Here is a 54990-nt window from a genome sequence, read left to right as displayed (position 1 = left end):
AACACCTCCGGCAGTCTGGCGCTGCCCGACACCGGCGACCTCGCCGCCGATCTGCGCGCCGTCCTGCGGCCGACGGCCGACCAGCTGGCCGACCCGGGCTTCGACAACACCGGACGCGGCCTGGTCTCCGAGCACCAGCGCGACCCGGCCCTGCTGCGGGAGTACCGCGAGCGCCTGCTGGACCCTCTGCTGGAGGTCACCCGGGAGCGCCTGCGCACCGCCCGCGAGGCCGGGCAGATCGCCGCCGACGCCGACCTCGACCTCGCCGTCGAACTGCTCTACGGCCCGATGTACTACCGCTGGCTGCACGGCCTCGGCCCGCTCGACCACGCCTACGCGGACCGTCTGGTGGCGGGCGTCCTGCGCGCCCTGCGGCCGTGACCGGTCCGGCGGCCGGCCCGTGGACCCGCCGGGTCCACGGGCCCGCGCGGTCTACTGCCGGTTGCGGCGGCGGAGCATCACGACCACCGCGATGATCACGGCGATCACGATCAGCACCACCACGATGCCGATCACCACACCGATGATCTTGCCGAAGAAGCCCTTCTTCTTCTTCTTCGACTTCGACTTGGACTTGTCCTTGGACCCGGCCAGCCGGGTGCCGTCCTGCTGCCCGGCCACGGCCGGGGCCGCCTGGGCCGCCTGGACGGCGCTCCCCGCGGCGGAAGAACCGGCGGCGGAACCGGCGGCGGTGCCGACCGCGGCGGCGCGCGGCGCGGCCTCGGCCGCCGGGGCGGCTGCCAGCGTGGCACCGCCCAGCGCCAGCACCGCGGAGAGGACAAGGCTCGTCAGACGAGCGCGCATGGGTTTCGACCCCCGTTCCGGCCCGGCCCCCGTGGCCCGCCGACGGCGGATACCATCCCACGTCCGGGGCGCGCCGCCCAGCCCCGCGGCAGCCTCCGCACCGGACCGCGACCGGCTCGGAACAGGCCGGTCACCGAACCGGCACAAGCCTGTCGCCCGGTCCGTCCACGAACCGGGCCCGCCTCAGCCCGGCGGCGGGGAGGCCGGGCCGGAGAGCGCCACGGCGACCAGGGCCCGCATCGCGCTGGCGACCTGTCCGAGCGGCAGCGTCGCGTCGTCGGCGAACAGTTCCACCAGCCAGCCGCCGGCCGGGTTCTGGCCGCCCGCCGCGACCATCCCCCGGTAGCCGCTGACCACCAGCATGGCCTCCTCGGACGGGTCGTTCCCGGCCGCGCCCGCGCGCAGCGCGAAGGACCCGCCGCGCACCGCCTGCCGGGTCATCGGGTAGTGCCGCAGGTCGAAGACGGCGTCCGGGGCCTCGATCTGGGCCCGCTGGGTCTCCGCCCGCGAGCTGCTCGGTCCGCTGGTCATCCGGTACACGGCGTGCTGGGCGGTGCGCATCAGGTGCGAGCCGGGCGGCACGTAGGAGACCCACCAGCCGACCGCGTCGAGCAGCCGGGAGGCCGTCTCCGCGACCACCGCCAGCTTGCCGATGGTGTCGGCGGGGTGGACCGAGCGGGTGACCCCGCGCTGGTCCAGGGCGGCGAGCACGGCGGTGAGCAGCTGTCCCGGGTCGGCGCTGTGCGCGGCGCCGCGGAACCGCCGCCGGTCGCCGGCGCCCGGCCGGCCGGGGACGCGCCCCCGGCCGTCGGCCCGGTGGTGCGGATCGGCGGCGTCGGCCAGCAGCACCGTCGGGTCCGGCGACAGGCCGGGGCCGTGGCTGCGGCCGGCCACCACCGGGTGTGCGGCGCGGGCGGCCTTGGCCCGGTACTGCGCGGCGTCGGCGAGCCGGAACAGCCGGTCGGGCGTGGTGACCGGGCCGATCGAGTCCCCGGTGGAGGCGACCCCGCAGGCGACGCCCTCGCCCTCGGCCAGCGCCAGGGCCCGCGCGCACAGCTCCTCGGCGACGGCGACCACCTCGTCCGCCTTCTGGCCCTCCACCAGCAGGCAGAACTCGTCGCCGCCGAGACGGGCGGCGAGGCTGCCGGGCAGCCTGGCGGCGGCCAGCGACAGCTGGTGGGCGAAGCGCTCCAGCAGCCGGTCGCCCATCTCGTGTCCGAGCTGGTCGTTGACCCGCTTCAGGCCGTTGACGTCGCAGACCACCAGCGAGACCACCGTGCCGTCGCGGTTGTGCGCCTCCAGCGCGCTCTCCAGCCGGGCGTCCACCGCCCGCCGGTTGGCCAGCCCGGTCAGCGGGTCGGAGAAGGCGAGCTTGCGCAGGTCGGCGAGGCGTTCGGTCTGCGCGAGCCCGGCCGAGATCTGGGCGGCGAGCAGAGTGGCGTACTCGGCGTCGCCCTCGGTGAACTCCGCCGCCCCGGTGGACCTGGCCAGGTAGAGCTCCCCCCAGGCCTGTCCGTGCAGCACGATCGGGGCGACCACGCAGCAGCCACGGCCGCGCCGGCGCAGCGCGGCGGCCCGCTCCTGGCAGTAGGCCCCGGCGGTGGGGTGGGCGTGCCCGGCGTGGAGTTCGGTGTTCTCGGCGCTCTGCAGCCAGGCGCGGGGCAGCCGGCCGGTGGTCCAGCGCTCCTCCAGGTAGGTGACGATCTCGGGGAAGTCCGCCACCGGGTAGGACTCGTCCTCCGGCAGCTCCTCCTCGCCCGGCGCCAGCTCCCCGTAGTTGACCAGGACCCGCAGCCGGCCGGACTCCCGGTCCCAGACCGAGACGGCCGCCATGGTGGCGCCGAGGGCCTCGGTGGCGCGGACGGCGGCCGCGCGGACCGCCTCCAGCGGGGTGAGCGCCCCCGCCATGTCCTGGGCGAGCTCCACCACGGACGTCAGCCGCGGGTCGGGGGCGGCCGGCAGCTCCGGGCGGTCGCACACGCAACCGCGGTCCGTCGTGATCGCCTCACTGCCCACCGGCTCGCCCCGTTCCCTGTGCTCGGTCCCGTCCGGCGCGGTGGCTCACCCACCGCGAACCGGACCCGTCCGCCTGCACCAAGACTAGGGCGGTTTCGCTCGGTTATGCCCCGTTTGCCCGCACGGATCCGCCCGGCCGGACCGGTTTCAGCCGTACGGCTTTCGGACGACGGCCACCGGCCCCGCCGGGTGACCGTGCCGCCGGCCCGGACTCCGCCGCGCCCTGCCCGGACGTCGGCCTACCCCGTGGGCGGCCGGGTACTCCCCGCGGCCTCCGGGAGCCCGGCGGTACGGGGCGGCGCCCGCTACTCGCCGCGCGGCCGCCGCGACAGCAGCCACGGCTCGACCAGCCCCAGCCCGCGCACCGGCCGGCGCCACATCGGCTGGAGGCTGAACCGGCGCCCCGCGTCCGGCGCCGGCACCGGGAGCCCGGAGGCGGGCAGTCCGGAGGCGGCCGACAGCGCCTCGGCCAGCCCCGGCCCGTCCGCGTCGGCCGGGGCGACACTGCCGTTCTGCTCCAGCGCGGCCGCGAACTCGCCGTCGATCAGCACCGCGTCCTTCGGGGCGATCGAGGTGAGCCGGCTGGCCAGGTTGACCGTGGTGCCGAAGACGTCGCCCATCCGCGAGGTGACGGTGCCGAAGGCCATGCCGACCCGCAGCGCGGGGATGGTGTCGTCCTCGGCCAGCGCCTCGATCAGGCTGAACGCGATCTCGGCGGCCGTCCCCGGGTCCTCGGAGACGTACAGGATCTCGTCGCCGAGGGTCTTGATCACCCGGCCGCCCTGGCCGGCGATCAGGTCGGAGCAGGTGTTCTCGAAGGTCTCGACCAGCTCGCCGAGCTCCTCCTCCTCCAGCCGGCGCGAGAGCCGGGTGAAGCCGACCAGGTCGGCGAAGCCGACGGCCAGCCGGCCGCTGGTGATCTCGGTGTCCTCGGCGGCCTGCACCACCCGGCCGGTGACGGCGGCCAGCTGGCGGCGCCAGACGTACACCAGGAACTGCTCCAGCTCCGGCAGCAGCAGCTCGACCAGCGGGTAGGCCACGTCGGCGCGGGTCAGCCCGGGCTCGACGGACTGGGTGAGGTTCTCCAGGAAGGTGTCCATCTGCCAGCCGGCCAGCCGGGCGGTGGTCTGCCCGGTCGAGCGGGCGACCTGGATCGCCATCGGCTCGCTGAGCAGGCCCGACTCCACCAGACCGGCGAGCCGGCGCAGCGCGATCACGTCGCCGTCGGTGAGCGCCCGGGACTGCCCGATGTCCGGGAAGCCCATGGCCCGCCAGAAGCGGGTGGCCAGCTCCATCGGGACGTCGGCGGCCCGCGCGGCCTGGTACGGGGTGTAGCGGCGTGGCGCGTCCAGGATCAGGCGTTCCAGGTCGAGCGCGACCGTCTGGTCGTCGGAGCCCGCCGTACCGCCGTTGCCGCCGTCCTCTGCCACCGGTCCGTCCCCGTGCGGTCGCCGCACTTGCCTCGTGTCCTGCCTGTCCGAACGCGCCCGCCACCCGCCGGGCAGTGGCGCGCCTCACACTGCTGCCAGGTGGAATGTTCGCACGGAATCCCGCGATCCGGAGCATCCGCCCGGGTCAAGGAGAGGTGAAGAGTGCCGCTCAGCGCGGCTCGGGGCGCACGTGGACGACGTCTCCCGCGCCCACCGGACGCCGTGCACCGTCGGGGGTGCGGACCACCAACCGGCCGTCGCCGTCGATCGCCACCGCCTCGCCGACGAGTTCGCGGTCGCCCGGCAGGTGGACCTTGACGGGACGGCCGAGCGTGGTGCACCGGTCCGCGTAGGCGGCCAGCAGACCGCTGGCGTGCGGGTCGCCGGCCGCGGCCGTCCACTCGGTGTAGAGGACGGCGAACTCGCGCAGCAGCGCGCGGAGCAGGGTGGACCGGTCGGTCACCGCGGCACCGGCCAGCAGCAGCGAGGCGGCGGTCGGGACGGGCAGCTCGCCCTCGCGCAGCGACACGTTGAGGCCGAGGCCGGCCACCACCGCCCCGCCGCTGAGCTCGGTGAGGATGCCGCCGAGCTTGCGCTCCGCGCCGTCGACGGTGACCTGGAGGTCGTTGGGCCACTTCAGGCCGACCTCGACCTCGGCGACCCGGCTCAGCGTGGCGGCCGCGGCGACCCCGACCAGGATCGGCAACCAGCCGTACCGCTCGACGGGTACCTCGTCCGGGCGAAGCAGGACCGAGAGGAAGAGCCCCGACCGGGGCGGCGCCGTCCACTGCCGCTCCAGCCGCCCGCGCCCGGCGCTCTGCGCCTCGGCGACCAGCACGGCGCCCTGCGGCGCGCCGGCCCCGGCCCGGGCGGCGAGGTCGCTGTTGGTGGAACCGGTCTCGGTGACGACGTCCAGCGCGGTCCAGAACCCGCCCGGCCGGACGAGGTCGCGGCGCAGCGCCTCGGCGTCCAGCGGCGGCCGGTCCAGATCGGTCCAGGGCGACGGCCCGGCGTGGCCGAAGCCGCGCAGTCCACTGCGGCGGGGGGTGTCGGAGTCGGTCATGACCACGAGACTAGGGGTTCCGCCCCGCCCGCCGCGCGGTGGCCGTAGGCCGCCATATCGTCCCGCAGAACGGGCGTTGACACACTGTGTCGCTGGCCATAACCGGAAAGCCCCGGCGCTGGCTACGCTACTCGACGGTAGTTCGTTGCGCCGCCCTGCCCTCATGCGCGTGTCCCCGCCCAGACGCGCGTACCACCGAACAGGCCGCGGCCCATGGATCAGGGAGAGCCCACCCGATGACCGAGGCCCCGTACGACCCCCACACCACCGCCGGCAAGCTCGCCGACCTGCGGCGCAGGATCGACGAGGCGGTGCACTCCGGCTCCGCCAAGGCCGTGGAGAAGCAGCACGCCAAGGGGAAGCTGACCGCGCGTGAGCGCGTCGTCGAGCTGATGGACGAGGGCTCCTTCGTGGAGTTCGACGAGTTCGCCCGGCACCGCTCGACCAACTTCGGCCAGGAGAAGAACCGCCCGTACGGCGACGGCGTGGTGACCGGCTACGGCACCGTCGACGGCCGTCAGGTCGCCGTCTTCGCGCAGGACTTCACCGTCTTCGGCGGCTCGCTCGGCGAGGTGTTCGGCGAGAAGATCGTCAAGGTGATGGACTTCGCGCTGAAGACCGGCTGCCCGGTCATCGGCATCAACGACTCCGGCGGCGCCCGGATCCAGGAGGGCGTGGTCTCGCTCGGCCTGTACGGCGAGATCTTCCGCCGCAACGTGCACGCCTCCGGGGTCGTCCCGCAGATCTCGCTGATCATGGGCCCCTGCGCGGGCGGCGCGGTGTACTCGCCCGCGATCACCGACTTCGTGGTGATGGCCGATCAGACCTCGCACATGTTCATCACCGGCCCGGACGTGATCAAGACCGTCACCGGTGAGGACGTCGGCATGGAGGAGCTGGGCGGCGCGCGCACCCACAACACCAAGTCCGGCAACGCGCACTACCTGGCCGCGGACGAGAAGGAGGCGATCGAGTACGTCAAGAGCCTGCTCTCGTACCTGCCCTCCAACAACCTCTCCGACCCGCCGGCCTTCCCCGAGGAGGCGGACCTCTCCGTCACCGACGAGGACCTCGAACTCGACACCCTCGTGCCGGACTCGGCGAACCAGCCGTACGACATGCACACGGTGATCGAGCACGTCCTGGACGACGGCGAGTTCCTGGAGACCCAGGCGCTGTACGCGGGCAACATCATCACCGGCTTCGGCCGGGTCGAGGGCCACCCGGTCGGCATCGTCGGCAACCAGCCGATGGACCTGGCCGGCTGCCTGGACATCAACGCCAGCGAGAAGGCCGCCCGGTTCATCCGGACCTGCGACAGCTTCAACATCCCGGTGATCACCTTCGTGGACGTGCCCGGCTTCCTGCCCGGCACCGAGCAGGAGTGGGACGGCATCATCCGCCGCGGCGCCAAGCTGATCTACGCCTACGCCGAGGCCACCGTGCCGATGATCACCGTGATCACCCGCAAGGCCTTCGGCGGCGCGTACGACGTCATGGGCTCCAAGCACCTGGGCGCCGACCTCAACCTGGCCTGGCCGACCGCGCAGATCGCGGTGATGGGCGCGCAGGGCGCGGCCAACATCGTCTACCGGCGCGAGCTGGCCGAGGCCGCCGCCGCGGGCGCCGACGTCGACGCCCGCCGGGCCGAGCTGGTCTCCGCGTACGAGGACACCCTGCTCAACCCGTACCTGGCCGCCGAGCGCGGCTACGTGGACGCCGTCATCGCGCCGAGCGACACCCGCCGGCACATCGTCCGCGGGCTGCGCGCGCTGCGCGGCAAGCGTGAGGTGCTGCCGCCGAAGAAGCACGGAAACATCCCCCTGTAAGCGCTGCCGCGAGAGGATTGAGCCATGGCCCCGATCCACGTGCTACACGGGCAGCCGACCCCCGAGGAGCTGGCCACCGTCCTGGCGGTGGTCCAGTCCCGGGCCGCCGCCGCGCAGGCGGCCGCCGAGGCGGCCCGCCGGGCCGGCGCCGGCCCGGACTCCGCCTGGAACGACCGCGCCCGCCGGCTGCGCGCCACCCCCCGCCCGGGCGTCAACGCCTGGCGCACCTCGGGCTGGGCCGGCTAGCACCGCCGGGAGGGGGTGGGAGGCCGGCCCGTCCGGCGTCCCACCCCCTTCGCGCGCCCGGATTGCCCCGAAAGCTGAGTACGCGTACTCAGGCGTCACCGCGGCGGCGCGACGCACCCTGGACAGGTGCTCTGGTCCGACCCCCGCGACGAGCCCTCCCCGGAGGCCCGCCGACTGCAGGAGAGGCTCCGCCGCGCCGGCCATGTGCTCGCGGCCTGCCTCCTGCTGATCGCCGTCCTGCTGATGGTCTGACCGGTGATGGTCTGACCGGCGCCCGAACCGGCCCCCGGCCTCCGGCGGGCGGGCGGAGCGACGGCGGCCACCCCCTACCCTGGTGGGCATGACCGACCGCCGCGCCCTCGTCCTCGCCTCCGCCTCCCCCGCCCGCCTCGGGCTGCTGCGCCAGGCGGGCCTCGACCCGCGCGTGGTGGTCAGCGGCGTCGACGAGGACGCGATCACCGCCGCGAGCCCCGCCGAGCTCGCCCTCGTCCTCGCCGAGGCCAAGGCCAAGGCGGTCGCCGCCGAGCTGACCGGCGGCGAGCTGGTGATCGGCTGCGACTCGGTGCTGGAGCTGGACGGGCAGGCGCTCGGCAAGCCCGCCGACGCCGCCGAGGCCCTCGTCCGCTGGCAGGCGATGCGCGGCCGGTCCGGGGTGCTGCGCACCGGGCACTGCGTGATCGACACCGCCACCGGCGAGCAGTCCTCGGCCACCGCCTCCACCACCGTCCGCTTCGGCACCCCGGACGACGACGAGGTCGCCGCCTACATCGCCTCCGGCGAGCCGCTGCACGTGGCCGGCGCGTTCACCCTGGACGGCCGCTCGGCGCCGTTCGTCGAGGGCATCGACGGCGACCCGGGCAACGTCATCGGCCTCTCCCTGCCGCTGCTCCGCCGGCTGCTCGCCGACCTCGGCGTCCGGATCACCGACCTCTGGGCCTGATCCGCCGCCGGCACCCGCCACGAGGACCGACCGGTCCCCTCACCGGCCGTCCCCGTGGCCCTCGCGGGAGCCCGCTAGGCTGACCGCCGCCGTTCGAACGGGGAGGGGACAGGCCGATGACCGACAGTCTGCTCAACGTGCTGCTGGGGCTGGTGGCGAGCGCGATCAGTGCCGCGCTCGCCTGGCTCGCGCAGAACCTGCGCCGCCGCCGGCGGCTGGAGCGGGTCCGCGCCTTCTTCGGCCTGCCGGCCGGCAGCGAGTGCCTGATCGTGGTGAACCGCAGCGTCGGGGTCGGGGCGCACGCCCGGACGGTCACCCGGCGCGACGCCTACGCGCTGATGGAGCTGGCCGCCCTGGTGAAGGAGTGCGACGCGCGGACCGACCTGGTCGCGCACGACGCCGTCCACCGCGGCCTGGGCACCAAGACCGAGTTCTGCTTCGGCGGCCCCAGCAGCAACGAGCGGATGGCCGCCCACCTGGCCTGGGGGCTGCCCGGAGTGACGGTCACCAACGGCTCGGAGGGCCCGAACAACGTCATCGTGGTGGGCGACCGGACCTTCACCGTCGACTGGGACACCGAGGTCTACGCCCTGCTGGCGCGCCTCGCCACCCCCGAGGGCGGACGCCCGGTCTTCCTGATATCCGGCCAGACCGGCATCGCCAACCACGCCGGCGTCCGCTACCTCGTCGCCAACCACCGCCGGCTCGCCCGCCGGTACGGTGAGGACGGTTCGTTCGCCCTGGTCCTGAAGGTCGTCAACCCGAAGGCCTACGGCCCCGATGTGGTGGAACTGGCCGCCGACATCACCGCGCCGGCCCGCGAGCGGGCCGCCTCCGCGGCCCCCGCGGGGTGAGTGTGGCCAAGGCCACCGCGTCGCCGCGCCGCCCCGTCACCGTCCGCACGGGACGGCTCCCGGCGACGGCACCGGCACCCACCTGGGAAGACCCCGACCGGGTCACGGATCGGGTCCCCGAACGCATCACCCTCCGTGTGGGATAGTTCACAACCTGGGGCTACTCGCCGGTACCACCCAGAAATCCATAAACTCGACCAGGTTCAAGAAGGGAGCCACAGTGCGCAAGGTGCTCATCGCCAACCGCGGAGAAATCGCCGTCCGCGTCGCCCGGGCCTGCTCGGACGCCGGTATCGCCAGCGTCGCCGTCTACGCCGAGCCGGACCGGGATGCGCTGCACGTCCGCGCGGCCGACGAGGCTTACGCGCTGGGCGGCGACACCCCCGGTACCAGCTACCTCGACATCGCGAAGGTCCTGAAGGCCGCCGCCGACTCGGGGGCGGACGCCGTCCACCCCGGCTACGGCTTCCTGTCGGAGAACGCCGAGTTCGCCCAGGCCGTCCTCGACGCGGGCCTGACCTGGATCGGCCCGCCCCCGCAGGCCATCCGCGACCTCGGTGACAAGGTCACCGCCCGGCACGTGGCGCAGCGCGCCGGTGCCCCACTGGTCGCCGGCACGCCGGACCCGGTCTCGGGCGCCGACGAGGTCGTCGTCTTCGCCCAGGAGCACGGCCTCCCGGTCGCCATCAAGGCGGCGTTCGGCGGTGGCGGCCGCGGCCTCAAGGTCGCCCGCACGCTGGAGGAGATCCCGGAGCTCTACGAGTCCGCGGTTCGCGAGGCGGTCGCCGCCTTCGGTCGCGGCGAGTGTTTCGTCGAGCGGTACCTGGACAACCCCCGGCACGTCGAGACCCAGTGCCTGGCCGACCAGCACGGCAACGTGGTGGTCGTCTCCACCCGTGACTGCTCGCTGCAGCGCCGGCACCAGAAGCTCGTCGAGGAGGCGCCCGCGCCGTTCCTCACCCCCGAGCAGAACGCCGAGCTGTACCGGGCCTCCAAGGCCATCCTCAAGGAGGCCGGCTACGTCGGCGCCGGGACCTGCGAGTTCCTGGTCTCCCAGGACGGGCTGATCTCCTTCCTGGAGGTCAACACCCGCCTCCAGGTCGAGCACCCGGTCTCCGAGGAGGTCACCGGGATCGACCTGGTCCGCGAGATGTTCCGGATCGCCGACGGCGAGGAGCTCGGGTACGACGACCCGGAGGTGCGGGGTCACTCGATCGAGTTCCGCATCAACGGCGAGGACCCGGGCCGCGGCTTCCTGCCCGCGCCCGGCACGGTGACGCTGTTCGCGCCGCCGTCCGGCCCCGGCGTCCGGCTGGACGCGGGCGTCGAGACCGGCTCGGTCATCGGCCCCGCCTGGGACTCGCTGCTCGCCAAGCTGATCGTCACCGGCACCACCCGCAAGCAGGCGCTGCAGCGCGCCGCCCGGGCGCTGGCCGAGTTCAAGGTCGAGGGCATGGCCACGGCCATCCCGTTCCACCGCGCGGTCGTGACGGACCCGGCGTTCGCGCCCGAGGTGCACGGCGGCGACGGACCGTTCACGGTCTTCACCCGGTGGATCGAGACCGAGTTCCAGAACACCATCCCCGCGTTCGCCGGTGCGCCCGGCGAGGGCGAGGAGGCCGAGGGCCGCGAGACCGTGGTGGTCGAGGTGGGCGGCAAGCGGATCGAGGTCTCGCTGCCGTCCTCGCTGGGCGTCGCGTCCCCGGCGGCCGCCACCGGCGGTGCGGCCAAGGCCAAGCGCCGGGTCGGTGCCAAGAAGGCCGGCTCGGCGGTCAGCGGTGACACCCTGGCCTCGCCGATGCAGGGCACCATCGTCAAGGTCGCCGTCGAGGAGGGCCAGGTCGTCGCCGAGGGCGAGCTGATCGTCGTCCTGGAGGCGATGAAGATGGAGCAGCCGCTGAACGCCCACAAGGCGGGCACCGTGGTCGGCCTCAAGGCCGAGGTCGGCGGCAGCGTCAGCAGCGGCGCCGCGCTCTGCGAGATCAAGGACTGACGGCTCAGGCCGCCGGACCGGTCCGTACGCCCCTCGGGGTGTGCGGACCGGTTCCGTTTCCGGCCCCGCGACGGCGGTACCGGTCGGCGCCGCCACCGGCACGGCGCCCGCCCGGTGGCGGCGTCAGCGCCCGCGCGGGACGGCCCCCAGCTCGGCGAGCCGGGCCGGCATGGGGCCGCCCGGCCCACCGGGGCCGCCGTGCGCGCCGGGGCGACGCTGACCGGGCAGCGGGGCACCGCCGGGCGGCGGGGCCGCGCGCCGGGCCAGCGGGCCGGGCTGGGTCTGGTGGACGGGCCCGCTGCCGGTGCCGTGCACGGGGGCGTCCCCGGTCGGCGCCGCGCTGAGCGGCGCCAGGTCGATCTGCACCCCGCAGTCGGCGAGCGCGTCCAGCTCGCGGGCGGTGGTGTCGTCGGCGGCGGCGTGCTCGTCGGTGACCAGCCGGGTGATGGTCTCGGTCGGGACGGTCTGGAACATGGTGTCCGCGCCGAGCTTGGTGTGGTCGGCGAGGACGATGACCTCGGCAGCCGACTGCACCAGAGCCCGGTCCACGCTCGCGGAGAGCATGTTCGTGGTCGACAGTCCGCGCTCGGCGGTCAGTCCACTGCCGGAGATGAACGCCTTGGAGACCCGCAGCCCGTGCAGCGACTGCTCGGCGCCACTGCCCACCAGGGCGTAGTTGGAACCCCGCAGGGTGCCGCCGGTCATCACCACCTCCACCCGGTTGGCGTGCGCCAGCGCCTGCGCGACCAGCAGGGAGTTGGTGACCACCGTCAGCCCGGGCACCCGGGCCAGTCGGCGGGCCAGCTCCTGCGTGGTGGTACCGGCGCCGACCACCACCGCGTCACCCTCCTCCACCAGGCCCGCGGCGAGATCGGCGATGGCGCTCTTCTCGGCCGCGGAGAGGTGGGTCTTCTGCGGATAGCCGGGTTCGCGGCTGAAGCCGCCGGGGAGCACCGCGCCGCCGTGCCGGCGGTCGAGGAGCCCTTCTGCCTCGAGTGCCCGTACGTCACGACGTACGGTCACTTCGGAGGTCTGGACGACGCGGGCCAGTTCGCGGAGCGACACAGCTCCGTTGGCGCGCACCATTTCGAGGATCAACTGGCGACGTTCTGCTGCAAACACAGAACCGACGGTAACCTGCGTGACCGTCTGCTTTCAGGCGTTTGCAGCTAGTAGCGGGAATTGCTCACGCACGAGCGGCGCGTGACCGTACAATACGCGCCGTCAGCAACCCGGGACTGCGCCCGCCGTCCGGGTGACGGACCCGCCCGCGCGAAGGGCGGCCGCCGACCGGCAGCCGCCCCCAACTGCGCGTCCGGTGCTCAGGATTCGCCGTCGGCCCGCTTGCGGATGTGCAGCTGCCGGGCGGCCTCGGCGGTCGAGCCGGAGACGGACGGGTAGACGGTGAAGGCGCTGGCCACCTGTTCGACCGTCAGATTGGCGTCCACCGCGAGCGCGATCGGGTGGATCAGCTCGCTGGCGCGCGGGGCGACCACCACGCCGCCGACCACGATGCCGGTGCCCGGGCGGCAGAACAGCTTCACGAAGCCGTCCCGGATGCCCTGCATCTTGGCCCGCGGGTTGCCCCGCAGCGGCAGCTTGACCTCGACCGCGTCCATCTTGCCGCAACTCACGTCGGCGGCGGTGTAGCCGACGGTGGCGATCTCCGGGTCGGTGAAGACGTTGGAGGCCACGGTCTTCAGGTTCAGCGGCTGCACCGCGTCGCCGAGCGCGTGGTACATCGCGATCCGGCCCTGCATGGCCGCCACCGAGGCGAGCATGAAGACGCCGGTGCAGTCACCGGCCGCGTACACGCCGGGGGCACTGGTGCGGGAGACCCGGTCGACCTTGATCTGACCCCAGTCGTTGAGCTTCACCCCCGCCTCCTCCAGGCCCATCTCGGCGGTGTTGGGGATCGAGCCGACCGCCATCAGGCAGTGCGTGCCCCTGATCACCTTGCCGTCGGAGAGCGTCACCTCGACGTGGTCGCCGACCCGCTTGACCGTCTCGGCCCGGCTGCGGCCCATCACGTTCATGCCGCGGCGGCGGAAGACCTCCTCCAGCACCTCGGCGGCGTCCGGGTCCTCGCCCGGCAGCACCCGGTCGCGGCTCGACACCAGGGTGACCTTGGAACCGAGCGCCTGGTAGGCGCCGGCGAACTCGGCACCGGTCACGCCGGAGCCGACCACGATCAGCTCGGCCGGCAGCTCCTCCAGGTCGTACACCTGGGTCCAGGTCAGGATCCGCTCGCCGTCCGGCTGGGCGTCCGGCAGCTCGCGCGGGTGCGCGCCGGTGGCGATCAGCACCGCGTCGGCGTGCAGCGACTGGACGCTGCCGTCGGGCGCGTCCACCAGCACCTCGCGGGAGCCGTCCGCGGCCTGCCCGCCGCCGCCGAGCCGGCCCCGGCCGCGCAGCACGGTGACCCCGGCCCGGGTCACCGACTGGGTGATGTCATGGGACTGCGCGATGGCGAGGCGCTTGACGCGTCGGTTGACCTTGCCGAGGTCCACGCCGACCACCCGGGCCTGCCGCTCCAGCGGTGGGGTGTCGTCGGCGACGATGATGCCCAGCTCTTCGTACGAGCTGTCGAAGGTCGTCATCACCTCCGCGGTCGCGATCAGGGTCTTCGACGGCACGCAGTCCGTGAGCACCGCCGATCCGCCCAGACCGTCGCGGTCGACGACGGTCACCTCCGCGCCGAGCTGGGAGGCGACGAGCGCCGCCTCGTAGCCGCCGGGTCCGCCACCGATGATCACGATCCGAGTCACGTCCACCATTGTCCCGTATGCCGAGCGCGCTGCCACGCCGGGGTCGGGGCTTCTGTCCGATCGCCCAGTCGCCGTAGGCTGCACCCCATGCCCCTCTACGCCGCGTATGCCACCAACCTCGATGCTCGGCAGATGACCCGCCGCGCTCCGCACTCCCCGCTGCGCGGTACCGGGTGGCTGGACGGCTGGCGGCTCACCTTCGGCGGCGAGCAGCTCGGCTGGGAGGGCTCGCTGGCCACCGTGGTCGAGGACGAGAAGGAGCAGGTCTTCGTCTCGCTCTACGACGTCGCGCCGATGGACGAGGAGGGCCTGGACCGCTGGGAGGGCGTCCAGCTCGGCATCTACCGCAAGATCAAGCTGCGCGCGCACACCCTGGACGGCGACATCCCGGTCTGGACGTACGTGCTCAACGACTACGAGGGCGGCCTGCCCGCCGCCCGCTACCTGGGCCTGGTCGCCGACGCGGCGGAGAGCGCCGGGGCGCCGCACGACTACGTCCTGGACCTGCGCCGCCGCCCCTGCTGACCTCCGGGCCCGCGCGGCACCGCCGCACCCCCGACTCCCCCCGGCCCGCGCCGCCGCCCCGGGCCGGCGCGCGGCTCGGCGCCCGCCCGGCCCGGCGGCGGCCGCGCGGCGCCGGACGGCTGTAGCTTGCTCCCACCCGGGCCGCCGTAAGCAGGCCTGCGAGCTGTACTTTCACGCCACCCGGGTAACGATCCGGCACGTCGTACCGGGATCTTCTACGCGCGTAGCCGATTCCCGTCTATCCTCGGACCTGTGAACGCATCTCCTCAGTCGGTCGTCTCCGCCGACCCCTACGCCGCCGCCCAGGCCGCCGCCGAGCGCCTGCGCGAGCTGACCGGCGCCGAGCGCCACGACGTCGCCCTGGTGATGGGCTCCGGCTGGGTGCCGGCCGCCGACGCCCTCGGTGAGACCGTGGCGGAGTTCCCGGTCACCGACCTCCCGGGCTTCCCCGCCCCCGCCGTGGCCGGCCACGCCGGCACGATCCGCTCGGTGAAGATCGGCGACAAGCGCGCCCTGATCTTCCTGGGCCGCAACCACTACTACGAGGGCCACGGCGTGGCCACGGTGGTCCACGGCGTGCGCACCGCCGCCGCCGCCGGCTGCGGCATCATCGTGCTGACCAACGGCTGCGGCGGTCTGCGCGACGGCTGGGTCCCCGGCCAGCCGGTCCTGATCAGCGACCACATCAACCTGACCGCGGACTCCCCGATCGTCGGCGCCAACTTCGTCGACCTGACGGACCTCTACTCCAAGCGGCTGCGCGAGCTCTGCCGCGAGGTGGACTCCACCCTCGACGAGGCCGTCTACGTGCAGTTCCGCGGCCCGCACTACGAGACCCCGGCCGAGGTCCACATGGCCCGGGTGATCGGTGGCGAGCTGGTCGGCATGTCCACCACGCTGGAGGCCATCGCCGCCCGCGAGGCCGGCGCCGAGGTGCTCGGCATCTCGCTGGTCACCAACCTGGCGGCCGGCATCACCGGTGAGCCGCTCAACCACGCCGAGGTGCTGGAGGCCGGCAAGGCCTCCGCCGAGCGCATGGGCGCGCTGCTCGCGAAGGTCCTTGAGCGGATCTGATCCGGCTCTGACGCACAATCGTGAGCGACGGGGTTCGCGGGCGGCTGTGATCCGCTGATCACACCCGCCCGCGGGCCCCGTCCGCATGCGCGCCCCACTCTCGCGGAACCCTCCGGCCGACCGAACCGACGCACTTCCCCATGGAGTCGCAGCCATGACGCAGGCACCCACCACCGATCTCCTCGCCCGGGCCCGGACCTGGCTGGCCGAGGACCCCGACCCGCAGACCCGCGAGGAGCTGGCCGCGCTGCTGGCCGCGGCCGAGGGCCCGGACGCCGAGTCGGACAGCAAGCTCGCCTGGTCGCGACTGGCCGAGCGGTTCTCCGACCGCCTCCAGTTCGGCACCGCCGGCCTGCGCGGCGAGCTGGGCGCGGGCCCGATGCGGATGAACCGCGCCGTGGTGATCCGGGCCGCCGCCGGCCTGGTGGCGTACGTGAAGAAGGAGAACCTGGGCGACCTCGTCGTCATCGGCTACGACGCCCGGCACAAGTCCTTCGACTTCGCCCGGGACACCGCCGCCGTGGTGGTCGGCGCCGGCCTGCGGGCCGCCCTGCTGCCGCGCGCGCTGCCCACCCCGGTGCTCGCCTTCGCGGTCCGCCACCTCGGCGCGGCCGCCGGCGTCACCGTGACCGCCAGCCACAACCCGCCGCAGGACAACGGCTACAAGGTCTACCTGGGCGACGGCTCGCAGATCGTCCCGCCGGCCGACGCCGGGATCGCCGCCGAGATCGACGCGATCGGCTCGCTCGCCGAGGTCCCGCTCGCCGAGGACGGCTGGGACGTCGTCGGCGAGGACGTCGTGGACGCCTACCTGGCCCGCGCCGTGTCCATCGTGGACCCGCACAGCCCGCGCGACCTGGCCGTCGTCTACACCCCGATGCACGGCGTCGGCCGGGACACCCTGGTCGCCGCCTTCGACCGGGCCGGCTTCCCCGCGCCCACCGTGGTCGCCGAACAGGCCGAGCCCGACCCGGACTTCCCGACCGTGGCCTTCCCCAACCCGGAGGAGCCGGGGGCGATGGACCTCGCCTTCCGCACCGCCGCCGCGGTCGGCCCGGACATCGTCATCGCCAACGACCCGGACGCCGACCGCTGCGCGGTGGCCGTCCCGGCCAACGGCACCGCCGACGGCGACGGCACCGGCTGGCGCATGCTGCGCGGCGACGACGTGGGCGCGCTGCTGGGCGCCGCGCTGGTCGCCAAGCGGGCCACCGGCACCTTCGCCACCACCATCGTCTCCTCCACCCTGCTCGGCCGGATCGCCGAGGCGGCCGGGCTGGGCTACGCCGAGACGCTGACCGGCTTCAAGTGGATCGCCCGCGCCGACGGCCTGCGCTACGGCTTCGAGGAGGCGCTGGGCTACTGCGTCGACCCGCAGGGCGTGCGCGACAAGGACGGCATCACCGCCGCCCTGCTGGTCGCCGAGCTGGCCGCGACCCTCAAGCGGTCCGGCCGCACCCTGGCCGACCTGCTGGACGACCTGGCGCTGGAGCACGGCCTGCACGCCACCGACCAGCTCTCCGTCCGGGTGGAGGACCTCGCGCTGATCGCGGAGGCGATGCAGCGCCTGCGCGAGCGGCCGCCGACCGTGCTGGCCGGCCTGACGGTCACCCGGGCCGACGACCTGACCGCCGGCTCCGCCGACCTGCCGCCCACCGACGGCCTGCGCTACTACCTGGCCGGCGAGGGCGTCCGCTCGGCCCGGATCGTGGTCCGGCCGTCCGGCACCGAGCCCAAGCTGAAGTGCTACCTGGAGGTCGTCCTCCCGGTCGGTTCGGCCGCCGACCTGGCCCCCGCCCGGGAGCGCGCCGCCGAGCTGCTGGGCGCGATCAAGCGCGACCTGGCCGCGGCCGCCGGCATCGACGCCTGATCCACCCGCGCATGCCGAAGGGGCCCGCCGTTCCCGGCGGGCCCCTTCGGCGTGCTCCTCGGCGTGCTCAGGCGACGATCGCGGCGATCAGCGCGACCAGACCGAGCAGGGTCGGCGCGATGATCCACCAGCACCACCGCACGACCAGCGGGCCTGCCGCGTCGGGGCGGCCCGCGTTCCGCTCGGCGGTCTCCTGGAGGATCGCGACCACCTGGTCGGACCAGGCCCGGTTCGGGTCCGGCGCGCCCTCGACCACCGACGGCGCCGGCCGCCCGAAGGCCGTGCCCAGCCGGGAGGCGTGCTGCTGCCCGCCGCCGCGCTGCTGGATCCGGTTGGCCCGCTTGCGCTGGCGCAGCGACACCGGCACGGCCCACACCTGGTACTTGTGGCCCCCGGCCAGCAGCTCCACCGAGTACCCCGCGCGCAGGGCGTCCACGGCCGCCCACGGCGCGGTGATCGTCCGCAGCGGGTTGCGCACGACCAGCCGGCGGTCGTTCACCCGCACGGCCGGCCGCAGCGTGTAGGCGATCACCGGGAAGGCGAACACCGGTACCGCGGCCAGCGCGACGTACGGGGTCCTGCCCGTCCCGTTCAGCACCGCGTCCCCGATCAGCCACCCGGCCACGGCCAGCAGGAGCACACCGGAGATCACACCGGGAATGGAGCGGTACACGCGGTCGGCGTACACGGGCTCCCCGTCGGAGCCGGCCGAGCCCTGGTGGGGCTTGCCGTCGGATTCGGTCATGGCGACGATTCTGCCCCATGCACCCCGTGATCTACAGGGGTGGCGATCACCGTGGTGGCCCCGGCCGTCGCCCCCGGCCCGGCGGCGGGCCCCGCCGCTTCCCGTCGTTCCCCCGCCGTTTCTCCCGCCACTCCCCGGCCACTCCCCCGCCGCGAGCCGCTCCCGGGCCGGGCCCACCGGGCCGAGATCTCGGTCCGGCATCGAAAAGCGGGCCCCCTAGCGGTTGGCTACGCGCGTAGATATGCTGGTGTGGTGACTATGTCCACTCTTGCAGCCAATGCCCCCGGCGCTGCGGGCAGCGGTCTTGAGGACGTTGCGGCGTCCGAGGCCTCGCTCCGCCGCTTCCTGCACGGCCTGCCCGGCGTCGACCAGGTCGGCCTGGAGGCGCGCGCCGCCACTCTCGGTACCCGCTCGATCAAGACCTCGGCGAAGGCGTACGCCATCGACCTGGCCATCTCGATGATCGACCTGACCACCCTCGAAGGCGCGGACACCGCCGGCAAGGTGCGCGCGCTGTGCGCCAAGGGCCGGACCCCGGATCCGTCCGACCCGGCCACCCCGCGCGTCGCCGCCATCTGTGTCTATCCGGACATGGTCGCCACCGCGAAGGACGCCCTGCGCGGCACCGACATCCAGGTCGCCTCCGTCGCCACCGCCTTCCCCGCCGGGCGCGCCGCGCTCCCGGTCAAGCTCGCCGACACCGCCGACGCGGTCGCGGCCGGCGCCGACGAGATCGACATGGTGATCGACCGGGGTGCCTTCCTCTCCGGCCGCTACCTGGACGTCTTCAACGAGATCGTCGCCGTCAAGGAGGCGTGCAAGCGCCCCGACGGCACCGCCGCCCACCTCAAGGTGATCTTCGAGACCGGCGAGCTGCAGACGTACGACAACGTGCGCCGCGTCTCCTGGCTGGCGATGCTGGCCGGCGCCGACTTCATCAAGACCTCCACCGGCAAGGTCGCCGTCAACGCGACCCCGCCGGTCACCCTGCTGATGCTGGAGGCCGTCCGCGACTTCAAGGCGCAGACCGGCGTCCAGGTCGGCGTGAAGCCCGCCGGTGGCATCAAGACCACCAAGGACGCCATGAAGTACCTGGTGATGGTCAACGAGACCCTCGGCGACGACTGGCTGACCCCGCACTGGTTCCGCTTCGGCGCCTCCAGCCTGCTCAACGATCTGCTGATGCAGCGTCAGAAGCTGACCACCGGACGGTACTCCGGCCCCGACTACGTGACGGTGGACTGATCACCATGGCCAAGAAGAAGAACATCGAGGAGCCCGCGGCCCAGCCGACCGGCGGCCTCTTCAGCTACGCCCCGGCGCCCGAGTCCCCCGCCGCCGCGGGTGACATCGCCACCTCGTACGGCCACTTCATCGGCGGCGAGTTCGTCGACTCCTCCGGCAGCGAGGCCCTGAAGACGGTCAACCCGGCCACCGAGCAGGTGCTCGCCGAGTTCGCCCAGGGCACCGAGGAGGACGTCGACCGCGCGGTCGCCGCCGCCCGCAGGGCCTTCACCGACTGGTCGGCGCTGCCCGGCAGCGAGCGCGCCAAGTACCTGTTCCGGATCGCCCGGATCATCCAGGAGCGCAGCCGCGAGCTGGCCGTGCTGGAGTCGATCGACAACGGCAAGCCGATCCGCGAGACCCGCGACGTCGACCTGCCGCTGGTCGCCGCGCACTTCTTCTACTACGCGGGCTGGGCCGACAAGCTCGACTTCGCCGGCTACGGCGCGAACCCGCGCCCGCTGGGCGTGGCCGGCCAGGTCATCCCCTGGAACTTCCCGCTGCTGATGCTGGCGTGGAAGATCGCCCCGGCGCTGGCCACCGGCAACACCGTGGTGCTGAAGCCGGCCGAGACCACCCCGCTGACCGCGCTGCGCTTCGCCGAGATCTGCCGCCAGGCGGGCCTGCCGAAGGGTGTCGTCAACATCGTCACCGGTGACGGCCGCACCGGCGCCGCGCTCACCTCGCACCCGGACGTCAACAAGGTCGCCTTCACCGGCTCCACCCCGGTCGGCCGGGCGATCGCCAAGCAGATCGCGGGCACCCGCAAGAAGCTCTCGCTGGAGCTCGGCGGCAAGGCCGCGAACATCGTCTTCGACGACGCGCCGATCGACCAGGCGGTCGAGGGCATCGTCAACGGCATCTTCTTCAACCAGGGCCACGTCTGCTGCGCGGGTTCGCGCCTGCTGGTCCAGGAGTCGATCCACGACGAGCTGCTGGACGCCCTGAAGCGCCGGATGGGCACCCTGCGGGTCGGCGACCCGCTGGACAAGAACACCGACATCGGCGCCATCAACTCGGCCGCCCAGCTGGCCCGGATCACCGCGCTGACCGACGCCGGCGAGGCCGAGGGCGCCGAGCGCTGGTCGCCCGCCTGCGAGCTGCCCGGCACCGGCTTCTGGTTCAGGCCGACCGTCTTCACCGGCGTCAGCCAGGCCCACCGGATCGCCCAGGAGGAGATCTTCGGGCCGGTCCTGTCGGTGCTGACCTTCCGCACCCCGGCCGAGGCGGTCGACAAGGCCAACAACACCCCGTACGGCCTCTCCGCCGGCATCTGGACGGAGAAGGGCTCGCGCATCCTCTGGACCGCCAACAGGCTCAAGGCCGGCGTGGTCTGGGCCAACACCTTCAACAAGTTCGACCCGACCTCGCCGTTCGGCGGCTACAAGGAGTCGGGTTACGGCCGCGAAGGTGGCCGCCACGGTCTGGAGGCCTACCTCGATGTCTGATGTCGTGAGCCGTCTTGATGTCCTCAAGACCTACAAGCTGTACGTCGGCGGGAAGTTCCCGCGCTCCGAGAGCGGGCGGGTGTACGAGGTGACGGACTCGAAGGGCGAGTGGCTGGCCAACGCCCCGCTCGGCACCCGCAAGGACGCCCGGGACGCCGTGCTGGCGGCCCGCGCGGCCGTCAAGGGCTGGGCCGGCACCACCGCGTACAACCGCGGCCAGGTGCTGTACCGCGTCGCCGAGATGCTGCAGGGCCGGCGCGAGCAGTTCGCCGCCGAGGTGGCGCTCTCCGAGGGCGTCGGCCCGAAGAAGGCCGCCGCCCTGGTGGACGCCGCCATCGACCGCTGGGTCTGGTACGCGGGCTGGACCGACAAGGTCGCCCAGATCGCGGGCGGCGCCAACCCGGTCGCCGGGCCGTTCTTCAACCTCTCCACCCCGGAGCCGACCGGTGTGGTCGGGATCGTCGCCCCGCAGGCCGGTTACGGGCACTCGCTGCTCGGCCTGGTCTCGGTGATCGCGCCCGCCATCGCCACGGGCAACACCGTGGTGGTCGCGGCGGCCGCGGACGCCCCGCTGCCGGCCCTGTCGCTGGGCGAGGTGCTGGCCACCTCGGACGTCCCCGGCGGCGTGGTCAACATCATCTCGGGCCGGACCGCCGACATCGCGCCCACCCTGGCCTCGCACCAGGACGTCAACGCGGTGGACCTCACCGGCGCCATCGCCGCCGACGGTCCCGGCGCGGCGGGCGCGCTGGAAGCCGCCGCCGCGGATACCCTGAAGAGGGTGGTCCGTCCGGAGCTGGACCCGTTCGCCCAGGACTGGACCAATGCTCCCGGTACCGACCGGCTACTCTCGTTCCTGGAGACGAAGACGGTCTGGCACCCGATGGGGATCTGACCTCCTCGTCACCCCCGGGCCCGATGGGCCCACCGAGTAACAACTCCACAAGCTGGCCGTCCCCAGTGCCCTCACCCCCCCAGGGCCCGGACGGTCATTGGACGGACCCGCGCCTCTCCCCCCCTGGCGCGGGTCCGTCGACTTTCCGCCCGGCCCCCGCTGCGGATCCGTCGACTTTCGTCGCCGGCCCGCCATCCTTTCGGCGCTCCCGGCCGGCCCCCGCCCCCGCACAGACTGGGGCGACACCGCACACCGAGGGGGCACCGCGTGGGAGAGATCGCCGGCGAGCTGATGGCACTGTTCGCGGACGGGTTCGTCCGCAGGCTGTTCGTGGCCCGCACCCGGCGCCGGCTGGCCGCCGGCAAGCCGGTCCGGATCCCCTGCTCGGCCCGCTCCGACGGCCCCGGCTGGCCGCCGCGCTACGTCAACGGGGGGATCCGCGTCACACCGGGCGCCGCGAGCGCCGAGTTCGGCTCGCGCGAGCTCGACGGCGCCGGCCCGGTCGTACTGGCCGCCGGCGGGGCCTTCCGGGCCCCCGAGCCGGACACCTGGCACGACCACGACTGGGCCGCCACCGCCTACCTGGCACCCGGCGCCGGGCAGCCGGTCTTCCTCCAGGTCGACAGCCGGTACCTGCCGCTGCTGCACCACGCCCTCACCGCACCGGAGTCGCCGCACAAGGTGTGACCCGACGGGTTTCGGCATCCGGCCCCGATGCGTCAGACTGGTGTCCCGTGAGTGACTCCCCGCTGAATGCCGCGCCGATAGCCCGTGCCCGAGTGGTCCTGCTGTCCGGGCCCTCCGGATCGGGGAAGTCCTCACTGGCGGAGCGGAGCGGCCTGCCGGTGCTCCAGCTCGACGACTTCTACAAGGACGGGGACGACCCCACCCTGCCGCTGCTGGACGACGGCGCGGTCGACTGGGACTCCCCGCTCGCCTGGCACCGTGACGAGGCCCTGGCGGCGATCCGCGGCCTCCACGAGAGCGGCCGCGCCGAAGTCCCGGTGTACTCGATCCCGGCCAACGGCCGCGTCTCCACCCAGGTGCTGGACCTCGCCGGGGCGCCCGCGTTCATCGCCGAGGGCATCTTCGCCGCCGAGATCGCCGGCGCCTGCGCCGCCGAGGGCCTGCTGGGCGACGCCCTGTGCCTGCGCAACGGCGCGCTCACCACCGCCTGGCGGCGGCTGCGCCGGGACGTCCGGGAGAGCCGCAAGTCGCTGCCCGTCCTGGTGCGCCGCGGCTGGCGGCTGATGCGGGCCGAGCGCTCGATCGTCGGCCGGCAGGTCGAACTGGGCGCCCACCCCTGCACCGGCCCGGAGGCGGACCGGCGGATCCGCGCGGCGGCCGGACGGCAGCTCTCCGCGGTCTGAGCTCCACCGGGGGGCCGCCACGCACGCACGCCCTCCGCACGCGCCCGCACGCCCGCACACACGCACTCACGCACGAAGAACGGCGGGCCCGGTGCGTCTCCCCCGCACCGGGCCCGCCGCTTTCCCGGACGGTCATCGGGCTCCCCCGGTTACGCCGCTCCCCCGAGCCGGCGCTGCCAGTTTCCCTGACCGTCCTCACCCGTCCCCCGACGGGAGTCCCTCGCCCCTCGCGGGGCCGTTCTCAGGCGACCAGCTCGCCGAACGCCCGGGCGGTGTCGCCCGACTTGTTCAGGTGCTCGTCGTCGCGCAGGCGGCGCAGCGCGCGCCAGATGCTGCTCTTGACCGTGCCGACGCTGATGCCGAGCACGTCGGCGATCTCCGGGTCGGTCTTGCCCTCGTAGTAGCGCAGCACCAGCATGGTGCGCTGGTTCTCCGGCAGCTTGGCCAGCGCCTGCCAGAGCACGGCGCGCAGCTCGGTGCCGCCCATCGCGTCGGTGTCGCCGACCGTCTCCGGCAGCTCCTCGGTCGGGTACTCGTTGACCTTGCGGCGCCGCCAGGCGGAGATGTGCAGGTTGGTCATGGTGCGGCGGAGGTAGCCCCCCACCGCGGCCTTGTCGGTGATCCGGCCCCAGGCCCGGTAGGTGCTGAAGAGCGCGCTCTGCAGCAGGTCCTCGGCCTCGAAGCGGTCACCGGTCAGGTGGTACGCCGTGGCGTACAGGGAGGCGCGGCGCTCGCGCACGTACGCGGTGAACTCCGTGGTGTAGTCCTCCGCGACGGCCGGGTGCTCCCCCTGCGCGTCTCCCTGTCCCGCCTCGGCGGTGCGGGTCGCCGCGGGGTTCAGCCGCAGCAGCGTCGCACCCGCGGCCCCGCGGCCGGCCGACTCCCCCGAGTCGACCTTCCGCAGCCCGCTCCCCCCGATCCCCCGGGTTCCCCCGTTCCCCCCCAGGGTGTCCTTGCCCTCGACGCGGACGGGGAGGATCCCCCGCAGCGTCAGGGTGTTGGCGGAGTCGGCCACGTTCCCCCGGTGGCCGATCCCGTACAGCTCCCCCTGCCTGCCGCCGCCGCTCACCCGGCGGGCGACAGTGTTTCCACCGGCGCTGTGCGCGCACCCCCGCACGGTCACGGCACCGGAGGTCTCGTCGGTCCTGACCTCGTACCGGGTCCGGTGGGTGGCCGATGACGAACGCGCGGTGCGGTCAGCCGGGTTGGTCCGGGTCTGCAGCCTGGCGTTCATCGTGCGCCCCCTTGGTCGGTACGAGCGGTTCCTGTTGCCACCGTTCAGCCGGCCAGTTGGCCCGCTGTCCTGCGGCGACATGGAAAATCTTGCCCGCCGGTTGTGATGACGCTGTCCGTCGACTGTCACAGGGCTGTCACAGGGGCGGGGCTTTCGTCCCGCATCGCCTCCCGCCGTGACGGACGCCGGTGGCTCGGGTTCCGGTTCCCACCCGGTCGGTGACCGGTGCCGGGGGGTGATTCGGCGCTCCGGGTGAGCCAGAATGAGGCCGTGCCTTTCCTCCTACTGATCGAGGACGACGACGCCATCCGTACCGGCCTCGAACTCGCTCTCACCCGCCAGGGCCACAAAGTGGCCACCGCCGCCTCCGGCGAGGACGGTCTGAGGCTCTTCAAGGAGCAGCGGCCGGACCTCATCGTGCTGGACGTCATGCTGCCCGGAATCGACGGCTTCGAGGTCTGCCGCCGGATCCGCCGCACCGACCAGCTTCCGATCATCCTGCTCACCGCCCGGTCCGACGACATCGATGTCGTCGTCGGCCTGGAGTCCGGCGCGGACGACTACGTCGTCAAGCCGGTGCAGCCGCGCGTCCTGGACGCCCGGATCCGGGCCGTGCTGCGGCGCGGTGAGCGGGAGAGCTCGGACTCCTCCGCGTACGGGACCGTGGTGATCGACCGCGCGGCGATGACCGTCACCAAGGACGGCGAGGACCTCCAGCTCACGCCGACCGAGCTGCGGCTGCTGCTGGAGCTCAGCCGCCGGCCCGGGCAGGCCCTCTCCCGCCAGCAACTGCTGCGCCTGGTCTGGGAACACGACTACCTCGGCGACTCCCGGCTGGTGGACGCGTGCGTCCAGCGGCTGCGGGCGAAGGTCGAGGACGTGCCCTCGGCGCCCACCCTGATCCGCACGGTGCGCGGGGTCGGCTACCGTCTGGACCCGCCGGCGTGACCGCGCCCGGCAGCGCCCCGCCGCTGATATCCCGCCTCTCCTGATCTTCCGCAACGACAGGCTCCCGTGACTGACCTTCAGACGACGACCAGCCGCTTCTCCTCGGGCCCGTGGCGACGGCTGCGTTCCCTGCGGGTGCGGCTGATCGCGGTGTTCGCCGCGGTCGCGCTGCTCGCCGCCGTCTCGGCCTCCGGCATCGCGTACTGGCTCAACCGGGACGCGGTGCTCAAGCGCGCCCAGAACACCGCGCTCAACGACTTCCGGGTCTCGCTCACCCGCAACGTCTCCGAGCTGCCGCTGAACGCCACCTGCGCCGAGCTGAACCAGCTCGCCGCCAGCGTCGCCAGCTCCGGGCTCAGCTACGAGGTGGTGGTCTCCGACCCCGCCCGCCCGGACTGCCTCGCCTCCTCGGCCCCGCTGACCTACACGCTCGCCGACGTCCCGGCCAAGCTGCGGGACACCGTCGCGAAGCCGCGCGAGCTCACCGAGAACAACCCGTACGCGTTCCACCTGTACTGGCAGCGGCAGAACCTGGAGGGGCGGCCGTTCGTGATCGGCGGCACCAAGGTGGTGCCGACCGGGCCGACGGCCTACATGTTCAAGTCGCTGGAGAACGAGCGGGCCGACCTGAGCACGCTCGGCTGGTCGCTGGCGATCGCCACGCTGCTGGCGCTGATCGGCTCGGCGCTGCTCGCCCAGGCCGCGTCGGCGACGGTGCTGCGCCCGGTCAAGCGGCTCGGCGAGGCCGCCCGGCGGCTCGGCGAGGGCCATCTGGACACCCGGCTCGAAGTCGAGGGCTCGGACGAACTCGCCGATCTGGCGCGGACGTTCAACCGCACCGCGGAGTCGCTGCACGAGCAGGTCGAGGAGCTGAGCGCGCGGGAGGCGCAGAGCCGGCGGTTCGTCGCCGACATGTCGCACGAGCTGCGGACGCCGCTGACCGCGATGACCGCCGTGACGGACATCCTGGAGGACGAGGCCGAGTCGCTGGACCCGATGATCGAGCCGGCCGTGCGGCTGGTGGTCAACGAGACGCGCCGGCTCTCCGACCTGGTGGAGAACCTGATGGAGGTGACCCGCTTCGACGCCGGTACGGCCAAGCTGGTCGCCGACGAGGTGGACATCGCCGACCTGATCATGTCCTGCATCGACGGCCGGGCCTGGTACGACGCGGTGGAGCTGGACGCGCCGCGCGGTGTCCGGGCCGTGGTCGACCCGCGCCGGCTGGACGTCGTCTTCGCCAACCTGATCGGCAACGCGCTCAAGCACGGCGGCTCGCCGGTGCGGGTGACGGTCCGGGAGGAGGGCCCCGCGCAGGCTCCGGCGGACGGCCCGGCCGACGGCCCGGCGGACGGCCGGGAGGATGACGGCCCGGTGGTCGGCCCGGCGGTCGGAACGGTGATCGTCGAGGTCTCGGACAGCGGCCCCGGCATCCCCGAGGACGTGCTGCCGCACGTCTTCGACCGGTTCTACAAGGCGGACAAGGGGCGGGCGCGTTCGGAGGGCAGCGGTCTGGGCCTGTCGATCGCGATGGCCAACGCGCAGATCCACGGGGGGACGATCACGGCCGCGAACGGGGAGGTGGGGGCGGTGTTCACGCTGACGCTGCCGCGGACCCAGCCGCCGCCGTCGGCCGACGACTCCGAGGAGAGTGCGCTGTGACCTCCCGCCCGTCCGTTCCCGCGGGTCCGGCCGACCGGGCCCGCGCCGTCCGCGGTTCCGGCCCGGGCCGCGGTTCCCGCCCGGACCGCGGTTCCCGCCCGGGCCGGGTGTTCGGCGCCGCCGCCCTGGTCGCGCTGGCCGCCCTCGCCGCCGGGTGCGGCATCCGCCCGACCGCCGTCCCGGTGGACGCCGGCGCGCCCGCCAGCCGGACGGCCTGCCCGACCGCGCCGCAGATACCGACGGCGCCGGCCGCACCGTCACCGGTCGGCCCGACTCCGCCCGCCGCGCACTCCTCGGCGAAGTTCTTCGGGAGCCCGTCCCCGTCGGTCACCCGGGTGACCCCGGGGCCGTCCACCCCGCCGGCGGACAACGTGTTCACCGCGGTGGCGACGCCGTCGCCGACGGCGTCGGCCACCTGCCGCTGATCGACTCCGTGGGATCCGGGCCGCATCTCGACCGGATCGGGTCCCAACGGGACCGCTCCGGGCCGTTTCGGTCCGCTCCGGGCGTGCGGCGGAATGTTCACGCCGGGCGTGGAACCGCCGCGCCACCGGCTCACGTCCTTCCCCGCGTGCAGCGAGATGGCACCAGGGCACGCGACGAGCGTTCCGGCGTGCGGACCGAGACCGGGCCGGCGGCGGCCGTCCACCGTCCCCTACGGCTGGTCGGCCTCGTCGGCCTCACCCTCCACCTGGCCCTGGCGGGCTGGCTGGTGCTGAGACCGTTGCCGGTGGCCTGGGTCTACGACGCCAACCTGACGCCGCTGGCCTCGCTCCGCTCCTCCACCGCCTGGCAGGTCCTCGGCGAACTGCTGCTGCTGGCCCCGCTCGGCGTCCTGCTCCCGCTCGCGGGCGGCCGCCTGCGAGCCCCCTGGCTCCCGTCCTTCCTCCGCACCACCGGCGCCTCCGCCCTGCTGGCCACCGCCCTGGAGTTCCTCTCCTCCTGGGCCCCGGGCCACATCCTGAACGTGGACCACATACTGTTCGCCGTCGTCGGCGTGGCGATCGTCCACCTGGCCCTGGTGCCCGGCTGCCGGTCCCTGCTGCTCCGGCCCCGCCGCGCGGGCACCGCCCGCCCGGCGCCCGCCCGGGCCCCCGTGCCGGTCCATACGCCGACTCGCACGCCGACTCGCACGCCGGTCCACGCTCCGACCCACGCTCCCGTCTACGCGGAGCCCTTCTCCTCCCACGGCCGCTGAGGCGGCTCGCTGCTCGCCGGGCAGGAAGAGCAGCCGGGAGCCGCCACCGCGCACTGGCCCGGGTCGAGCAGCCGCCCGTCGTCGGGGGCGTCCCGCCCGCACGCCCGGCAACGCACCGTGACCCGCCCGCCCGCCGCCCGCAGGCGGGCCACCGCGACGTCGAGGTCCCGCAGGTTTCCGTCCCGCACGGGTGCGGGCAGGTCGTCCAGGAGCACGTTGCCGTGCCAGAGGCTCGGCCCGGTCACGGCGCGGAGGGCGCGGAGGGCGCGGAGCAGCTCGATCCGCCGCTCCCCCACGCCGGTCAGCTCGGCGACGAACTCCGGTTCCTCCATCCGCCCGGCCCTCCCCGGCCCGCCCGCTCCGACCGGCCTGCCCGCTCCGGCTCGCTCCGACCGGCCGGACGTACCCGGCGGGCGGTCAGCGGCCAGCGGGCGGACGTACCCGGCGGGCGGTCAGCGGCCGGCGGGCGGACGTGCCCGGCGGGCGGTCAGCGGCCGGCGGGCGGACGTGCCCGGCGGGCGGTCAGCGGCCGGGGCGCTGCGTGCGCTGCGTGCGCTGTCGGCGGCGCAGCACCACCAGGGCACCCAGCCCCATCGCGATCGCCATGCCGCCGGTGATCGCCATCGGCGCGGAGGAGGACCCGCCGCCCGTCGACGCCAGCCCGGAGGCCTGGTCCGGCACGGGGACGGGCACCGGCACCGGAGCGGCCGTGGTCGCCGGGCCGTTCGGCGCCGAGGCGGTGACCTGCGCGACGACCACCGCGGCCGCCGACGGCGCGGTCGGCACCGGAGCGGGGCTCGCCGGAGCGCTCGCCGTCCCGGTGGCGGTCGCGGTGGCGGAGGGCGTCGCAGACGCCGTGGCGGACGGCGTACCGGCGCCGCCCGGCGCCGCGATGCCGAACGGGACCGCCCGGCTGGACGTCGTGACGCCGAGCCCGCTGACCTCCGGCATGCTGTGCCCGGTGAGCAGCACGGACGCGGCACCGACCGGGGCGTCCTTGGCGAAGGCCAGCCGGACGTTGATCGTGCGGGACTCACCGTCGTGCAGCTTCACGAGGTCGGCGTCCTTGCTGCCCGACGGGAGCCCCAGGACCAGCCTGCTCGTCGCCGGCTCCGGGAGGGGCCTGGCGGCCAGCCACTCGCCCTCCGGGGTCTGGAACTCGAACCGGACCGCGTCGGCGGGCAGCGTGCTCCCGGCCTGGAGGGTGACCTCGGGGAGGACGCGGATGTCCTTGCCGCTGTGGTTGGCGAGGACCAGCTTGAAGGCCTTCGCCTCGCCGCCCGTGGTGAAGGAGGCGGGGACGCCCTCGACGCTCGGCTCGGCCGGGCCGGGAGCGGTCACCGGCGGGGTGCTGGGGCCGCCCACCGGGGCGATGGTGAAACGTCCGAACTCGCTGGCGGGGGTGGAGATCCGCTGCTCCGGGGGCAGCGTCGGGTCCGACACCACGGCCCGGAACCCGGCCGTGGCCGTGCCGCCGACGGCGCCGGCGGTGACGGCGAGACGCAGCCGGTAGGTGACCGAAGCCCCGGCCGGCACGCTGATCCTGGTGGCGAAGGTGTCCAGCTCCCACACCGCGCCGACCGTCTGGCCGGGGCTGAGCAGGGCGTTCTTCCACTGCGTGCCGCCGGGCGACTGGAACTCCAGCTTGAGCTGGGTCTCCTTGATGCCGGAGTTGACGTCGGCCAGGGTGAAGCCGGTCGTGGCGTCGACCGCGTGGTCGGCGGAGTTCTTCAGGGTCGCGGTGAACTCGACCGGCGCCGCACCGGCGGTGAAGGTGCCGGGCAGGCCGCTCAGCGTGATCGACACGGGCCCGTTCTGGGCCTGGGCGCCCAGGGTGCCCTGGGTGTGCCGGGTGATCGAGGGGGCGGCGAGCGCCGCCGGGGCGGTGGCGACGGCGGTGCCGGAGACCAGGGTGGCTGTGGCCGCCAGAGCGAGGAGACTGCGGTGCTGAGTGCGCAAGGGGACCTCACGGAGGAGAGCGGGCCGAGCCCGGCAGACGATGGGTCGCCTGGACTGAGAGGGAACCTCGTCGCAGGCCATGTCCGTCCCGCTGATTCGCCCCCAAACCTCCAGCAACGGCGGCATCATATCCGAACGTGTGGACCATTCGTGAAGGAGTATCGGTCGCCGGGACGAACGCCGGGTGACGGCTGTCACGCCGCTCGCCGCACCCGGCCGCCGACCTCGATCAGGCCGCCGGGCCGGACGCCGGTGACGAGCTGGGAGCCGACGCCTTGAGTGATGGTCAGGTCGCGCTCGAGCTCGGCCGTGAGCAGGATCGCGGCGGCGCCCGTGGCCTCGTCCTCGTCGATCCCGTCACCCCGGCCGGGGAAGGCGCGCGCCCGTACCGTACCCGCCCGCTCGTCCTGCCAGGCCCAGGCGTAGATCCACTCCCCCGGCGGCGGGACGTCCAGCGCGTCCACCTCGGCGGCGGACCCGTACCGCCTCAGCGTGCGGCCCGGCGCCCAGGCGGCGCGGCCCTCGATCCGGGTGAACTCGCCGTCGCGGCGCACCCCGACGGCGCCGGCGGCGGTCACCAGCCGGTCCACGCCCAGCAGCCAGGCCGCACCGACGCAGGGGTGCCCGGCGAAGGGCAGGCGAAGGCTCGGCGTGTAGATGTCGATCACACCGCGCTCGGCGTCGTCGACGAAGACGGTCTCGCTGAAACCGAGCTGCCGGGCGACGGCCAGCCGGTCGGCCGCACCGGGAACGGCGGCGCCGTCGCGGACCACGCCGAGCGGGTTCCCGTGGCCACCGTCGGGACCGCAAAAGACCCGAAGAACCACATAGTCAGTCATTCACCCACCCAACCACGGGTGGGGGCGCCGCCGGTATACGAGTTCGTGACGAAAACGTGGCGGCGATTGTCCGCGGGGTCCAGTACTGTGCCCACTCGTCCCCAAGGATTTCTTTCTCTCACCTCCCACAGGAATTGACTCCGTGAATCTCGACTTCACCGTTGACCCGCTTTTCTCCTGGTACGTCGTGCTGCTGGCCATCAGCGGCATCGCCATGGTCGTGCTCGGCGCCGTCAACATCGGCGGCGGCCTGAGCGGCGGCTGGCGGGTCATCAACGTGATCGCCGGCATCGCGTTCGCCGGCTACGCGTACTACCTCGCGTTCGTCTTCGAGGGCGGTGAGTACCGGATGTTCTTCCAGGCGTTCATCCTCCCCGTGCTGCTGATCGCCAACGCCGTGAAGGCCCTGGTCGCCCGCAGCAACGCCCCGGCGGTCCCGCAGCCGGCGGCCTACCAGGCCCCGTACGACCCGAACGCCCAGTACAACCCGAACGCGGCGCAGAACCCCTACGCCCAGCCCGCCCCGGCCCCGCAGACGGCCCCGGTCGCCCAGCCGCCGGCCCCGCAGGCTCCCCCGGCCGGCTGACCGGCTCACACCCCCACGCCGTCCGCCGGGCACCCACCCGGCGGACGGCGGCGAGCGAGAGCAGCATTCACGGGCGGGGAATCTGCTGGCGCAGATTCCCCGCCCGTCACACCAGCGCCTCCATCGCCGCACCGATCAGGGCCCGGGCCTGCTCACCGTGGAGGGCCTGGTCGGCCAGCTCGGCGAAGGCCTGGGCGTAGAGGGCGATCTCGCTGGGCTGGGTGATGGTGAGGTAGCCGGAGACCAGTTCCACGTTGACCTGGGCGGTGTCGTAGATCCAGAAGCCCTCGACCGGCATCCGGGAGCGGCCCGGCCCCATCGGGACGATGCCGAGACTGACATGGGGCAGCGCGCCCACGGTCAGCAGGTGCGCCAGTTGTTCGCGCTGAACATCCCGGCTACCGGGGCCCGACCGCAGGACGGACTCCTCCAGGAGAACGGCGAACCGCCGGCCACCTTCGCGGAGGATCCGCTGCCGCTCCATCCGGACTTCCACGGCGGCGTCCACATCGTCCACCACGACCCGGCGCCGCTGCACGGCCCGCAGCACCGCGTCGGTGTAGGCCCGCGTCTGGAGCAATCCGGTCACCAGCCACGACGAATACGCCCGGAAGCGGCGCGTGCGCTCGTAGCGCGGTAGGACGGACTCCTGCGCGCGCTTCAACCCGTCGCGCTCGATGTGACGCCATTCGACGAACAAGTCCTCGACAGCGCGCAACGAGGCAATGAGGTCCTGCGATTGGTCTTCGGCCTCGCACGCCCGGCACCAGAGCAGCACATCCTCGGGCGAAGGCACCGCCTGGGCATTCTCGATCCTGGAGATCTTGGACGAATGCCAGCCACAGAGCCGGGCGAGTTCACGTCCGGCGAGCCCCGCTTCGCGCCGAATCCCACTGAGGCGGTCGGCGATATCCCGGCGGGCCTGCTGGACACTCGACGATGCGGATACAGGCATGGCGGCCTCTCAACGCGGGTGGTAGTCCTCGTGGGGGACGGCTCGCTGCCAGACGGATTCGAAGGCCGATCCGCACAGTTTCGCCAGATCGGGATCGGTCACGTACTCGCGGCCGTCGGTGTCGAGTTGGCCGTCACCGGTGAAGTGGTGAAAGAGCACCGTCTCGTCGTCGAAGACCCAGAAGTCGGGCCCCGGCATGGCGAGGTCACGGGTCTGGCGCCTGGGCAGCCAGCGGACCAGCTCCCCGGCGGCACGGTTGGCGAACGTCTCGTCGTACTCGTAGCGGATGTAGTCGCTGATCGGTTCGGAGACGACGCGGGCCCGTCGGACCACCACGCCCCGGGCGACCGCCGCGCTGACCACCTCGTGCCAGGACCCCCACCAGGACGCCCGGTAGGCGTGATCCGTCCGGTGCCCGCGCTGCCAGGCGAGGAAGGCCGGATCGTCCCGCATGTAGCTGTCGCGCATCTCCAGGTGCACGGCCGAGTGCCGGGCCGCGGCCAGTGCCTCACGTGCCGGTGGTTTCACGGTTCCCCCCGAAGCATCAGCAGGCGATGTTCCGCCGCCAGCCTTCTCCCGGGGTCCCGACCCGGTCAAGAAGAGCCGCCCCGGCGCCCGGAGGCGCAGGGACGGCGCAGGGGCGCACCGGTAACTGGGCGATCGCGGCGCTCGCTACTCAGATGAAGTGGTCGAACTCGCCGGCCTTGACCCCGAGGATGAACGCCCGGAGCTTGGCCACGTCGGTCGTGACGACGACATCGGGCTCGTCCGACTCGCGCAGGTGGCGCAGGTCGCCGGTGCCGGTGGCCAGTTCGAGGCAGTTGTTGGAGCCTTCCCCTTCGCTGTAAGAGGATCTCTGCCAGCGGACTTCTGACATCTCACACCTTTCAGACTTGGATCGGGCAGCGAACGTGCTGAGCGAGTGAGCCGTATCGGACCACCAATAGAATGGTCGCGCGTGCGCTCACCGGCGCCCCACACCCGAGCTGTTCTCACTCACACCAGGCAGCATGGCTATCTCCCTCTGCACTCCTCAGAGCAGGTGATCGAACTCGCCGGCCTTGACCCCGAGGATGAACGCCCGGAGCTTGGCCACATCGGTCGTGACGACGACATCGGGCTCGTCCGACTCGCGCAGATGACGCAGGTCGCCGGCGCCGGGGGCCAGTTCGAGGCATGAATTGCCCGCGTCCCCGCCACTGAACGACGACTTCTGCCAGGCGATTTCGGACATCACAGGCCTTTCAGACTCCGTTAGACCAACACGACAGGATGGTCGGGCAGGCCCACTCGTATACATGGCACCAGCAGGCTTGCCGCGCAGCGTCAACGTCCTACGGTCTACCCGGCCAGGGCAGCTGCCAGCTCCCTCGTCCGAGCTGTCCCCGCTTGGATCGGGCAGGGCGGCCATTCCCACCTCTGCACTCCTCAGAGCAGGTGGTCGAACTCGCCGGCCTTGACCCCGAGGATGAACGCCCGGAGCTTGGCCACATCGGTCGTGACGACGACATCGGGGTCGTCCGACTCGCGCAGGTGACGCAGGTCGCCGGTGCCGGTGGCCAGTTCGAGGCAGTTGTTCGAGGCGTCTCCTCCGCTGAATGACGACTTCTGCCACAGGACTTCTGACATCACAGGCCTTTCAGACTTGGATCAGGTAGAGAAGGTGGTGGAGGAGGCCCCAGGAGTCACGGAAGGCCGCCCCACGCCGAGGCTCGGCCGTGCTGACAGCAGGAAGGGCCAGATCCCTCAACTGATCGAACATCTGGCGGTAGGCCGCGATGCTCTCCGGATCACCATAATGCTCGGCACGACCAGGGGCATCAACGATGATCGTGGAAAGGTCGATAGAGGCAGGCTCGCAAAACAGGAACGAGTTGGGACTCGGCGGCTTCTCAGCCGCCGTGAACGGCATCACCTGCACGGTGATGTTCGGGCGCTCTGCCATGTCGAGCACATGAAGCAACTGGGCCCTCATGACTGCATCGCCGGGGAAGCGCATTCGCAGTGCGGCCTCATGAATGACGAAGTGGAACTCCCTGTCCTCCTCAAGGACTCGTTGGCGGTCCATTCGGAACTGGACCGCGTCCGCATTGCTCCACTTCCCGTCACCGTAGGGACCTCCGAAGATCGCCTCGGCATACGCCTGAAGTTGAAGTGGCCCCGGAATGTAGAGCATCTCGTAGTTGGCCAGTCGCACGGACCGGTCCTCGGCCTCCGCCAGGTCCAGAGCGAGCGGAGGCACCTTGCCCTCGTACTCGCTCCACCAGCCCTTGCCCGTGCTCCGGCCCATCTCCGCAAGCGTGGACCTGTACGCGACATCGGTGCAGCCGTAGGCGTCGAGCCAGACTTCGAGTCGCTCCGCGTTCAGGGTGATCCGACCGGCCTCGGTGTGGCTCACCGCCGGGCCGCCCATCCCCACCAGCGCTCCGGCCTCCGCTGCCGACAACCCTGCTGCCATGCGCAGCCGTTGCAGCTCTTCGCCGAATCGGCGCTGCCGCTGGCTGATCGGCCCCTTGTATCCCACGGCTGTCCTTCCCTGTCTGCGCAGTCTCGCGCACAACTCACCTACGACGCCACCAAGGAGTGACGCAACCCTGAGACCCGACGAATGGCTTGCAAGTCTGCCATCGATCCCCCTACTCTCAGTGTTGCACCGATCACACGGCGGAGCGTCAGTAATGCCCTGTCCGGGCGCCGCAGAGCAGCCGTCACAGCCTGGCTCACGGTCTCGCCTCCGTCGCGAACTCCTTCTCCTCTCCCGGAGGTTCTTCGTGCGTACCCTCAACCCTCCCGACTGGTCCGCCGCCCGGCACGAACTGCGTGCGGCCCTCGCCTCCTCCGGGTGGCCGCCGGACCCCATCGCCGACGCCGAACTCGCCCTCCACGAGCTCTTCGTCAACGCCTGGCGCCACGCGGGCAGTCAGGCGCCCCTCGTGGTCGTCGTCCTCGCGAACCGCACCCTCCGGGTCTCGGTCGCCGACGACAGCCCCACCCTCCCCGAGCAGCGCGCCTCCGCCGACCCCTACGAACTCTCGGGCCGCGGCATCCACTTGGTCCGCTCCCTCACCCACCGCTTCGGCGCCGACGCCCGCAAGGACGGCAAGGTCGTCTGGTTCGAGCTGGACGCCGCCGCATGACCCACCACGCCCCCCTCGCACCGGACGACCCCCGGATGCGTGACTACACCGAACCCGAGGTCACCGCTCTGCTCGCCGAACTCCACGAGCGCGGGCGCCCGTTCGGCATCGCCTGGGGCTCGGCCGCCACCAACGGCAGCGTCGACGGTCGCGTCCTCATCGGCTTCGGCAACGCCCCCGTCGCCACCCTCCTCAACCTCCTCGGCCTCCTGCGCGCCGCCGCGAGCGCCGCCGAACGGGGTGACCCGTGGGCGTCCTGATCCCGCTCCTCACCCAGGCGATCCACACCGAGCGCACCACCGTCGCCTACCTCGCCGTGGAGACCGTTCCCGACGCCGCGCTCCAACTCCGCGTCGCCGTCGACCTCGACGTCAACGCCGGCCCCGGCGAGCACCTCGCCCTCCCGCTCACCCGCGACCAGGCCGACGAACTGCTCCACGCACTCGCCGCCCGTCTCGGCCGCCGCGTCATCGGCGTCCGGCGGTGAGGGCCGGCGGCACCGCCGACTTCCTCGTCGCCACCGCCTTCGTGCTCCTCCTCGCCCTCGCGCTCCTCACTGTCGTACTCGGCGTGATCACCGCGCTGAGCGTGAACCGGCGCACCGAGGACCACTCCGAACGCGAGCGGCTGCCCCGCTGACCCACCCCGCCCGGCGGCTGCCGCCCCAGCCGCCGCGCCCCCCACACGCAGGAAGTCGGCCCGTCCGACTTTCCACTCCATTGCAGAGTTGCCACCTCATCCGGGCAAACGGAAGGCAGGGCCCCACGAGGGAGGCCCTGCCCGACAACCGCACCCCACGCCGGCTCAGCGCACGCGACGCACCCACAGCGCGCAGAAGACCAGCAGCGCCGCCGTGGCCAGCAGGCTCAGCCCGGTCTGCGTCCAGTGCATCATCCACTCGTCGGCCGGCGGGTGGTAGAGCGTGTAGGCCCGGTCGATGACGTCGTAGTGGGCCTTGCAGGCATCGGTGGGGCAGACGGCCGTCCCGTCCGGCAGGGTGCCGATCCAGTCGCTGTCGGTCGGGATCCGCAGGCCGTCACGCGTCAGGAGACCGTTCTCCACGATGTGCGATTCCAGCGGCGAGGACGTCGACACCCGACCGCTCTGGACCACGGACATCCGGTCGACCGCATCGGGCGAGGCCATCCGGATGCTCGCCAACGCCTCCCGCGCCGGCGTCAGCAGGTACCGCCCGGAGTCCACCGCGAACCGTACGGCGACGGTCAGCACCGCCGTGACCACGATCGAGGCCACCACCCGCCGCACCACCAGTCCGACGGCGGCCCCGAGCGCGACGGAGAGCAGGCAGGACGCGACCAGCGACGGCCCGGAGGCACTGCGGCTCATCCAGCTGAACCAGTGGTACAGGCCGGGGAGGGAGAACCGCCCCTCGACCTGGTGGACGAACCGGGTCGAGACGACCGCGAGCAGGCTCGACCCCACCAGGGTCAGCAGCAGCGGCACGCCCAGCCGGGCCGCCAGCCAGCGCTGCCGCGACACGGACTGCGTCCAGGCCAGCGCGTACGTCCCGGTCTCGAACTCCCTCGCCAGCAAGGGCGCCGCGTAGAAGACGCCGAACGCGACCGGCAGGATCACCAGCAGCCAGCCGGTGATCATCACGGCGACGCCCCAGTGCCCGTCCAGCGCGATCGCCTGACTGCCCTCGCACTCCGCCGGGAAGTAGACGACGTTGCAGCCCTGGAGGCGCCATTCGACTATCTGGTCGGCGATCCGGCTGTGCAGGTAGACCATCCAGCCGCAGAGCAGCACCAGGACGGAGCCGGCGATCAGGAGCGGCGTGCGGTCCTGGCGCAGGCCCAGCCAGGTGGTGCCGCTCAGCAGGCGACGCCCGGACGGGCGGCTCCGCGGCATGGTGGCGAGGTCGGCGGTGCTCATCGGGCCGCCACCTCCTCGCGCCCGGCGGTGTGCGCGCCGACCGGGGGCCGGCCCTGTGGGGCGGCGGTACGCAGATAGGCGATCAGAATCTCCTCCAGGTTCGGCCGGCTGACGTCCCAGCGCGGGTCGATCTCTCCGTGCGGCCTGAGCAGCGCGGTCGCCTGGCGGCCGGTGCGGCGCAGCTCGACGATCTCGTGGCGCGCCAGCTCGGCCGGGGTGCCGTCGGTGCCCTCGGTGGCGCCGACCACCAGGCGGTGGTCGTCCAGCAGGTCGTCGACGTCACCGCTGAGCCGGATCCGCCCGTCGCGCAGCACGGTGACGTGGTCGCAGACGCCGTCCAGCTCGGCGAGGACGTGCGAGGAGATGAGGATGGTCGTCCCGTGCTCCGCCGCCTCGGCCATCAGGATTCCGGTGAGCTCCTGGCGGGCCACCGGGTCGACGTCGGCGAGCGGCTCGTCGAGCATCAGCAGGTCGGGGCGCTTGCCGAGGACGAGCGCGAGGGCGACCCGGGTGCGCTGGCCGGCGGTGAGCGTGCCCACCCTGGCGTTCTGCGGGAGGTCGCCCAGCCGGACGATCCGCTCCGCGATCTCCTGATCCCAGCCCGGGTTGAGCTCCCGGCCGGCGCGCAGGGTCTCCGCGACGGTGAACCGCGGGTAGAGCGGCTTGTCCTGCCGCAGGTAGGCGGTGCGCCGCAGGGCGGCGGCCCCGCCCGGTCCGGTCCCGAACACCGCGACCGTTCCCTCGGTCGGCGCGAGGAGTCCGGCGGCGAGCGCCATCAGGGTGCTCTTGCCGGCGCCGTTCGGGCCGACGAGCGCGCAGACGCGGCCGGCCGGAAGCCGGAGTTCGCAGCCACGAAGGGCCCAGCGCGATCGGTACTTCAGACCGAGGCCGGTCGCCTCCAGGGCGGGGACGTCCTCGGTGGGTCGGTGCTCTGCTGCGGGGTGGTTCACCCGGACTCCTCGGGGGCCTCGGTGCTGGTGGGGTAGGCGCGGTCGAGGGCGGTGTCGACGAGAGCGGCGACGTCCTCGCGTTCCAGGCCCGCGTCCCGCGCCCGGCCGATCCAGTCGGCGAGGTCGACGCGCAGGGCCGAGTCCTCGACGGTCGGCGGTTTGGCGAGGGACTTCCGGACGAAGGTCCCGACTCCCCTCCGGCTCTCGACCAGGCCCTCGCGTTCGAGCTCGCGGTAGGCCTTGAGCACGGTGTTCGGATTGATCGCCGTCGCCTCCACCACCTCGCGGGCGGTGGGGAGTTGGTCACCGGGTTGGAGCACTCCGAGCCGCAGTGCCCGCTTCGTCTGCTCGATGATCTGCAGATACGGCGAGAGGCCGCCGCGACGGTCGATGAGGTACTCGACGATGACATCCACCTTTCCACTAGTTAACTAGTGGAATAGTGCACCGGAGATGATCGGCCGTCAACTCCGGACTCAGCCGTCGCCTCCACGGGGGCCGCCCCCGGCCACCCGCACCGGAGGTCGGCCCGCCCGACTTCCCACTCCTGCGCAGGCGAACCTCCGGGGCACCCCCGAGACAAACCCCGAGGTCGGGTCCTCCTCACCGGGGACAAAGGCCAGGGTCGGGATCGCCGCCGAGGCTGAGGATCCGGGGGCGGAGGCGGCGGAGGATGGAAGCACGCCCTCCGGAGAGCCCGGACCGGGCGCCAGGAACACGGAGACCGCCATGAGCCGCCTCGCCCGCCCCCGCCACAACCGCGTCATCGCCGGCGTCTGCGCCGGGATCGCCGAGCGCTTCGGCCTGACCCCGTGGACCGTCCGGATCATCTTCCTCGCGTCCTGCCTGCTCCCCGGCCCGCAGTTCCTGATCTACCTGGCGCTCTGGCTGCTCCTCCCCCAGGAGTCGTGAGCCCCGGCGCCCCCACGCCCCCTACGCCTCTGGCGCCCAGCACCCACGCACCCTCACGCACCCACGCACCTGGGTCCGAACGCCGAAACGGGCCGCCCGCGCCCCGGGATCACCGGGGTGCGGGCGGCCCGTCGGCCGTGGCGGGAGCGTCAGCCGCCGAGGCCGGGCAGCGGGAGGGCCTGGGTCAGGCCACCGACCGGGGTGCTGCCGAGGCCCGGGATGCTCGGCACGCCGGCGCGGGGGGCGGCGTCCGCGGCCGGGGCCACCGCCTGGCCGGCGCTCGGGGCCAGGGTGCCGAGGGTGCCGGCGACCTTGTCACCGCCGGGCAGCTTGCTCGCGGTGTCGGTGACCGCACCGGTCACGGCGGGGTTGGTCACGGCGCCGGTGGGAAGCCCGAGGCCACCCGCGGCGACCGGGTCGGCGGACGCGCTGCCGGCGCCGACCGCCGCGATGGCGAGCCCGAGCACGGCGGTGCCGGCGGCCTTGAGAGTGGCCTGCTTCATGTTCGTCCCCTTGGATCCTCGTCGGTGGCCGACATTCACGGCGGGGCAGCGGGTTCCGCCACCTCCGCCGGTCGGCGTTGACTGCCACACCGTAGTGATCGGATCGCACGGGGACCAAAGGCCGTTAACCCACACGAGTGGGTAGTCAGATGAACGCCAACACCCAGGGGTGACCAGGGCGTTCATCCGACCGATCGCACCGCCTCAGGAGGTCGCGCTGAACAGCCACTCCGCCTTGAGCTCGGCGTAGCCCGGCTTGATCACGTCGTTGATCATCGCCAGCCGCTCGTCGAACGGCAGGAACGCCGACTTCATCGCGTTCACGGTGAACCACTCCATGTCGCCCAGCGTGTAGCCGAACGCCTCCACCAGGTGCCCGAACTCGCGGCTCATGCTGGTGCCGCTCATCAGCCGGTTGTCGGTGTTGACCGTGACCCGGAACTTCAGCCGGCTCAGCAGCCCGATCGGGTGCTCGGCGTACGACGTGGCGGCCGCCGTCTGCAGGTTGGAGGTCGGGCACATCTCCAGCGGGACGCGCTTGTCGCGCACGTACGCGGCCAGCCGGCCCAGCTCGACGCTGCCGTCCTCGTTCACCGTGATGTCGTCGACGATCCGCACGCCGTGGCCGAGCCGGTCGGCGCCGCAGCACTGCAGGGCCTCCCAGATCGACGGCAGGCCGAAGGCCTCGCCCGCGTGGATGGTGAAGTGGTTGTTCTCGCCCTTGAGGTAGTCGAAGGCGGCCTGGTGGCGGGTGGGGGGGTACCCCGCCTCGGCACCGGCGATGTCGAAGCCGACCACGCCGCGGTCGCGGTGGCGGTTGGCCAGCTCGGCGATCTCCGAGGAGCGGGCCGCGTGCCGCATCGCGGTGATCAGGGTGCCGACGCGGATCCGGTGACCGGCCGCGCGGGCGTTCGCCTCGCCGAGGCGGAAGCCCTCGTTGACGGCGTCGACGACCTCGTCGAGGGTGAGGCCGGCCTCCAGGTGCTGCTCGGGGGCGTAGCGGACCTCGGCGTACACGACGCCGTCGGCGGCCAGGTCCTCGGCGCAGTCCGCGGCGACCTTGATCAGGGCCTCGCGGGTCTGCATCACGGCACAGGTGTGCGCGAAGGTCTCCAGGTAGCGGACCAGCGAGCCGGAGTCGGCGGCCTCGCGGAACCACTCGCCGAGTTCCTTCGGGTCGGTGGTGGGGAGGCCCTCGTAGCCGACCGCGGCGGCCAGCTCGACGATGGTCTCGGGCCGCAGCCCGCCGTCGAGGTGGTCGTGCAGGAGCACCTTCGGGGCGCGGGCGATCTGGTCGGGGGTGGGGATCCGGGGGCCGGTGCCCGCGGTGGTGACAGGGGTCTGGTTCTCCATTGCGGGAGTGTAGCTCCTACGCGCGTAGACAGGCCACACCCGCGCGGCCGGTTCGGCCAATGTGCACCGGGAATTCCTCCGAAGGGCCGAGCGCGGCGTCCGGGCGCGCGGCGCGCCGGGTCAGTCGTGCTGCAGCAGCCGCCCCCGGCGGGCCAGCACGAAGTCGCGGAACGCCGCCACCGGCGGGGTCGGCGGCCGGCCCGCCGCCCAGGCCAGGCCGATCGCCCGCCGGGTGCGCGGCGCCGTCACCTCCAGCTCGACCACCCCCGGCCGGGGCACCAGCGCGGGCGGCAGCAGCGCCACCCCGAGCCCGGCCGCGACCAGGCCGCGCAGCGTCTCGGCGTCCTCGCCCTCGAAGGCGAGCCGCGGCACGAACCCGGCCTCGGCGCAGAAGCCGTCGGTGATCGCGCGCAGCCCGTAGCCGCGCTCCAGCCCGACGAACGGGTCCCGGGCCACCTCGGCCAGCCGGATCCGGCGCCGCCCGGCCAGCCGGTGGTCGGCCGGCACCGCCAGGTGCAGCCGCTGCTCGTCCAGCGGCCGGGCCACCAGCGCCGGGTGGTCCGGCACCGGCGAGACCAGGCAGAGGTCCAGCTCGCCGGCCAGCAGCCGCTCCAGCATCGCGCCGACGTAGTCCTGCACCAGCTGGAACCGCACCTGCGGGTGCGCCGCCCGGAACCCGCGCAGCAGCGCCGGCACCGCGTCCGTCCCCATGGTGTGCAGGAAGCCGAAGACCACCCGCCCGGCCGCCGGGTCCGCCTCCGCCCGGGCCGCCTCCGCACCGCGTTCGACCTCGGCCAGCGCCCGCTCCACCGAGACCAGCAGCAGCCGGCCGGCCCTGGTCAGCCGGACGGTGCGGCCCTGACGGGCCAGCAGGTCCACGCCCAGCTCGGCCTCCAGCCGGGCCACCGCCCGAGACAGCGTCGGCTGCGGCACACCCAGCAGCGCGGCCGCCTGCGTCATGTGCTCCAGCCGGGCCACCGCCGCGAACTGCGCGAGCCGGGGCGCGAGTTGGACGGCCGGCAACTCCGGCCCCAGCTCCGCCGGCCGGTGCGGGCGATCGGCCTCGTCCGTGCTCTCCGCCACTCCCGCGCCATCCTCACCGCTTCGACCTGCACTCATACCCCTGCGCATCGATTCTCCCCCATTCATGCATTGGACGCATCAGAGCGGCCGGTCCTAACGTCGACGACATGCAGCCCGCCAGTACCGGGGCGTCCGCGACCGTGCCGGATGCCCTCACCAAGCCGTCCCCGCTCGCCACCGACGACGCCCGCCACCGCCCCGGGCAGCGCGCCTTCCGCCGCGCCAACCTGGCCCTCTTCGCCGCCGGCATCGCGACGTTCGTCCTCCTCTACTCCACCCAGGGCCTGCTGCCGGTCCTCTCGGCCGACCTCGACCTCACCCCCGGCCAGGCCAGCTGGACGGCCTCCGCCGCCACCCTCGGCCTCGCCCTCGCCCTGCTCCCGGCCAGCGCCCTCTCCGACCGGTACGGACGCACCGCGGTGATGACGGCCTCCGTGCTCGCCGCCTCCGCGCTCGCCCTGGCCCTGCCCTTCGCGCCGGACCTCACCACCCTGGTCGTGCTGCGCGTCCTCCAGGGCGCCGCCCTCGCCGGGCTCCCCGCCACCGCGATGGCGTACCTCGCCGAGGAGATCCACCCCAGCGCACTGGCCTCCGCGATGGGGCTGTACGTGGCGGGCAACAGCATCGGCGGCATGGGCGGGCGGCTGATCTCCGGCTGGACGGCCGCCGGCTTCGGCTGGCGCTGGGGCCTGGCCGCCTCCGCCGCCCTCGCGCTGCTGGCCGCGCTCGCCTTCCGGCTGCTGATCCCGCCCGCCCGCCACTTCACACCCGCCCCGGTGGACGCCCGCGCGCTGGCCCGCACCGTCGGCCGCCACCTGGGCAACCCGCTGCTGGTCCGGCTGTACGCGCTCGGGCTGCTCTTCATGGCGGTGTTCGGCGCGGTCTACAACACCGTCGGCTACCGCCTGATCTCCGCGCCCTTCCACCTGCCGGAGTCGGTGGCGGCCTCGATCTTCGTCGTCTACCTGGTCGGCACCGGCACCTCGGCCGCCGCCGGACGGCTCTCCGGCCGCCTCGGCCGACGCGGCGCGCTGTACGTGGCGATCGGCGTGACCACCGCCGGCCTGCTGCTCTCGCTCGCCGACTCGCTGCTCTGCGCGCTGCTCGGCCTGGTGCTGATCACCGCCGGCTTCTTCGCCGGCCACGCCACCGCGTCCTCCGCCGTCGGCCGCACCGCCACCGAGGGCCGCGCCCAGGCCTCCGCGCTGTACCTGATCGCCTACTACCTGGGCAACAGCCTCGGCGGCACCATCGGCGCCGACGCCTACCACTCCACCGGCTGGCCCGGCGCGGCCGCCGTCGGCCTCACCGCGATGACCCTCGCCGCCGGCGTCACCCTCTACGCCACCCGCCGCGCCCACACCACCCGCCGTGCGGCCGTCCCGGTGGGGCGCTGACGATCGGCTTCTCCCCGGCGGATACCTGACACAGGGTGTCGGGTATCCGCCGTAGCCTCCTCTCGTCGCCCAGCCCGTTCGACCGTCGACCGATGGACCAGAGGAAGAAGACGCCATGGCCACCTACGTACTCGTCCCCGGCATGCTGCACGGCGCCTGGTGGTACCGGCCGCTCACCGAGGGGCTCCGCGCCGCCGGGCACGAGGTGTACCCGGTGACGCTGACCGGGGTCTCCGAGCGCGGGCACCTGAACAACGCGGTGGTCGACCTGGACACCCACGTCCAGGACGTGGTCGGGCTGCTGGAGGCGGAGCGGCTCACCGACGTGGTGCTGGTCGGGCACAGCTACGGCGGGATGGTCCTCTCCGGGGTCGCCGACCGGGTGCCGGAGCGGGTCGGGGCGCTGGTGTACGCGGACGCCTTCGTCCCCCGCGACGGCGAGTCGGCCTACCGGATCGTCAACGAGGTCTGGAAGCAGCGCTACCTGGCCGGCGCCGCGACGGGCGGCGGTGTCACCGTGGTCGGCTCGAACCCCGCCCTCGACCCGCGCGCCACCGTCCACCCGGTGGCCAGCCTCCTCCAGCCGATCGCCCTCACCGGCGCGGCCGACGCCGTCACCCGCCGGGTCTACATCCACGCCGAGCGCTTCGAGGACAGCCCGCTGCTGGAGACCTTCGACCGCCTGCGCGACGACCCGGCCTGGACCGTGCACACCCTCCCGGTCGGCCACGACGTGATCCACGAAGCCCCCGAGGAGTTCCTGAAGATCGCCCTCACGGCAGCCGGCTGACCGCCGTCCGGGCGTCCGCGGTCGCCGATAAACATGGGCATCCCGCTCCACCTGCTGGTCGACCCCCGCAAGGGCACCGGGATCGTCCACGACGGGCCCGGCTACCCGTCCCGCAGGGAGTTCGCCTTCGGCGACACCGTCACCGTCGGCCCGTGGACGCTGGACACCGGCGTCCTGCGCACGTACGCCTGAGCGGCCGCACGTGCGCAGGACGGCGGGTCACGCGATGCGGTCCAGCACGATCGGGTTCGGGGTGAACGCGGTGCCCGCCGGGGCGACCTCGATGCCGCCGGCCAGCGCCTCGATCGCGTACTCGTAGCGCTCGGGGGTGTCGGTGTGCAGGGTCAGCAGCGGCTGGCCGGCCACCACGGTGTCACCGGGCTTGGCGTGCATCTCGACGCCGGCGCCGGCCTGCACCGGGTCCTCCTTGCGGGCCCGGCCGGCGCCCAGGCGCCAGGCGCAGACGCCCACCGCGTAGGCGTCCAGCGCGGTGAGCACGCCCGAGGCCGGGGCCGGGATGACGTGCTGCTCGCGGGCGACCGGCAGCGGGGCGTCGACGTCGCCGCCCTGGGCGGAGATCATGCGGCGCCAGTGGTCCATCGCGGAGCCGTCGCGCAGCGCGTCGGCCGGGTCCTTGCCGTGCACGCCGGCCGCGGCGAGCATCTCGCGGGCCAGCGCCAGGGTGAGCTCGACGACGTCGGCCGGGCCGCCGCCGGCCAGCACCTCGACCGACTCGCGGACCTCCAGCGCGTTGCCGGCGGTGAGGCCGAGCGGGGTCGACATGTCGGTCAGCAGCGCGACGGTGTTGACGCCGGCCGCGGTGCCCAGGCCGACCATGGTGCGGGCCAGCTCGCGGGCGTTGTCCAGGTTCTTCATGAAGGCGCCGGAGCCGACCTTCACGTCCAGGACGAGGGCGCCGGTGCCCTCGGCGATCTTCTTGGACATGATCGAGGAGGCGATCAGCGGGATGGCCTCGACGGTGCCGGTGACGTCGCGCAGCGCGTACAGCTTCTTGTCGGCGGGGGCCAGACCGTCACCGGCGGCGCAGATGACGGCGCCGGCGTCGTGCAGCACCTTCATCATCTCGTCGTTGGAGAGCAGGGCGCGCCAGCCGGGGATCGACTCCAGCTTGTCCAGGGTGCCGCCGGTGTGGCCGAGGCCGCGGCCGGAGAGCTGCGGGACGGCGGCGCCGCAGGCGGCGACCAGCGGGGCGAGCGGCAGGGTGATCTTGTCGCCGACGCCACCGGTGGAGTGCTTGTCGCTGGTGGGCTGCGCGAGGGAGGAGAAGTCCATCCGGACGCCGGAGCGGATCATCGCGTCGGTCCAGCGGCTGATCTCGCGCGGGTTCATGCCGTTCAGCAGGATCGCCATGGCGAGGGCGGACATCTGCTCGTCGGCGACGTCGCCGCGGGTGTAGGCGTCGATGACCCAGTCGATCTGAGCGTCGCTCAGCTCTCCGCGGTCGCGCTTGGTCCTGATGACGGAGATGGCGTCCATGGCTGCTCCAAGAGGGGTTCAAAATGCGAAGAGTGTCGCGAGCTGGCCGGATTGCGGCCCCACTCGCGACACTCTACGCGCGTAACAGAAACAAAGACTAGAGCCGCTCCGGCCCGAACGCGTCGGGCAGGACCTCGCTCATCGGCTTCACGCCGGACGGCAGCTCGACCAGCAGATCGGGCCCGCCGTGCTCGTACAGCAGCTGGCGGCAGCGGCCGCACGGCATCAGCAGACCGCCGCTGCCGTCCACACAGGTGAACGCGGTCAGCCGGCCGCCACCGGTCGCGTGGAGCATGGAGACCAGGCCGCACTCGGCGCACAGCGCGAGTCCGTACGAGGCGTTCTCCACGTTGCAGCCGGTGACCACCCGACCGTCGTCCACCAGCGCGGCCGCGCCGACCGGGAACCTGCTGTACGGGGCGTAGGCGTGGGTCATCGCCTCGCGCGCCGCCGCCCGCAGTGCCTCCCAGTCGACCGCCGCCGCGGGGGCCGTCACTTGCCCTGGCCCTTGCGGTAGATCTGGCCGTCGGCCTTCGGCGGCCGCAGCCGCTGCGAGGCCAGCGAGAGCACCACCAGGGTGATCACGTACGGCGTCGCCACGATCAGCGGACGCTGCACCTCCTCGGTGGTGGCGTACCAGACCGCCAGGCCGCCGGCCACCACGAAGGTGATCAGCGCGGCCGGGATCTTGCGGCGGTACAGGTTCCAGAGCGCCAGCAGGAACATCGCGATGGCGACCACCAGGATCAGCACGTGCACCGACTCCGGGTCACGCAGCTGGAGGCTGTCGGTGAAGCCGAACAGACCGGCGCCCATGGCGAGGCCGCCCGGCATCCAGTTGCCGAAGATCATCGCCGCGAGGCCGATGAAGCCTCGGCCGTTGGTCTGGCCGTCCTTGTAGAAGTGCGCCGCGACCAGCGAGAGGTACGCGCCGCCGAGGCCCGCGAAGGCGCCGGAGGTGATGACCGCGAGGTACTTGTACTTGTAGACGTTGACGCCCAGCGACTCCGCCGCCGTCGGGTTCTCGCCGCAGGAGCGCAGGCGCAGGCCGAACACCGTGCGCCAGAGGGCGAAGTAGCTGACCACGATCAGCGCGCCGGCCAGCAGCACGACCACCGAGATGTTGGTGACCAGACCGCCGAGCACGCCCGCGACGTCGGACACCAGGAACCAGTGGTGGGTCTCGATGTCCTTCAGCCCGGAGGAGAGCCCGGGGATGGTGATGTACGGCAGCGGATCGGCCGGCGGGGACTGGTTCGCCCCGGCGCCGACGGAGATGTAGTCCTTGTAGTAGATCCGGTTGACGTACGCGCAGATGCCGGGGATCAGCAGGTTGACGCCGACACCGGAGACGATGTGGTCGACGCCGAAGGTCACCGTGATGACGGCGTGCAGCAGACCGCCGAGCGCACCGCCGAGCATGCCGGCCACCAGGCCGAACCAGGGGTTGACCAGGTAGCCGCCCCAGGCGCCGCAGAAGGTGCCGGCGACCATCATGCCTTCGAGGCCGATGTTGACCACGCCGGCCCGCTCGGACCAGAGACCGCCCAGACCGGCCATGCCGATCGGCACGGCGGCGCTGAGCGCGGCGGTGACCTGGCCGGAGGAGGTCAGCGAGTGGTTGCCGGTGGCCATGCCCACGGCGGAGAAGAGGACCAGGGCGCCCGCGATCAGCAGCAGCACCACCGGCCAGGACAACTTGCGCTTCTTGGCGGGAGCGCCCGGCGCCTTCGCGCGGGCAGCGGTGGCCGTGCTCATGCGGACACCTCCTTCTTCTCGTTGGCGGCAGCCTGGGCCGCGAGCTCGGCGCCGACCTTCTGCTGCTGGCGCTTGAGGCCGTAGCGCCGCACCAGCTCGTAGGCGACGACGACGCAGATGACGATGGTGCCCTGCATGACCGGGACGATCTCGAACGGGAAGCCGCCCTGGAGGGGCAGCTGCGAGCCGGTGGCGTCCAGGAAGGCGAACAGCAGCGCGGCGAAGGCCATGCCGATCGGGCTGTTGCGGCCGAGCAGGGCGACCGAGATGCCGAGGAAGCCGAGGCCGCCCTGGAAGCTCTGACCGAAGTTGTACGAGTTCTGCAGCAGCTCGGGCATGCCGATCAGGCCGGCCAGCGCACCGGAGACCACCATCGAGGTGACGACCATGCGCTTGACGTTCACGCCGGAGGCGGTCGCGGCGGTCTCGGAGCGGCCGGTGGCGCGCAGGTCGAAGCCGAAGCGGGTGCGGGTCAGGGTGAACTGGAAGGCCACGCCGACCAGGATCGCGATGAAGAGGAAGCCGTAGAGCGGCCCGCCGTCGGTGTTGATCGCGAAGAAGTGGCTGGACTCCGAGACCGGGCTGGTCTGGATGGAGTTGCTGGTCGAGCTCTTCTCCGGCGCGAAGATGCCGGGGACGAGCAGCAGACCGACGATCGCCACCGCGATGGCGTTCAGCATGATGGTCGAGATGACCTCGCTGACGCCGCGGAAGACCTTCAGCAGACCGGCGATGCTCGCGTACAGGCCACCGACCAGCATGGCGGTGATCAGCAGCAGCGGGATCTGGATGAACGACGGCAGGTCGAGCCGGCTGCCGACGAACGCCGCGAACAGCGCCGCGACCTTGTACTGGCCCTCGACACCGATGTTGAAGAGGTTCATCCGGAAGCCGAAGGCGGCGGCCGCGGCGGCCAGGTAGTACGTGGTGGACCGGTTGAGGATGGCCACCTGGCCGTCCGACTTGGTGGCGTACGTGATCATCACGTTCCAGGCGTCGAACGGGTTCTTGCCCGAGGTCGCCAGGAGCACCGAACAGATCGCGACGGAGAGCAGCACGGCGAGCACCGGCGCTGCGAGGGCGAGCACGATCTTCTCGCCGTCGAACCGCTGCGCCAGCTTGCTCTTGGCCGCGGGGTTGGGACTGGTCATGTGGCTACTCCCCCGCCTGCGGGTCGGCGGTGTCGGTGGGGGTGTCGGACGAGGTGGCGTCCTGGGCGGCGGCGTCCTCGGTGGAGCCGGTCCCGGCGGCCTCGGCCTCGGTGCCCTCCGCGGTGACCGCGTGGAACTCCTCGACGGCCTCGGGCTCGGACTCGATGTGGCCGCGGGCGGCACCGGTCATCGCGGTACCCAGGTCCTCGGCGGTGACCGTGGCCGGGTCGGCGTCGGCCACCAGACGGCCGCGGTAGATCACCCGGATGGTGTCGGAGAGGCCGATCAGCTCGTCCAGGTCGGCGGAGATCAGCAGCACCGCGAGACCGGCCCGCTGGGCGGTCCGGATGTGCTCCCAGATCTGCGCCTGCGCGCCGACGTCCACCCCGCGGGTGGGGTGGGCGGCGATCAGCAGCTTGGGGTCGTGGCTCATCTCGCGGCCGATGATCAGCTTCTGCTGGTTGCCGCCGGAGAGCGACGCCGCGGTGACCTCGATGCCGGGGGTGCGGACGTCGTACTCGTCGACGATCCGCTGGGTGTCCTTGCGGGCACCGGCCGGGTCGAGCAGCAGGCCCTTGGAGTTCGGGCTCTCGGTGACGTGACCGAGAATCCGGTTCTCCCAGAGCGGGGCCTCCAGCAGCAGGCCGTGGCGGTGGCGGTCCTCGGGGATGTAGCCGATGCCGGCCTCGCGGCGGCTGCGGGTGAGCGAGCCGGAGAGGTCCTTGCCGTCCAGCGTGACGGCGCCGCCGTCCAGCGGCAGCATGCCCATGATGGCCTCGACCAGCTCGGCCTGGCCGTTGCCCTCGACACCGGCGATGCCGAGGATCTCGCCCTTGTGGATCCGCAGCGAGATGTCGTCGAGCACCACGCGCTCGATGCCCTCGGCGTCGGTCTTGGCGATCCGCAGGTCCCGGACGTCGAGCATCTCGGTGGTGGTGACGGTCGACTCGCGGCTCGCCGGGGAGGGCAGCTCGGCGCCGACCATCAGCTCGGCCAGCTGGCGCGCGGTGACGTTCGCCGGGTCGGCGTCGCCGACCGTGGTGCCGCGCCGGATGACGCTGATCGCGTCCGCCACCGACAGCACCTCGTGCAGCTTGTGCGAGATGAAGATGACGGTGACGCCCTCGGCCTTGAGCTCGCGCAGGTTGCCGAAGAGCGCCTCGACCTCCTGCGGGACGAGCACCGCGGTGGGCTCGTCGAGGATCAGGATCTTGGCGCCGCGGTAGAGCACCTTGAGGATCTCGACCCGCTGGCGGTCGGCCACGCCGAGGTCCTCGACCAGCGCGTCCGGGCGCACGCCCAGGCCGTACTGGTCGGAGATCTCCTTGATCTTCGCCTTCGCCTTGGCCCCGATGCCGTGGAGCTTCTCGCCGCCGAGGACGACGTTCTCCCAGACGGTGAGGTTGTCGGCGAGCATGAAGTGCTGGTGCACCATGCCGATGCCGCGCGAGATGGCGTCACCCGGGGTGTTGAACTCGCACTGCTCGCCGTTGATCGCGATGGTGCCCTCGTCCGGCTTCTGCATGCCGTAGAGGATCTTCATCAGCGTCGACTTGCCGGCGCCGTTCTCACCCATGAGGGCGTGCACGGTGCCGGTGCGGACGGTGAGGTTGATGTCGTGGTTGGCCACGACGCCGGGGAAGCGCTTGGTGATGCCGCGCAGTTCGACGGCCGGTGTCGCCGTCCCCGCGCTGGGGGTACCGCCCTTGCTGAGGGCGGGGTCGGATGCGGTGATGGCGATCTCCTGGTGGTCTGGAGGCGCGTCGTTGCGCTGGAGGGCCAAGAAAAACGGTGGGGTACGGGACGGGGCCCGGGGGTACGCACTGAGCGCACCCTTCCGGGCCCCTCCCTGATGCTGCGTCAATCATTGCGCTGCCGGGCAGGCGGCAGCGGCAGCGACGTCCGGGCGCGCCTTACGGAGCGGTCGGGACGGTGGTGGCGCCGCTCTTGATGGCGGTGGCGGCGTCGTTGAGCTTGCCCTGGATGTCGTCGATCTTGCCGCCGGTGGTGGCGAGCGAGACGCCGTCGGCCTTCAGGTCGAAGTTCTTCACGCCGGTGAAGGGGGAGCCCTTCTTGGCGGAGTCGATGTAGGCGAAGACGGCCTTGTCGACGTTCTTCACCATCGAGGTGAGGATGCTGGCCTTGTACTTCGCCAGGGCGGGCTGGGCGGCCTGGTCGGAGTCGACGCCGATCGCCAGCTTGCCGGCGTTGGCGACGGCCTCGATGGCACCGTTGCCGGAGGAGCCGGCGGCGGTGTAGATGACGTCCGCGCCCTTGTCCAGCTGACCCTGCGCGGCCTCCTTGCCCTTGTCGGGCGAGTTGAAGCCGGAGAAGTCCGGGGGGGTGGTCAGGTAGGTGGTCTCGACCGCCATGCTCGGGTCGACGGACTTCACACCCGCCTTGTAACCGGCCTCGAACTTCTTGATCAGCTCGGACTGCACACCGCCGATGAAGCCGACGTGCTTGGTCTTCGTCTTGAGGGCGGCGGCCACACCGGCCAGGTACGAACCCTCCTGCTCCGAGAACGTCAGCGAGGTGACGTTGCTCGGCTGGGTGTCGGACGCCGAGTCGATGATCGCGAACTTGGTGTTCGGGTTGTCCTTGGCGACCTTCTCGACGGCGCCCTGGTACACGAAGCCGACCGCGATGATCGGGTTGTAGCCGGCGGTGACCAGGTTCTTGAGCCGGGTCTCCTTGTCGGCCTCGGCCTCACCGGTCTTGGCGTCGGCCTCGGTGACGGCGACGCCCAGGTCGGCCTTGGCCTTGTCGAGACCGCGGGCGGCGGAGTCGTTGAACGACTGGTCGCCACGACCACCGATGTCGTAGGCCATACCGACCTTCAGGCCGCCCTCGGACGAGCCGGAGGAAGCGGTGGTGTCGTTGCTCTTTGCGCCGCAAGCGGCGAGCGAGGCGATGCCCAGGGAACCCGAGAGCACAACCGCAGCGAGCTTAGTAGAACGGCGCAAGGGAGTATCTCCTTCTCACACGCACCCGTTTAGCGTGGTCGGACGCCACCGTAACGCGCGTAGAACACGGTTGGGTCACAGGTCGCCGGAGCATTCGGGTTGTTATCAAACCGTGGTCTGACAGTCTTCCCGGAGCCCCTTTCCCGTACGCGGAGGGTGATCGGAACTGGCGCTGCCCAGTGTACGTAACCGGATAAAAAGCCAGGAAGCAGGCAACTCGGGCGTTGCTCGATCGAGGCCCCGCCCGGTGAACCGACGACGGGCCCGGTCCGTTGCGGACCGGGCCCGGAACGCCCACCGGGGAGCGGACTACGCCCCCTCGGTCTCCAGCGCCAGCGCCGCGAACAGCTCCACGCCGATCCCGATCGCCCGCTCGTCCGCGTCGAAACGGCCCTGGTGAAGGTCACGGACCGTGCTGTCGCCGGGTGTGCGGACGCCGAGCCGGGCCAGCGCGCCCGGGGCGTGCTCCAGGTACCAGGAGAAGTCCTCACCGCCGAGGCTCTGCTCGGTGTCCTCCACCACCTGGTCGGCGGCCGCCGTGGCGCGCCCCTCGTCCCGGTGCCCGAAACGGGCCGTCATCGCGGCCTCCAGCAGGCCCACCGAGACGGCCTCGTTGACCACCGGCGGCACCCCGCGGTGGTAGTCGAGCGTCCACTTCGCCCGGTAGGTCTCGGCCAGCTTGGCGATCAGCTCGTGCAGCAGGTCCGGCGCCTCGCGCCAGCCCTCCAGCTCCAGGCAGCGGACGGTGCCCTCCAGCTCGGCGTGCTGCGGGATGACGTTGGGGGCCGAGCCCGAGGCGATCCGGCCCCAGACCAGGCTGACGCCCCAGCGCGGGTCCATCCGGCGGGACAGCGCGGCCGGCAGGTCGGCGGCCATCCGGGCGATCGCGGTCACCAGGTCGGTGGTCAGGTGCGGGCGGGCGGTGTGGCCGCCGGGGCCGTCCAGGTGCAGCACCAGGCGGTCGCAGGCCGAGGTGATGGCCCCGGTGCGCAGCGCGATCCGGCCGGCCTCCACCTTCGGGTCGCAGTGCACCGCGAAGATCCGGCCGACGCGGTCCATCCCGCCGGCGGCGATCACGTCCAGCGCGCCGCCGGGCATCAGCTCCTCGGCGGGCTGGAAGATCAGCCGGACCGGGCGGCGCAGCTCGCCGGACCGGGCCGCCTCGGCGAGCACCAGGGCGGTGCCCAGCACGACGGAGGTGTGCACGTCGTGGCCGCAGGCGTGGGCCCGGCCGGCGACGGTCGACCGGTACGGCACGTCCGTCTTGGCGTCGTCGATGGGCAGCGCGTCGATGTCGGCGCGGAAGGCCAGGAACTCGGCGCCGCGCGGGGCACCCTCCGGGACGATGTCGACGATCATCCCGGTGCCGCCGGGCAGCACCCGGGGGGCCAGACCGGCGGCCGTCAGCCGGTCGCGCAGCAGGGCGGTGGTGCGGAACTCCTGGCGGCCCAGCTCCGGGTGGCGGTGCAGATCGCGGCGGAACGCGATCAGCTCCGGCTCCAGCGCCGCGACACGGTCGCGCAGGGCGGCGACGGGGCGGGCAGCGGTGGGCATGACGGCCGGCTGGGCGGACTCAGGACGGTTCATCTCAACAAGGGTAGGCCTGTTGGGGGGATTTGGCCCGACTTCCCGAAAAGAAGTCCCCGTATGGGCGCATAGGGGCTGAGCAGGTGGGTATGACATCTCGTTTCAGTCGCCTTCCCCGGGTTGCGTGCCCTGTGCAACGACGACCCGCACCGGCGGTCACGGGGCCACTCCGACGGGGGATTGACGCCGTTCGGGACGGCTGGAGGACCCACCGGGGTGGACGTCCCCCACCGCGGCGCGGGCCCGGTCGGCGTCATTGAGATGATCGGACGAGCGACCGACGTACTTCCCCCGACCAACGCGTTCCTCCAGGGAGTGGCAATGACCGAGCAGAAGGTGGCCGTGGTCACCGGAGCCAGCAGTGGAATCGGCGCGGCGACCGCCCGCCGGCTCGCGGCCGAGGGCTTCGAGGTGGTGCTGACCGCCCGCCGCACCGAGCGGATCGAGGAGCTCGCCAAGGAGCTCGGCGGCCGCGCCCACACCCTGGACGTCACCGACCGGGCGGCCGTGGACGCCTTCGCGGCCGAGGTCGGCCGGGTGGACGTCCTGGTCAACAACGCCGGCGGGGCGATCGGCGCGGAGCCGGTCGAGACCGCCGACCCGGCCGACTGGCTGGCGATGTACCAGGTGAACGTGCTCGGCGTGCTGCACATGACGCAGGCCCTGCTGCCCGCGCTGCGGGCGAGCGGCGACGGCACCGTGCTGGTGCTCTCCTCCACCGCGGCGCTGGCCGCCTACGAGGGCGGCGGCGGCTACGTGGCGGCCAAGCACGCGGCCCACACCATCGCGGCCACCCTGCGGCTGGAGCTGTGCGGGGAGCCGATCCGGGTGATCGAGATCGCCCCCGGCATGGTCAAGTCCGAGGGCTTCGCCGTCACCCGCTTCCGGGGCGACGAGGAGAAGGCCGCGGCCGTGTACGCGGGCGTCGCCGAGCCGCTGACCTCGGACGACGTCGCGGACACCGTCGCCTGGGCGGTGACCCGGCCCCCGCACGTCAACATCGACCTGCTGGTCGTCCGCCCACGCGCCCAGGCCGCCAACCACAAGGTGCACCGGGTCTGACGGCCGGGCGGCGCGGGCGGGCGGTCCGACGCCGGGGCCATGATCCACGCGGTCACCCGGCAGTGATACATACGTGCGATGAGATCTCTTCGGGCCGCCCGCCCGCGCTTTCTGCTGACCGCTTTCGCGGCCGGCACCCTGCTTCTCGGCTCCGCCTGCAACGACAGCACCAAGCCCGCCCAGGACGGGGCCGCCGCGGCCCCGTCGGCCGCCCCGGCCACCCCGACGCCGACCGCCAAGCCCACCGGCGCCGACGACCCCGCGCTCAAGCCGTTCTACGGCCAGCAGATCGCCTGGGCCGCCTGCCCGGCCGACCCGCAGGCCGCCCGGGCCAAGATCGACATATCCGCGATGCTCTGCGGCCGGCTGCACGTCCCGCTCGACTACACCGCCCCCGCCGCCGACGCCCTCGA

The 54990-nt window shown here is 72.9% G+C and carries 59 protein-coding genes and 1 pseudogene (2 of these 60 cut by a window edge); 30 read left to right on the top strand and 30 right to left on the bottom strand.

The window, feature by feature from the left end; translation table 11 throughout:
* On the top strand, positions 1-381 hold the 3' portion of the coding sequence (locus ACZ4UX_RS16950) for a TetR/AcrR family transcriptional regulator (protein ID WP_465707207.1). It extends 216 nt beyond the left edge of the window; the window shows 381 of its 597 coding nt (coding positions 217-597); its start codon lies off the left edge, out of view; its stop codon occupies positions 379-381.
* A gap of 51 nt (positions 382-432) precedes the next feature.
* Here ACZ4UX_RS16950 and ACZ4UX_RS16945 read toward each other — a convergent pair whose 3' ends face one another.
* The 4 genes and pseudogenes from ACZ4UX_RS16945 to ACZ4UX_RS16930 all read right to left on the bottom strand — a co-directional run bounded on the left by ACZ4UX_RS16945 (position 433) and on the right by ACZ4UX_RS16930 (position 5313).
* The gene (locus tag ACZ4UX_RS16945; RefSeq protein WP_465707206.1) at positions 433-804 is read right to left on the bottom strand and encodes a hypothetical protein; all 372 of its coding nucleotides are present in this window, start codon (positions 802-804) and stop codon (positions 433-435) included.
* Positions 805-1569: 765 nt separating this feature from the next.
* Positions 1570-2712 (bottom strand): annotated as a pseudogene (locus ACZ4UX_RS16940) (GGDEF domain-containing protein); the annotation flags it as partial.
* Positions 2713-3125: 413 nt separating this feature from the next.
* Positions 3126-4250 (bottom strand): adenylate/guanylate cyclase domain-containing protein, encoded by a 1125-nt coding sequence (locus ACZ4UX_RS16935; RefSeq protein ID WP_329487966.1) that lies wholly within the window; start codon positions 4248-4250, stop codon positions 3126-3128.
* Positions 4251-4419: 169 nt separating this feature from the next.
* Entirely contained in the window at positions 4420-5313 is an 894-nt protein-coding gene (locus tag ACZ4UX_RS16930; protein WP_329487967.1) for a biotin--[acetyl-CoA-carboxylase] ligase, read from the bottom strand.
* A 236-nt stretch (positions 5314-5549) separates the two neighbouring features.
* Here ACZ4UX_RS16930 and ACZ4UX_RS16925 point away from each other — a divergent pair, with 236 nt between their 5' ends.
* From ACZ4UX_RS16925 to ACZ4UX_RS16900, 6 genes are all read left to right on the top strand, one after another.
* Positions 5550-7142 (top strand): acyl-CoA carboxylase subunit beta, encoded by a 1593-nt coding sequence (locus ACZ4UX_RS16925; RefSeq protein WP_465707205.1) that lies wholly within the window; start codon positions 5550-5552, stop codon positions 7140-7142.
* A 24-nt stretch (positions 7143-7166) separates the two neighbouring features.
* The gene (locus ACZ4UX_RS16920; RefSeq protein ID WP_093861821.1) at positions 7167-7388 is read left to right on the top strand and encodes an acyl-CoA carboxylase subunit epsilon; all 222 of its coding nucleotides are present in this window, start codon (positions 7167-7169) and stop codon (positions 7386-7388) included.
* A gap of 126 nt (positions 7389-7514) precedes the next feature.
* Positions 7515-7640, top strand: coding sequence for a morphogenic membrane protein MmpB (gene mmpB, locus ACZ4UX_RS16915; protein ID WP_329487969.1), 126 nt, complete (start codon positions 7515-7517; stop codon positions 7638-7640).
* An 88-nt stretch (positions 7641-7728) separates the two neighbouring features.
* Positions 7729-8328 carry a nucleoside triphosphate pyrophosphatase gene (locus tag ACZ4UX_RS16910; RefSeq protein WP_465707204.1) on the top strand — a complete coding sequence of 200 codons (600 nt, stop codon included), beginning with the start codon at positions 7729-7731 and terminating at the stop codon, positions 8326-8328.
* Positions 8329-8444: 116 nt separating this feature from the next.
* Entirely contained in the window at positions 8445-9182 is a 738-nt protein-coding gene (locus tag ACZ4UX_RS16905) for a hypothetical protein (RefSeq protein ID WP_329487971.1), read from the top strand.
* 220 nt (positions 9183-9402) lie between these two features.
* On the top strand, positions 9403-11175 hold the full coding sequence (locus ACZ4UX_RS16900) for an acetyl/propionyl/methylcrotonyl-CoA carboxylase subunit alpha (RefSeq protein ID WP_465707203.1): 1773 nt from the start codon (positions 9403-9405) through the stop codon (positions 11173-11175).
* A gap of 123 nt (positions 11176-11298) precedes the next feature.
* Here ACZ4UX_RS16900 and ACZ4UX_RS16895 read toward each other — a convergent pair whose 3' ends face one another.
* A complete protein-coding gene (locus ACZ4UX_RS16895) occupies positions 11299-12261 on the bottom strand; it encodes a DeoR/GlpR family DNA-binding transcription regulator (RefSeq protein ID WP_465707228.1) in 963 nt (320 codons plus the stop codon).
* A gap of 236 nt (positions 12262-12497) precedes the next feature.
* Positions 12498-13952, bottom strand: a complete 1455-nt coding sequence (locus tag ACZ4UX_RS16890) for an NAD(P)H-quinone dehydrogenase (protein WP_465707202.1) — start codon at positions 13950-13952, stop codon at positions 12498-12500.
* 78 nt (positions 13953-14030) lie between these two features.
* Between ACZ4UX_RS16890 and ACZ4UX_RS16885 the strand changes: the two genes are divergently transcribed.
* From ACZ4UX_RS16885 to ACZ4UX_RS16875, 3 genes are all read left to right on the top strand, one after another.
* The gene (locus ACZ4UX_RS16885) at positions 14031-14468 is read left to right on the top strand and encodes a gamma-glutamylcyclotransferase family protein (protein WP_329487974.1); all 438 of its coding nucleotides are present in this window, start codon (positions 14031-14033) and stop codon (positions 14466-14468) included.
* Between the two features lie 252 nt (positions 14469-14720).
* Positions 14721-15542: a purine-nucleoside phosphorylase gene (locus ACZ4UX_RS16880; protein WP_352295402.1), complete on the top strand. Its 822-nt coding sequence runs from the start codon at positions 14721-14723 to the stop codon at positions 15540-15542.
* Between the two features lie 154 nt (positions 15543-15696).
* Positions 15697-17412: a phospho-sugar mutase gene (locus tag ACZ4UX_RS16875; protein WP_359803618.1), complete on the top strand. Its 1716-nt coding sequence runs from the start codon at positions 15697-15699 to the stop codon at positions 17410-17412.
* Positions 17413-17479: 67 nt separating this feature from the next.
* Here the strand turns inward: ACZ4UX_RS16875 and ACZ4UX_RS16870 are convergent, their stop codons facing one another.
* Complete coding sequence (locus tag ACZ4UX_RS16870; protein WP_329487977.1) at positions 17480-18157, bottom strand: PH domain-containing protein; 678 nt, start codon at positions 18155-18157, stop codon at positions 17480-17482.
* 258 nt (positions 18158-18415) lie between these two features.
* Here ACZ4UX_RS16870 and deoC point away from each other — a divergent pair, with 258 nt between their 5' ends.
* The 5 genes from deoC to ACZ4UX_RS16845 all read left to right on the top strand — a co-directional run bounded on the left by deoC (position 18416) and on the right by ACZ4UX_RS16845 (position 23154).
* Complete coding sequence (deoC, locus tag ACZ4UX_RS16865; protein ID WP_329487978.1) at positions 18416-19402, top strand: deoxyribose-phosphate aldolase; 987 nt, start codon at positions 18416-18418, stop codon at positions 19400-19402.
* 5 nt (positions 19403-19407) lie between these two features.
* Positions 19408-20889, top strand: coding sequence for an aldehyde dehydrogenase family protein (locus ACZ4UX_RS16860; protein ID WP_359803615.1), 1482 nt, complete (start codon positions 19408-19410; stop codon positions 20887-20889).
* Positions 20882-21784, top strand: a complete 903-nt coding sequence (locus tag ACZ4UX_RS16855) for an aldehyde dehydrogenase family protein (RefSeq protein WP_329487980.1) — start codon at positions 20882-20884, stop codon at positions 21782-21784. Before ACZ4UX_RS16860 ends, ACZ4UX_RS16855 begins: the two co-directional genes overlap by 8 nt.
* Before the next feature lie 267 nt (positions 21785-22051).
* On the top strand, positions 22052-22471 hold the full coding sequence (locus ACZ4UX_RS16850) for a hypothetical protein (protein WP_465707201.1): 420 nt from the start codon (positions 22052-22054) through the stop codon (positions 22469-22471).
* A gap of 47 nt (positions 22472-22518) precedes the next feature.
* Positions 22519-23154, top strand: coding sequence for an ATP-binding protein (locus ACZ4UX_RS16845; protein ID WP_359803612.1), 636 nt, complete (start codon positions 22519-22521; stop codon positions 23152-23154).
* A 241-nt stretch (positions 23155-23395) separates the two neighbouring features.
* Here the strand turns inward: ACZ4UX_RS16845 and ACZ4UX_RS16840 are convergent, their stop codons facing one another.
* A complete protein-coding gene (locus ACZ4UX_RS16840) occupies positions 23396-24100 on the bottom strand; it encodes a SigE family RNA polymerase sigma factor (RefSeq protein WP_380386853.1) in 705 nt (234 codons plus the stop codon).
* 558 nt (positions 24101-24658) lie between these two features.
* Between ACZ4UX_RS16840 and ACZ4UX_RS16835 the strand changes: the two genes are divergently transcribed.
* The 4 genes from ACZ4UX_RS16835 (at position 24659) to ACZ4UX_RS16820 (ending at position 28196) form a co-directional block, all read left to right on the top strand.
* Positions 24659-25336: a response regulator transcription factor gene (locus ACZ4UX_RS16835; RefSeq protein WP_329487983.1), complete on the top strand. Its 678-nt coding sequence runs from the start codon at positions 24659-24661 to the stop codon at positions 25334-25336.
* 66 nt (positions 25337-25402) lie between these two features.
* Positions 25403-26998 (top strand): ATP-binding protein, encoded by a 1596-nt coding sequence (locus ACZ4UX_RS16830; protein ID WP_465707200.1) that lies wholly within the window; start codon positions 25403-25405, stop codon positions 26996-26998.
* Positions 26995-27423, top strand: coding sequence for a hypothetical protein (locus tag ACZ4UX_RS16825; protein ID WP_465707199.1), 429 nt, complete (start codon positions 26995-26997; stop codon positions 27421-27423). Before ACZ4UX_RS16830 ends, ACZ4UX_RS16825 begins: the two co-directional genes overlap by 4 nt.
* Positions 27424-27611: 188 nt before the next feature.
* Complete coding sequence (locus ACZ4UX_RS16820; protein WP_465707198.1) at positions 27612-28196, top strand: VanZ family protein; 585 nt, start codon at positions 27612-27614, stop codon at positions 28194-28196.
* Here the strand turns inward: ACZ4UX_RS16820 and ACZ4UX_RS16815 are convergent.
* From ACZ4UX_RS16815 to ACZ4UX_RS16805, 3 genes are all read right to left on the bottom strand, one after another.
* A complete protein-coding gene (locus ACZ4UX_RS16815) occupies positions 28163-28528 on the bottom strand; it encodes a hypothetical protein (protein WP_465707197.1) in 366 nt (121 codons plus the stop codon). The two genes, ACZ4UX_RS16820 and ACZ4UX_RS16815, sit on opposite strands and share 34 nt — an antisense overlap.
* A gap of 190 nt (positions 28529-28718) precedes the next feature.
* Positions 28719-30155, bottom strand: coding sequence for a hypothetical protein (locus ACZ4UX_RS16810; RefSeq protein ID WP_465707196.1), 1437 nt, complete (start codon positions 30153-30155; stop codon positions 28719-28721).
* A gap of 194 nt (positions 30156-30349) precedes the next feature.
* Positions 30350-30994: a PhzF family phenazine biosynthesis protein gene (locus tag ACZ4UX_RS16805; protein ID WP_465707195.1), complete on the bottom strand. Its 645-nt coding sequence runs from the start codon at positions 30992-30994 to the stop codon at positions 30350-30352.
* A 142-nt stretch (positions 30995-31136) separates the two neighbouring features.
* Between ACZ4UX_RS16805 and ACZ4UX_RS16800 the strand changes: the two genes are divergently transcribed.
* Positions 31137-31580 (top strand): hypothetical protein, encoded by a 444-nt coding sequence (locus ACZ4UX_RS16800; protein WP_465707194.1) that lies wholly within the window; start codon positions 31137-31139, stop codon positions 31578-31580.
* 106 nt (positions 31581-31686) lie between these two features.
* Here the strand turns inward: ACZ4UX_RS16800 and ACZ4UX_RS16795 are convergent, their stop codons facing one another.
* From ACZ4UX_RS16795 to ACZ4UX_RS16770, 6 genes are all read right to left on the bottom strand, one after another.
* Positions 31687-32535: a helix-turn-helix domain-containing protein gene (locus ACZ4UX_RS16795; RefSeq protein ID WP_465707193.1), complete on the bottom strand. Its 849-nt coding sequence runs from the start codon at positions 32533-32535 to the stop codon at positions 31687-31689.
* A 9-nt stretch (positions 32536-32544) separates the two neighbouring features.
* Positions 32545-33063: a DUF6879 family protein gene (locus ACZ4UX_RS16790; protein ID WP_465707192.1), complete on the bottom strand. Its 519-nt coding sequence runs from the start codon at positions 33061-33063 to the stop codon at positions 32545-32547.
* 148 nt (positions 33064-33211) lie between these two features.
* Positions 33212-33412 carry a DUF397 domain-containing protein gene (locus tag ACZ4UX_RS16785; protein WP_465707191.1) on the bottom strand — a complete coding sequence of 67 codons (201 nt, stop codon included), beginning with the start codon at positions 33410-33412 and terminating at the stop codon, positions 33212-33214.
* 156 nt (positions 33413-33568) lie between these two features.
* Positions 33569-33769 (bottom strand): DUF397 domain-containing protein, encoded by a 201-nt coding sequence (locus ACZ4UX_RS16780; protein ID WP_465707190.1) that lies wholly within the window; start codon positions 33767-33769, stop codon positions 33569-33571.
* A 194-nt stretch (positions 33770-33963) separates the two neighbouring features.
* Positions 33964-34164 carry a DUF397 domain-containing protein gene (locus ACZ4UX_RS16775; RefSeq protein WP_465707189.1) on the bottom strand — a complete coding sequence of 67 codons (201 nt, stop codon included), beginning with the start codon at positions 34162-34164 and terminating at the stop codon, positions 33964-33966.
* Between the two features lie 10 nt (positions 34165-34174).
* On the bottom strand, positions 34175-35059 hold the full coding sequence (locus tag ACZ4UX_RS16770) for a helix-turn-helix domain-containing protein (RefSeq protein ID WP_465707188.1): 885 nt from the start codon (positions 35057-35059) through the stop codon (positions 34175-34177).
* A gap of 247 nt (positions 35060-35306) precedes the next feature.
* On the opposite strand from ACZ4UX_RS16770, the gene ACZ4UX_RS16765 reads away from it, so the two are divergent.
* From ACZ4UX_RS16765 to ACZ4UX_RS16750, 4 genes are read left to right on the top strand one after another with little or no spacing between them, the layout of a single operon-like run.
* On the top strand, positions 35307-35672 hold the full coding sequence (locus ACZ4UX_RS16765; RefSeq protein WP_465707187.1) for an ATP-binding protein: 366 nt from the start codon (positions 35307-35309) through the stop codon (positions 35670-35672).
* Positions 35669-35932, top strand: a complete 264-nt coding sequence (locus ACZ4UX_RS16760) for a hypothetical protein (RefSeq protein WP_465707186.1) — start codon at positions 35669-35671, stop codon at positions 35930-35932. The genes ACZ4UX_RS16765 and ACZ4UX_RS16760 overlap by 4 nt, the downstream gene beginning before the upstream one ends.
* Positions 35920-36159, top strand: a complete 240-nt coding sequence (locus ACZ4UX_RS16755; protein ID WP_465707185.1) for a hypothetical protein — start codon at positions 35920-35922, stop codon at positions 36157-36159. Before ACZ4UX_RS16760 ends, ACZ4UX_RS16755 begins: the two co-directional genes overlap by 13 nt.
* Positions 36156-36311, top strand: a complete 156-nt coding sequence (locus ACZ4UX_RS16750) for a hypothetical protein (RefSeq protein WP_465707184.1) — start codon at positions 36156-36158, stop codon at positions 36309-36311. Before ACZ4UX_RS16755 ends, ACZ4UX_RS16750 begins: the two co-directional genes overlap by 4 nt.
* Positions 36312-36476: 165 nt before the next feature.
* On the opposite strand, the gene ACZ4UX_RS16745 is transcribed toward ACZ4UX_RS16750, so the two are convergent.
* The 3 genes from ACZ4UX_RS16745 to ACZ4UX_RS16735 are packed head-to-tail and all read right to left on the bottom strand — an operon-like array spanning position 36477 to position 38925.
* On the bottom strand, positions 36477-37568 hold the full coding sequence (locus tag ACZ4UX_RS16745) for a hypothetical protein (protein WP_465707183.1): 1092 nt from the start codon (positions 37566-37568) through the stop codon (positions 36477-36479).
* On the bottom strand, positions 37565-38518 hold the full coding sequence (locus tag ACZ4UX_RS16740; RefSeq protein WP_465707182.1) for an ABC transporter ATP-binding protein: 954 nt from the start codon (positions 38516-38518) through the stop codon (positions 37565-37567). Before ACZ4UX_RS16740 ends, ACZ4UX_RS16745 begins: the two co-directional genes overlap by 4 nt.
* On the bottom strand, positions 38515-38925 hold the full coding sequence (locus tag ACZ4UX_RS16735; protein ID WP_465707227.1) for a GntR family transcriptional regulator: 411 nt from the start codon (positions 38923-38925) through the stop codon (positions 38515-38517). Before ACZ4UX_RS16735 ends, ACZ4UX_RS16740 begins: the two co-directional genes overlap by 4 nt.
* Positions 38926-39247: 322 nt before the next feature.
* Between ACZ4UX_RS16735 and ACZ4UX_RS16730 the strand changes: the two genes are divergently transcribed.
* Entirely contained in the window at positions 39248-39430 is a 183-nt protein-coding gene (locus ACZ4UX_RS16730; protein WP_465707181.1) for a PspC domain-containing protein, read from the top strand.
* Between the two features lie 149 nt (positions 39431-39579).
* On the opposite strand, the gene ACZ4UX_RS16725 is transcribed toward ACZ4UX_RS16730, so the two are convergent.
* The 3 genes from ACZ4UX_RS16725 to ACZ4UX_RS16715 form a co-directional block, all read right to left on the bottom strand.
* Positions 39580-39933: an ATP-binding protein gene (locus tag ACZ4UX_RS16725; protein ID WP_465707180.1), complete on the bottom strand. Its 354-nt coding sequence runs from the start codon at positions 39931-39933 to the stop codon at positions 39580-39582.
* 204 nt (positions 39934-40137) lie between these two features.
* A complete protein-coding gene (locus ACZ4UX_RS16720) occupies positions 40138-41286 on the bottom strand; it encodes an adenosine deaminase (RefSeq protein WP_329488009.1) in 1149 nt (382 codons plus the stop codon).
* Between the two features lie 120 nt (positions 41287-41406).
* Positions 41407-42369 (bottom strand): LysR family transcriptional regulator, encoded by a 963-nt coding sequence (locus ACZ4UX_RS16715; RefSeq protein ID WP_465707179.1) that lies wholly within the window; start codon positions 42367-42369, stop codon positions 41407-41409.
* Between the two features lie 107 nt (positions 42370-42476).
* On the opposite strand from ACZ4UX_RS16715, the gene ACZ4UX_RS16710 reads away from it, so the two are divergent.
* The 3 genes from ACZ4UX_RS16710 (at position 42477) to ACZ4UX_RS16700 (ending at position 44748) form a co-directional block, all read left to right on the top strand.
* On the top strand, positions 42477-43766 hold the full coding sequence (locus ACZ4UX_RS16710) for an MFS transporter (protein ID WP_329488010.1): 1290 nt from the start codon (positions 42477-42479) through the stop codon (positions 43764-43766).
* A 115-nt stretch (positions 43767-43881) separates the two neighbouring features.
* Positions 43882-44556 carry an alpha/beta fold hydrolase gene (locus ACZ4UX_RS16705; RefSeq protein WP_465707178.1) on the top strand — a complete coding sequence of 225 codons (675 nt, stop codon included), beginning with the start codon at positions 43882-43884 and terminating at the stop codon, positions 44554-44556.
* A gap of 33 nt (positions 44557-44589) precedes the next feature.
* Positions 44590-44748 carry a hypothetical protein gene (locus tag ACZ4UX_RS16700; RefSeq protein ID WP_465707177.1) on the top strand — a complete coding sequence of 53 codons (159 nt, stop codon included), beginning with the start codon at positions 44590-44592 and terminating at the stop codon, positions 44746-44748.
* 27 nt (positions 44749-44775) lie between these two features.
* Here the strand turns inward: ACZ4UX_RS16700 and ACZ4UX_RS16695 are convergent, their stop codons facing one another.
* The 7 genes from ACZ4UX_RS16695 to ACZ4UX_RS16665 all read right to left on the bottom strand — a co-directional run bounded on the left by ACZ4UX_RS16695 (position 44776) and on the right by ACZ4UX_RS16665 (position 53482).
* Positions 44776-46053, bottom strand: a complete 1278-nt coding sequence (locus ACZ4UX_RS16695; RefSeq protein WP_329488013.1) for a thymidine phosphorylase — start codon at positions 46051-46053, stop codon at positions 44776-44778.
* Positions 46054-46150: 97 nt separating this feature from the next.
* Positions 46151-46549, bottom strand: coding sequence for a cytidine deaminase (locus tag ACZ4UX_RS16690; protein ID WP_329488014.1), 399 nt, complete (start codon positions 46547-46549; stop codon positions 46151-46153).
* Positions 46546-47811 carry an ABC transporter permease gene (locus tag ACZ4UX_RS16685; protein WP_352291250.1) on the bottom strand — a complete coding sequence of 422 codons (1266 nt, stop codon included), beginning with the start codon at positions 47809-47811 and terminating at the stop codon, positions 46546-46548. The genes ACZ4UX_RS16690 and ACZ4UX_RS16685 overlap by 4 nt, the downstream gene beginning before the upstream one ends.
* Entirely contained in the window at positions 47808-48962 is a 1155-nt protein-coding gene (locus ACZ4UX_RS16680) for an ABC transporter permease (protein WP_359803563.1), read from the bottom strand. The genes ACZ4UX_RS16685 and ACZ4UX_RS16680 overlap by 4 nt, the downstream gene beginning before the upstream one ends.
* A gap of 4 nt (positions 48963-48966) precedes the next feature.
* Positions 48967-50538: an ABC transporter ATP-binding protein gene (locus tag ACZ4UX_RS16675; RefSeq protein WP_465707226.1), complete on the bottom strand. Its 1572-nt coding sequence runs from the start codon at positions 50536-50538 to the stop codon at positions 48967-48969.
* Between the two features lie 337 nt (positions 50539-50875).
* Positions 50876-51928 (bottom strand): BMP family lipoprotein, encoded by a 1053-nt coding sequence (locus tag ACZ4UX_RS16670; protein ID WP_329488017.1) that lies wholly within the window; start codon positions 51926-51928, stop codon positions 50876-50878.
* Between the two features lie 309 nt (positions 51929-52237).
* A complete protein-coding gene (locus ACZ4UX_RS16665; protein ID WP_465707225.1) occupies positions 52238-53482 on the bottom strand; it encodes an amidohydrolase in 1245 nt (414 codons plus the stop codon).
* Between the two features lie 354 nt (positions 53483-53836).
* Between ACZ4UX_RS16665 and ACZ4UX_RS16660 the strand changes: the two genes are divergently transcribed.
* Both ACZ4UX_RS16660 and ACZ4UX_RS16655 read left to right on the top strand, forming a co-directional pair.
* A complete protein-coding gene (locus tag ACZ4UX_RS16660) occupies positions 53837-54577 on the top strand; it encodes an SDR family oxidoreductase (RefSeq protein WP_396485561.1) in 741 nt (246 codons plus the stop codon).
* A 78-nt stretch (positions 54578-54655) separates the two neighbouring features.
* Positions 54656-54990: the 5' portion of an alpha/beta hydrolase gene (locus tag ACZ4UX_RS16655; protein ID WP_465707176.1), read on the top strand. It continues 1303 nt past the right edge of the window; only the first 335 of its 1638 coding nucleotides appear in the window; the start codon lies at positions 54656-54658; its stop codon lies beyond the right edge, outside the window.

Source organism: Kitasatospora sp. NPDC028961 (genome assembly GCF_055564815.1).
This window is presented reverse-complemented; position numbering and strand designations above follow the sequence as displayed.

Coding starts and splice junctions, on each gene's coding strand:
- ACZ4UX_RS16760 (WP_465707186.1), top strand. CDS start 35,669: ATGACCCACCACGCCCCCCTCGCACCGGACGACCCCCGGATGCGTGAC.
- ACZ4UX_RS16720 (WP_329488009.1), bottom strand. CDS start 41,286: ATGGAGAACCAGACCCCTGTCACCACCGCGGGCACCGGCCCCCGGATC.
- ACZ4UX_RS16665 (WP_465707225.1), bottom strand. CDS start 53,482: ATGCCCACCGCTGCCCGCCCCGTCGCCGCCCTGCGCGACCGTGTCGCG.
- ACZ4UX_RS16925 (WP_465707205.1), top strand. CDS start 5,550: ATGACCGAGGCCCCGTACGACCCCCACACCACCGCCGGCAAGCTCGCC.
- ACZ4UX_RS16930 (WP_329487967.1), bottom strand. CDS start 5,313: ATGACCGACTCCGACACCCCCCGCCGCAGTGGACTGCGCGGCTTCGGC.
- ACZ4UX_RS16725 (WP_465707180.1), bottom strand. CDS start 39,933: ATGAAGCAGGCCACTCTCAAGGCCGCCGGCACCGCCGTGCTCGGGCTC.
- ACZ4UX_RS16745 (WP_465707183.1), bottom strand. CDS start 37,568: ATGAGCACCGCCGACCTCGCCACCATGCCGCGGAGCCGCCCGTCCGGG.
- ACZ4UX_RS16675 (WP_465707226.1), bottom strand. CDS start 50,538: ATGGGTGAGAACGGCGCCGGCAAGTCGACGCTGATGAAGATCCTCTAC.
- ACZ4UX_RS16895 (WP_465707228.1), bottom strand. CDS start 12,261: ATGGTGCGCGCCAACGGAGCTGTGTCGCTCCGCGAACTGGCCCGCGTC.
- ACZ4UX_RS16905 (WP_329487971.1), top strand. CDS start 8,445: ATGACCGACAGTCTGCTCAACGTGCTGCTGGGGCTGGTGGCGAGCGCG.
- ACZ4UX_RS16795 (WP_465707193.1), bottom strand. CDS start 32,535: ATGCCTGTATCCGCATCGTCGAGTGTCCAGCAGGCCCGCCGGGATATC.
- ACZ4UX_RS16785 (WP_465707191.1), bottom strand. CDS start 33,412: ATGTCAGAAGTCCGCTGGCAGAGATCCTCTTACAGCGAAGGGGAAGGC.
- ACZ4UX_RS16910 (WP_465707204.1), top strand. CDS start 7,729: ATGACCGACCGCCGCGCCCTCGTCCTCGCCTCCGCCTCCCCCGCCCGC.
- ACZ4UX_RS16780 (WP_465707190.1), bottom strand. CDS start 33,769: ATGTCCGAAATCGCCTGGCAGAAGTCGTCGTTCAGTGGCGGGGACGCG.
- ACZ4UX_RS16700 (WP_465707177.1), top strand. CDS start 44,590: ATGGGCATCCCGCTCCACCTGCTGGTCGACCCCCGCAAGGGCACCGGG.
- ACZ4UX_RS16705 (WP_465707178.1), top strand. CDS start 43,882: ATGGCCACCTACGTACTCGTCCCCGGCATGCTGCACGGCGCCTGGTGG.
- ACZ4UX_RS16710 (WP_329488010.1), top strand. CDS start 42,477: ATGCAGCCCGCCAGTACCGGGGCGTCCGCGACCGTGCCGGATGCCCTC.
- ACZ4UX_RS16730 (WP_465707181.1), top strand. CDS start 39,248: ATGAGCCGCCTCGCCCGCCCCCGCCACAACCGCGTCATCGCCGGCGTC.
- ACZ4UX_RS16890 (WP_465707202.1), bottom strand. CDS start 13,952: ATGGTGGACGTGACTCGGATCGTGATCATCGGTGGCGGACCCGGCGGC.
- ACZ4UX_RS16920 (WP_093861821.1), top strand. CDS start 7,167: ATGGCCCCGATCCACGTGCTACACGGGCAGCCGACCCCCGAGGAGCTG.
- ACZ4UX_RS16945 (WP_465707206.1), bottom strand. CDS start 804: ATGCGCGCTCGTCTGACGAGCCTTGTCCTCTCCGCGGTGCTGGCGCTG.
- ACZ4UX_RS16680 (WP_359803563.1), bottom strand. CDS start 48,962: ATGACCAGTCCCAACCCCGCGGCCAAGAGCAAGCTGGCGCAGCGGTTC.
- ACZ4UX_RS16805 (WP_465707195.1), bottom strand. CDS start 30,994: ATGACTGACTATGTGGTTCTTCGGGTCTTTTGCGGTCCCGACGGTGGC.
- ACZ4UX_RS16660 (WP_396485561.1), top strand. CDS start 53,837: ATGACCGAGCAGAAGGTGGCCGTGGTCACCGGAGCCAGCAGTGGAATC.
- ACZ4UX_RS16870 (WP_329487977.1), bottom strand. CDS start 18,157: ATGACCGAATCCGACGGCAAGCCCCACCAGGGCTCGGCCGGCTCCGAC.
- deoC (WP_329487978.1), top strand. CDS start 18,416: ATGTCCACTCTTGCAGCCAATGCCCCCGGCGCTGCGGGCAGCGGTCTT.
- ACZ4UX_RS16855 (WP_329487980.1), top strand. CDS start 20,882: ATGTCTGATGTCGTGAGCCGTCTTGATGTCCTCAAGACCTACAAGCTG.
- ACZ4UX_RS16875 (WP_359803618.1), top strand. CDS start 15,697: ATGACGCAGGCACCCACCACCGATCTCCTCGCCCGGGCCCGGACCTGG.
- ACZ4UX_RS16815 (WP_465707197.1), bottom strand. CDS start 28,528: ATGGAGGAACCGGAGTTCGTCGCCGAGCTGACCGGCGTGGGGGAGCGG.
- ACZ4UX_RS16775 (WP_465707189.1), bottom strand. CDS start 34,164: ATGTCAGAAGTCCTGTGGCAGAAGTCGTCATTCAGCGGAGGAGACGCC.
- ACZ4UX_RS16860 (WP_359803615.1), top strand. CDS start 19,408: ATGGCCAAGAAGAAGAACATCGAGGAGCCCGCGGCCCAGCCGACCGGC.
- ACZ4UX_RS16885 (WP_329487974.1), top strand. CDS start 14,031: ATGCCCCTCTACGCCGCGTATGCCACCAACCTCGATGCTCGGCAGATG.
- ACZ4UX_RS16695 (WP_329488013.1), bottom strand. CDS start 46,053: ATGGACGCCATCTCCGTCATCAGGACCAAGCGCGACCGCGGAGAGCTG.
- ACZ4UX_RS16685 (WP_352291250.1), bottom strand. CDS start 47,811: ATGAGCACGGCCACCGCTGCCCGCGCGAAGGCGCCGGGCGCTCCCGCC.